Origin of the sequence: Butyricimonas sp. Marseille-P2440, from assembly GCF_900091675.1 — a bacterium.
Lineage (GTDB): Bacteria > Bacteroidota > Bacteroidia > Bacteroidales > Marinifilaceae > Butyricimonas > Butyricimonas synergistica.
In genome coordinates, this window is sequence record NZ_LT594610.1 from 519,043 (window position 1) to 576,713 (window position 57,671).

The window sequence follows — 57,671 nt, forward strand, 5'->3', positions numbered from 1 at the left end:
TGATTTTGTTGTTGCGGGAATCGACATGTTAAATTTTTTCTTGTTGCGTAGATAGAGGCTGATGTGTGAAACATGGGCGTGGTCTTTGCTGTAAACAATGATTCAGGAATGATTCCAAGAGTTATTAACAAACAAATAATCAGTTATGAGAAGAAAATTTTTGTTTTTATGCACATTCGTGAGTGTACTGGGTTTTATAATGTCATGTAGTGATGATAAAAAGACTCCGGATACTCCGCCAGTCCTTGAGGATGTTATCGGAGAATATGCATCGGATAAGTTGAGCGTGAAGGTGGACGGGAAAGATGCGGATGCAAATGCAAAAATCCATGTTCTAAAGGAAGCGGATAACACGGTTTCTTTGAAGTTGACGAATATTGTGCCCGGTGTCGAAGAGTTTATTATCCCCAATGCCCAATTTAGCACGGCTAGCCGTAGTTCGTATGTCGCTACCGTGAGCGGTACGCGTGTCGATAACGTGAGTGGTTACGAGGTTTCCGTGCAAGGAACCGTGGATAACGAGATTTTGACGGCGACCGTGTCGATTAAGGAGATCGTGGGAGAGTCCGCAGACCCGGAGCAATTTATCGGTGCCAGGTATAAAGGTGAAATGAAGATTACTGCCGGGAATTTACCGGAACCCGTGACGGTGCAACAGCAAGTGTATATCACGAAGACAGAGACGGAAGACCCGAATAATTTCTGCTTGAATATTGATAATTTCGGGCTTGGGGAGGATCTTCAATTGGGAAATATTAAGTTGGACGGAGTGGCTCTCGTGAAACGTGGTGACGTGTACGGGTTCAGCGCGGAAGGATGCAAGATTGAATTGGATATTGTAGGAGAAGTGACTTTGGATGTGAAGGGTGCTATCAATGGTTCCATGTTGACGATGAATCTGGATATTGATGCCTTGGGAATGAAGGTAACAGTCGCTTTCACTGGAGAGTATTATTTCGGTTTTGATATGACGCAATGGGTGGACGTGACTTCGGGTAAATATACTTTTCAGGAACCGTTATTTATGGCAACATCCAATCAAGCTGGCGTGTTTCTTATGAGTATGATCGATTCTTTCTTCGTGACATATGATGAAGATGAAGGTGCGGCCAAGATCGACACGAAAGATACGAAGGGTACGAATATGATTATTGCCGTGGTTCCGAAAGCTACGGCGGGGACGATGTTTACCGGTTCGTTTGTTTTGGACGCAACGAATACATTGAAGAGTACGCATTTCGGTATTCCTTACCGGATGAAGCCGACAACTCTAAACGTGACATATAAATACGAGGCAGGACCGAAATTTTATGAAACACTTATTTCAGGAAGTGGTTTTGGCGCGAAAGTTACTGTTAATGAATTACCGGATGTAGTGGATAACTGTTCGATAGCAGCTTATTTGTTCGAGGTGGATTCGTATGATGATTATTTAGACGGTCACACGATTAAAGACCCGGAAAGTAAGATTATCATGGTGGCTTCCTTGACTAGCGCGGGAGAGGCGAATTTTACCAGTAAGGAACTGAAATTTGAAGAAACGGGTAAGGGAACGTATGACCCTAGCAAGAAATATAAATTAGCCATTGTTTGTACTTCAAGTAGCGAGGGTGACGTTTATCGCGGAGCCCCGGGAAGTACTTTGTGGGTGAAGAATTTGGAAGTTATTGGAGGAGAATAATTTGATTTAATTTTAGTATTTGTTTTGAAGCGCCCCCGAATGTTTATTTGACGTTCGGGGGTGCTTTATTGTAGGGATGTTAAAACAAACATTTTCACGACTGAAAAGAATTAGTTTGTAATTTTTGGCTTAATTTTTGTTGTGTAGTGGAAATCTATTATATGAAAAGAAGGTTATAAACAATCGGTAATTTAAGTTATGATGAAGAACAAATTTTTATTTTTAGCGATGTTTTTTGGGGGAATATTATTTTCTGCTTGTAATGATGATGATAATAGCCCAAAAGATTTTAATGGAATTTATTCCAGCGTGGGAGATAATGTGTTGAATTTAAGATACAGTGGAGCAGATTTTGTGGGGAAAAGCGTGGAATTTGATTCTGTCGACGGGGCGAAAGCTTCTTTGAAGTTATTGGGAGTTGTTCCAGGAGAGAAGGAAACTGTTGTTTCTGATATGGAGTTGGTAAAAGGCGAGGGTGAGGTTTATTCTTTTACGGTTGAAGATAAAAATGAAGTTCGTACGGTAAATTTGAAAGGTTCGGTGGAGAAAGGGAAGTTGATTTTGGATGTGAATGTTAAGTTTGCACAGAATGAGTTGTTGGGAAAATGGAATGTCCCTGTGACTGGGGGGGTACATTTGGTATGGGAACCTAGTGGTTTGAAACTGCCAGTAGAATTGGCTAATGGGAAAACATATGATCTTCCTATTTCTTTGGTAACTTCTTTTGGGAAAAATATTTTATCTGCAAAATTGAGGGAGTATTTGCAAAATGTAACTTTTAAGGAGGATGGTAATATTATTGCCACATATAATGCGGCAGTAGCAACGGAAGAAGCTCCTAAACCAGAAGCTGATTGGAAAGAGTCTGCATTGAATCTTGCACATTATAAAATGCAAGAAGATGTGTGTTATGTTTTTCCTAATGTAGAGATGATTATGCGTCAAGTACAAATGGACGGGGCTGGACGAGCCAATAATAGTAGTGATCCTACATTAGGAGTTCTTCAACAACTTTTGTCTGCTGGAATTCCCGTTCATAAAGGAGAAACAGAGGAAGGAAAGTTGAATCTTTATATTGATAAGGAATTAGTAGATAAATTGGTCCCACTTCTTCCTTTAGTGAGCGGATTGATTCCTGATGATGCTGTAATATCCATTAGTTTTTTATCTGTTAAGGTAAAATCTTTAGTAGAGAGTTTGCCGGAAGTATTGGAGCAAACAACCCGATTGGAAATTGGTTTAAACTTAGTGGCGGCGGAGTAAAGCTGTGTATTTGAAATTTTTTATGTTGTAATAGAGATAAAGAAGGTATAAATGAGTTCGCTTGATTCAAGCGAACTCATTTTATTTTTGTGATTCATGGTAGCTTTTTAGATTGTTTGAATGAAGGAGGCTTTAAATTGTTGAAGATGTGTGATTTTAATTAATAATGGATATGGCTGTCGGATGGAAATGAAATCTGATAGCCATTTTTGAAAAATATATTTTAATGAAATGTTTTGTGTCTTGATTATTTTGGCTTAATTTTTGTTGTATAATTAAAATCTATACATGAAAAGAAGGTTATAAACAATCGGTAATTTAAGTTATGATGAAAAACAAATTATTATTTTTAGTGATGTTTTTGGGAGTTGCATTGTTCTCGGGGTGTAGTGATGATGATGATCCTATGATTCCGCCAACGGATTTGAACACAACTTTCGGTGAAGGAGAAACAATGTTGAATATGACTTATGGTGGTACTGCTTTAGTCGGGAAACAGGTTAAGTTTAACACGACAGATAGCAAAACTGCTACATTAACTTTGCTGGATGTTGTTCCCGGACAAGCGGAAACTATAATTGATGGAATTCAACTTGTCGAGGATAACGATATGTATAAATTTGAAGGTTCGACTTCTTTTAGCCGTGCTGAAGCAACTCAAGGTAGTATCGCTTATAGTGGTTCTGTGAAAAAGGGCGAATTAACTTTGAATTTGACAATTAACATGCCTGATGATCAAGGATGGGCTAAGACTTACGGGTTAAGCGAGTATACTTGTGGTCCGGCGGAATATTTAGGGGCACCGTTAGCTAATTGGGCGTATAGTGGTGCTTTGTATTGTGATTGGAAAGGAGAAGAAGAAGGTCATTATGGTTTTATGCTTGCAGGAATATTGAGAGTCGCAGGAGCAGCTCTTTTGCCTCAAGTTATAGAAATGATAAATTTGGAAACTGATGGGAATATTACTGCTAATTATATTGAAGACCCCAATATTCAATTTGACCAATCTATGATAATGGGGATATTCCTTGGTAGTGGAGCTCCTACTGTTGAGCAAATTCAAAGTTTGATTCCTATAGATGGCTGGGAAAAATCTTCTAAGAATCTTGCGTTTTGGTTTGAGAAGGGTGATAAGATGTATATTAAATTGAATATACCTGCCATTATTGCTAAATCAATGACTGATGATGGTACAAATAATGCTATGATAAATACGATTGTTTCTGGTGTTTTGAATGGGGATGCCTCAACAATTAAGCAATTAGCTCAAGGTTTTAAGATCGATTTGAGTAAAGTTACTGATAAGAGTATTAATATATTGCTAGATTGGGTAAAAAATGGAATACCTATGAATGTTAAAAATGAAGATGGGCACACTTATATTTATTTGGATAAAGATTCTCTAGAATCCTTTGTGGCAGGACGAGATTCCGGTGAAGTGGATGAGGTTTGGGGGGATCCAATTATGACTTCCGATTTATTGGAAGTTTGGAATGCGTTAGTGGCGGCTAACATGATTCCAGAAGAAATGGAAGCGGCAGGAGCTTTATTGACAATGATATCTGGAACATGGGTAGGGACAACAGAATTTGGCTTAGGGTTTGATTTAGTTGCTCAATAATTTGAGATTTGTTATTCGAATATTTTATTGAATTTTTATTCATGAAATTTGCAAAATAATTTTTAGTTCTTATATTTGCAGCACGAAAAAGACAAAAATATGAATAGTACGTTACATCATATGCATCATCATTGCCATCACTGTATTCAGGTGAGATGATGCTGTTGTGCTGTAATTAGAGATAAAGAAAGTATAAACGAGCTCGCCTGGATCAGGCGGGCTCGTTTTGTTTTTTTCGATTCATGTAGCCTTTCCGGATTCAGAGCGACGATAAAATCGAGTAGAGATGATAAAATTGAAAGTCGCGATTCAGAAGTCAGGACGTTTGAACGAGGATTCCCTCGAGTTGTTGAAGGAGTGTGGTATTTCCATTAATAACGGGAAAGACCAGTTGATGGCACAAGCCTCTAATTTTCCTTTGGAGGTGCTTTATTTACGAAATTCGGATATTCCTCATTACGTGGAGGATGGGGTGGTAGATTTGGCGATTATCGGGGAGAACACGGTGATCGAGAAACGGGCGAATGTCTCGAAGTTGTTGGATTTGGGTTTCTCGGGGTGCCGGGTGTCGATAGCGATACCGAAGTCGGAGGAGTTCACGGGCTTGGAGTGGTTACGTGGAAAAAGGATAGCCACGTCGTACCCGAATACGTTGAATGATTTTTTGCAGCAGAATAATATACAAGCGGAAGCGCACGTGATCACGGGATCGGTTGAGATTGCCCCGGGGATCGGGTTGGCGGATGCGATCTGTGACATCGTGAGTTCGGGGAGTACGCTGTTCAAGAATGGGTTGACGGAGGTGTACACGCTGTTTAAGTCGACGGCGGTGTTGGTGGCTAATCCTGATTTGGACGAGGAGAAACGGGCGTTGTTGGAACAGTTGATCTTCCGGATTAAGGCGGTGTTGGCGGCAAAGTGTAACAAGTATATTTTGTTGAATGCACCGGAGGAGAAGCTGGAAGAGATTTGCCGAGTGCTGCCGGGAGTGAAGAGCCCGACCGTGATGCCGTTGCGGATGAAGGGATGGTACTCGCTCCATTCGGTGGTGAACGAGAATCGTTTTTGGGAGTCGATCGGGGCTTTGCGAGCCGCGGGGGCGGAAGGGATTCTGGTGGTGCCGATAGAGAAGATGATCGAGTAATTCTGTGATTTAGAGATTGATGATGAAGTGATTAAAAAAATGTAAGATGATGAATAAGATATTGTATCCGAGGAAAGAAGATTGGGCGAAAGTGTTGGAACGTCCGGTAAATAAGGGAGAAGATTTGGAAAAGGTATGTCGGGCGGTGTTCGACGAGGTGGCACGTGACGGGGATGAGGCTTTGAGGAAATACACGTGGTATTTTGACCGGGTGAAATTGGAGGGGTTCGAGGTGACGGAGGAGGAATTCGAACAGGCGGAACGGGAAGTGCAGACGGATTTGAAGGAAGCTATCCGTTTGGCAAAAGAGAATATAGAGCGGTTTCACGAGGCGCAAGTGCCGGGAGTGAGTGAATACGTGAACGAGAATGGTTTTCGCTGCTGGCAGGAGGCAAGGGCTATCGACCGGGTGGGGTTGTACGTGCCGGGCGGGAGTGCCCCGTTGTTTTCGACCGTGTTGATGTTAGCGGTGCCCGCCCGTATCGCGGGATGTAGGGAAGTGGTGGTTTGTACGCCTCCGGGACGGGATGGACGGGTGAATCCGGTTATCTTGTGGACGGCTCGGTTTTGTGGAGTGAAGCGGGTGTATAAGGTTGGTGGGATACAAGCGATCGCGGCGTTGACGCTGGGGACGGGGACGATCGCCCGGGTGGATAAGATTTTCGGACCGGGCAATCGGTTCGTGACCGCGGCAAAGCAAATGGCGGGACGCTATGGAGTGGCGATTGATATGCCGGCAGGTCCTTCCGAATTGATGATCGTGGCGGACGGGACGGCTTGTGCCCGTTTCGTGGCGGCGGATTTATTGTCACAGGCGGAGCACGGACCGGATAGCCAGGTGGTGCTGGTGACTTGCGTGGAGGGATTGGTTGAAGAAGTTGAAAAGGAATTGCAAAAACAATTGGAGGTATTGCCCCGGAAGGCGATCGCGGAGGCGGCATTGAAGTGCTCGAAATACGTGGTGTTGGGCGATCGGGAGGAATGCGTGGAGATGGCAAATCTTTACGCGCCGGAGCACTTGATGTTGTGTGTGGAGGATTATATGGCATGGGTGCCGAAAATCCGGAACGCGGGGTCTGTCTTTTTAGGAAATTATTCGACGGAGAGCGCGGGGGACTATGCTTCGGGTACGAATCACACGTTGCCCACGAACGGGTATGCCCGGGCGTATAGCGGGGTGGGGATCGATTCGTTTATGAAGAAGGTCAGTTTTCAAGAGATTCGCCCCGAAGGATTGGCTTATTTGGGAAAGACGATAGAGATCATGGCGGATAACGAGAACTTGACGGCGCACGGGAATGCTGTACGAATTAGGGTTGAAACTTTATAAACAGGCATGAAGATGGAGTTTGAGAATTTAGTAAGGGATAATATACGGGAATTGCAAGCGTATTCTTGTGCACGGGAGGAGTTCGAGGGGATGGATGCCGTGTTGTTGGACGCGAACGAGAATCCCTATGCGACAGAATATAATCGCTACCCGGATCCGTACCAGCGGGAGTTGAAACAACGGGTCGCCGAATTGAAGGGAATAGACGTGTCCCGTTTGGTGTTGGGTAACGGGAGCGACGAGTTGATTGATATGTTGATACGGACGGTTTGCGTGCCGGGGCGGGATAACGTGGTGGTGTTTTCTCCGGGGTACTCGATGTACGAGGTGAGTGCCCGGGTGAATGACACGGAAGTGCGGGACTTGGCGTTGGATGATGATTTTATGCCGGAATGGGAAGGTTTGTGGGGACGGGTGGACGAGCGGACGAAGATTATCTTTTTTTGTACCCCGAACAATCCGGTAGGGAACGTGTTGCCGTTGGAGAAGATTCGGGAGGTGGCTTTGCGGTTTGACGGGGTGGTCGTGGTCGATGAGGCGTATATAGATTTCGCGGAAGGTCCCTCGGCAACAAGTTTGTGGGGTGAATGTCCGAACGTGGTGGTGTTGCAGACACTATCGAAAGCGTGGGGACTTGCCGGGTTACGAGTGGGGATATGTATGGCGGACCCGGGGCTAGTGAAGTATTTGAACAAGGTGAAGCCGCCTTATAATATCGGTTCGGTGACACAGCGTAAAGCGTTGGAGGTTTTGCGGGAGGAAGAAGCGTTTCGGGCGAAGGTACAGGAAATTAAACGGGAGAGAGAACGTGTCGTGGTTGCGTTGCGAGGAATGCCTTGCTTTGAGCGTGTGTATGATTCGGAGGCGAACTTTCTTTTGGCGTGTACTCCCCGTTACCGGGAGTTGTACGAGTATTTGTTGGCGGGAGGCGTTGTTGTCCGGGTACGTCATATTCCCCCTCGCTTGATAGGTGGGTTGCGAATCACGATAGGGACGAGAGCGGAAAATGATTTGCTGATTCGGAGATTAAAGGATTTTAGATGACATGATTTATGAAGAAGATATTATTTATAGACAGGGACGGGACAATAATAGAAGAACCGCCCGGTGATTTTCAAGTGGATAGTATGTCTAAACTGGCATTCGTGCCGGGAGTGATCGGGGCATTGCGGGAGTTGGCGAGGGATACGGATTATCGGTTGGTGATGGTGAGCAATCAGGATGGCTTGGGAACAGAGCGTTTTCCCGTGGAATCGTTTTTGCAGCCTCACGAGTTTATGTTACGGACGCTGGCGGGGGAAGGAGTGGTTTTTGACGAGGTGTTGATTGACGAGAGTATGCCGGAGGATGAATCTCCGCGGAGGAAGCCGGAGACGGGTATGGTTGAGAAGTATCTCGGTAAGGATTTGGACAGGGAACATTCTTACGTGATCGGTGATCGGTGGACGGATATGCAGTTGGCTGAAAATATGGGAATACGGGGAATTTATTTCGGCGAAAAGGCTCCCGAGGGGAAAACCGTGGCGTTTTCTTCCGTGTCATGGGGAAAGATAGCCCGTTATTTGAAAAAAGGATGCCGGCAGTCCGCGATGGAGAGAAAGACTGCGGAAACGGAGGTGAAGATTGCGCTTGATCTGAATGGTTCCGGGCAGGGGGATGTACGGACGGGCTTGGCTTTTTTCGATCATATGTTGGAACAGGTCGTGAGGCACGGGGGAATAGATATGGTTGTTGCCGTGAAGGGGGATTTGCAGGTTGACGAGCATCACACGATAGAGGATACTGCCATCGTGCTGGGGAATTGTTTTGCCGAGGCACTGGGGAGTAAGAAAGGTATCGGGCGATATGGTTTTGCTTTGCCTATGGACGAGGCGAAAGCCGAGGTGCTGCTTGATTTCGGGGGACGGTGTTGGTTGGAGTGGAACGCGGAGTTTGCCCGGGAGTATGTGGGTGATTTTCCGACGGAGATGACAAAGCATTTTTTTGCATCCTTCTGTCAAGGGGCAAAATGCAATCTTCACGTGACGGCGAAGGGCGAGAACACGCATCACACGATAGAGGCAATCTTCAAGGCATTCGGGCGCTGCTTGCGGATTGCCGTAGAGCAAGGAGAAGGAGGCGAGTTGCCGTCAACGAAAAACGTAATTGATTAGGTGATTTAGTGATTTACGATTAGGTTTGAAATGAAAAAGGTTGTTATAATAGAGTACGGGGCGGGGAATTTGTTTTCGGTGAAGACTGCCTTACGGAGATTGGGGTATGAGGCGGTGTGCAGTGCCGAGGCGGATGTCATACGGGGGGCGGATCGGGTGATTTTTCCGGGAGTGGGGCAAGCGGCGGCTGCCATGCGGCAGTTGAGAGCGGTGGGATTGGATACGGTGATTCCGTCTTTGCAGGTCCCGGTGTTGGGGATATGTTTGGGTATGCAGATGATGTGCGAGTCCTCGGAAGAAGGGGACACGGAAGGGCTGGGCATCTTTCCGTTGCGGGTGCGGGAATTCGGACGGGAGAGTAAGGTGCCACACATGGGATGGAATGAGATACACGGGTTGAAGGATTCGTTGTTCGCGGGCGTGGAGGGAGGAGAACGGGTTTATTTCGTTCACTCTTTTTATGTTCCGGTGTGCGAGGGCACGATAGCCACGTGTGATTATCAACGGGAGTTTAGTGCTGCCATTCGGAAAGATAATTTCTGGGGATGTCAGTTTCACCCGGAAAAGTCTGCCGGGGTTGGAATGCAAATACTTGAAAACTTTTTAAAATGGTGAATGATATGGAAAAGAAAATAACGGTTATCCCGGCAATAGATGTTATCGAGGGGAAGTGTGTGCGGTTGATGCAGGGGGATTACGAGAGCCGCAAGGTATATTATGACGACCCGTTGGAGGCGGCATTGCGTTTCGAGGCGGCGGGTATGGAGAGATTGCATCTCGTGGATTTGGACGGGGCGGCGGCTTCCCGGGTGATGAATGCCGGGGTGTTGGAAAGGATATGTAAACATACCCGGTTGCGAGTGGATTTTAGTGGCGGGATAAAGAGTGATGATGATATTTGCCGGGTATTCAATGCGGGAGCTTCATTCGTCTGTCTTGGGAGTATGGCACAGCAGGATCGGTGGAAAACGATGGAATGGTTGGAACGTTATGGGCGTGAACGAGTGATTGTCGGGGCGGATATCCGGAATAATAAGGTGTATATCAACGGGTGGAAACGGGAAACGGAAACGACGGTATTCGAGTTGGTCGAGTGGTATAGACCGATGTTAAAATACTTGATGTGTACGGATATCGAGCGGGATGGGATGTTGGCAGGAGTCGCATTGCCGTTGTACCGGGAGTTATTGGCTCGTTTCCCGGAATTGACATTGATCGCTTCCGGTGGTGTGAGTTCAAAGGAGGACGTGGAGGCTTTGGCTGAAATCGGGGTTGCAGAGGTGATCGTGGGAAAGGCTTTGTATGAATTTAAAATCTAAAATGTAATGGTGTTGGCAAAGAGAATAATACCTTGTCTGGATGTGAAGGACGGGAGAACGGTAAAAGGGGTGAATTTCGAGAATTTGCGGGATGCGGGGAATATCGTGGAGCTTGCCGGGCGCTATTCGGCAGAGGGGGCGGATGAATTGGTATTTTTGGATATAACGGCGAGTAGCGATAGGAGGCGAACGATGTTGGAGTGGGTGGAGGAGGTGGCACGGGAAGTGAATATCCCGTTTACCGTGGGAGGGGGAATAGCGTCGGAGAGGGATGTCGAGGCGTTGTTGCGGAGGGGAGCGGATAAGGTGTCCGTGAATTCGAGCGTGTTGGCGGAGCCGGGGTTGATTGATCGGTTGGCGGCGGCATTCGGACGGCAATGTGTGGTGGTGGCGATAGATGCCCGGCAAAGCGAGGGAGGCTGGCGGGTGTATAGCCATGGTGGTCGGGTAGAAACGGAACGGGAGCTTTTCTCGTGGGCTCGGGAGGTTGAAGATCGAGGTGCCGGGGAGATTCTGTTCACGTCGATGGATCACGACGGTACACACCGGGGATTTGCTTGTGATGCCGTAGCCCGGTTGGGGGAACTGGTGCGAGTGCCCGTGATTGCTTCCGGGGGGGCGGGGTGTATGGAAGATTTTTACGAGGCGTTTGTCCGGGGAAAGGCGGATGCCGTGCTGGCGGCGGGAGTATTCCATTTCGGGCAGATCGGGATACCGGAATTGAAATGTTATTTGAAAGAAAAAGGAATTGTAGTACGTTAAATATAAAAGAGATGATCGAGATAGAGAAATTGAAGTTTGATGCTGCCGGGTTGATCCCGGCGATCGTGCAGGACGCTAACACCCGGGTGGTGTTGATGCAGGGATACATGAATGCCGAGTCGGTTGCCGAAACGTTGCGATCGGGGAAGGTTTGCTTTTTCAGCCGTTCCCGCCAACGCTTGTGGACGAAAGGCGAGGAAAGCGGGAATTTTTTGTACGTGAAAGAGATACTTGCCGATTGTGATGCCGATTCGTTGCTGGTGAAAGTGGAACCTGCCGGACCCACTTGCCACACGGGAAGCGACACGTGCTGGGGGGAAGTGAACCGGGCGAGTGATTTCCTGCATTATTTGCAATGCTATTTGCAGAAGCGTAAAAATGATTCGCCGGAGGTGTCGTACACGGCACGATTGATAGGTCGAGGCATCAACAAAGTTGCGCAGAAGGTTGGTGAGGAAGCCGTTGAGTTGGTGATCGAGGCAAAAGATGATAATGAAGAATTGTTTTTGAACGAGGCGGCAGATTTGATGTATCACTATATTGTATTGCTTATCGCTAAAGGGTACACGTTGGAAGATGTGGAACGTGTTCTGGAAAAACGGCACAAGTAAGAGAGGGGCTAAATCTTGATTCTTATTTGGAAAGTAAGGTCGAATAGCTTGTTATCGTCCACTCGCGAGAGCGAGGAACTAATGAGCGTCTTGTCCGGGTAGTACGTGATGCCTGTTTTCAAGTAGAGCGTGATATTGCGATTTGGCTTCCAGTTGATATTCACGTAGGAACGGATTCCCCGGTCTTGATAGGCGGGGAAGGAATAGCCATAGAGGACGTTGTGTTCGTAGGCGTAGATGCGGGCATTATAACCGTCGGTGTCGAAATAGGCGAAACGGAATTGTGCTTTGAAGTTTTCTTTCAAGGACGTGTACGCGAAGTCTTGATAGACGAGGAATCCGGATTCTTTCTTTTCTTGTTTGGTGTAGCGGGCGTGAGTGGCTCTGCTTTGCAGTTTGAAATGACGGGGAAAGGTATAAATAAATTGAAGCCTGTATTCTTGTTTGACCCGTGTGACGGAAATGAGTTTTTCTGCCTTGTAGTCTTCGGGTTTGCCCTCGTGTTTGAAGCGAAAGTTACATTCCCAACGGGAATGGGAGTAAGTGAGTTCTCCGGCAAATTCATTTCCATTTCCGGGGAGGCTTGCTTGATAACGGGGAGCGAAGAAGCGGAAATAGTCGTAATAAGCATTTAATTTCAGATTCCGGAAAGGGGAGCTTTCAACACCCACGTACACGCCTTCCTCGTTTGAGGTATTGGAATATTCGGCAAACCCGCTGTTGTAGTGAGAGCGGAAACGCTTGTCGTAGCGGCGGTAAAGGATACATAGTGCTACCGGGAGGAACCCCGTGTAACGCAAGCCGTCGATCGTTGCCCACGAGCCATTGTCACTTCGTGCCGTTTCCCCGAACAGGAAGAAGTGGCGAACTCCCGTTTTATAGTCTATGCTGACGAGCGTGCGATGGCGTCCCGGGTCGTTGTATTGCTGGTAGGCGGCTTTCCCGATGGCGAGTGCCGGGGAAAAGTTGTAGTGTAGAACTTGTACTCCTGCCCGGAAATAACGATGATTGAAGCGGGTGGATAGTCCGGTAGTGAATTCTTTTAGCGTGTGTTTCTTCCCTAATTCCAGTGTGTTGCGGTGATAGCCGGTCTCGTAAAGCGTGGCTGTCTGTAAGGCTTCCGGGGTGAGGGTATCCGCATCGAGAAGGTTGCCGTCGGTCTTTTTGCAGGAAACAAAGATCTCTGTTATCATATCCTGCGAGGGGTGCAGGCTGATAGCACCTCCCCGGAGAAAACGGTTTTCGTCCGTGGAGAAGTAAGGCATGATGCCGTTGCCTGATTTTTCGTTGCTGAGCGAGGCTGACGATTTGCTGGAAGAGAATCCGCCCCAAGCGATTAGCCCTTGTCCCCATTGTATTTTATAGTCCCCGATACATATTCTTTGGATGATCTTGCCCGGCGTGAAACAGAGATGGGCGGAGAGAAAGTCGAATCCGGTTTTCTGTTTTTTCGTGAAATAATTCTCCCCGGCATCATTCTCCAGAGTAATGCCTCCTTGCCAACGGGTACCGGCATTCGTTTTGTATTTCAGTAGTGTACTCACGGGTGGTCCTTGAAAGCGATTACGCTTTTTCGTGAGGTAATCTTTTTCATAAAGGAAAGCATCCCGACTGTATCGCTTGTAGCCTGCCTGTTTGGGACGAGTTGTTTTGACACGGGCTAGTATTTCGTGGTGTAACCGTGGGAAACGGGTTGCTCCGGGAGTGTATGCCCCGATGCGGATAAAAGGTTTGATGTTCTCCAAATCCCTTGTACCGATGCCTGTAACTAATAGCACCTCGTTCGGGTGCATGAATGCACCATGCTTTTCCCTAAATTCCAGTAGGTTATCAATCTGAGCGTCTGATAGGAAAAAGAGCATTTTCAAGCTATCGAAAGGAGCCGAATTGATGTTTATAGGATGGGCAGCCAGATTCAGTAAAGTTGCCACGATGTCCTCGTAATAGCCTTCGGAAGCCTCCACGTCATTGTCTTGCAATAACTTCTCGATGTCCGTGATTTCCTGTGCGTGGAGGAAAAACGGGAATACAAGTAACACACCGAAAAGTAACGTTTTACACATCCTTTGAAATTTTCGTTATTAATGCACGACGGCAACTGTGTAGCTATGTTTTCAAAGATATATAATATTTGTAATATAAGTTGCCTTTTTATAAATTTTCTTTTATAAAATTAGTCCAGTATTTTTATAAGTCATAACTTATAAATGTGGGAAAAATGGATGTTTTATCAAGTATGACTTATATTTGAATATAAATGAAAGAAAGAAAAGGCTGCTCTCGCAGCCTTTTGAATCAATTCGTCTTGTAATCGTATTTTACTTTTGCCAATTCATTGTTGGCGTCAACGATTTTCTTTTTCAAGGATTCCTTGAAGTCAACGATTTTTGCTTTTAGCGAGTTGTCGCCCACGGCAAGGATTTGGGCTGCGAGGATTCCAGCGTTCATGGCTCCATTGATGGCTGTGGTGGCAACAGGGATGCCCGGAGGCATTTGTGCGATAGCCAGAAGTGCGTCCATGCCGTCGAGGGTGGCGTTGATAGGCACACCAATAACGGGAACGGGAGTCATGGCGGCGATTACACCTGGCAGGTGTGCAGCCATTCCGGCTCCGGCGATGATAACTTCAATGCCCCGGTTGCAGGCGCCTTTGGCGAACGTTTCCACTTCAGCCGGCGTGCGGTGAGCGGAGAGGGCGTTGATTTCAAAAGGTATGCAGAAGTCATTCAATACTTTTGCAGCTTTTTCCATAACGGGTAGATCAGAGGTGCTACCCATGATAATACTTACTTTTGGATCCATATTTTTACCGGATTTTAAATTCAAAGTTGTACTTTTGTGCAAAGTTAAATAAAAAAACGAATCCGGGGGACGAAAAGTCGTCAGTCGGGGGAAATATTTGTGATATGAAGAGAGTCAGGTTACGTGATCGGGAATTCCGTTTATTGATAGAGGCAGAGGTGATCGATCGGGAAATAGAGCGGGTCGCCAGACAGATGAACGAGGAGTTGGCGGGAGAATCACCTCTGTTTATAGGTGTCTTGAACGGGGCTTTTATGTTCGTGTCCGATCTGTTGAAACAGATCACCGTGGAAGGAACGGAAATCAGTTTCGTGAAGATCGCCTCGTATGATAAGCTCGTTTCCACGGGAAATGTGCAGAGTGTGATCGGGTTGAAAGAAGATATATCCGGGCGCACGGTGGTGATACTGGAAGATATGGTCGATACGGGAGAGTCGATGATATATTTGAAGCGAATGTTGGAGGAGAAACACCCGAAGCAGATAAAGATTGCTGCCATGTTCTACAAACCGGATGCGTTGCGGTATGATTTGACTCTTGATTATACGTGTATTGCCCTGGAGAAAGATTTCGTGATCGGGCGAGGCTTGGATTACGACGGTCTGGGACGTAATTTGCCGGACCTGTATACAATTGAAAATTGAAAATTGAAAATTGAAAATGACAGGGAAATGATGTCACTTTCAATTTGGAATCTAAAATTTAAAATCTAAAATTAATAAGATGGCATCAACGAACTTTGTCGATTACGTGAAAATTTTCTGTCGCAGTGGAGCCGGGGGACCGGGGTCAATGCATTTGCATCGGGATAAGCGTTCTGCTAAAGGAGGACCCGACGGGGGAAACGGTGGACGCGGAGGTCACGTGATTTTGCGGGGGAATCGTAATTACTGGACATTGATTCACCTGAAATTCCAACGCCACGTGTTTGCGGGGGATGGAGAGAGTGGAAGTGGAAATTTATGCACGGGAGCGGATGGCGAGGATATGATCGTGGATGTACCGCTCGGCACGGTGGCACGGGATGCCGACACGGGCGAAACGATCTGCGAGATCACGAGTGATGGAGAAATCGCGATTGCTGTGCAAGGGGGACGAGGTGGTCTTGGAAACTGGAATTTCCGTTCGGCAACTAATCAAACCCCTCGTTACGCGCAACCGGGAGAGCCTCGGGTGGAACGCTCGGTGATTCTGGAATTGAAAGTGCTTGCTGACGTGGGATTGGTGGGCTTCCCGAATGCAGGGAAATCTACTTTGTTGTCCGTGGTGTCTGCCGCGAAACCGGAAATTGCCAATTATCCGTTCACGACTTTGGTGCCGAACCTCGGAATCGTGAATTATCGGGACAACCGTTCTTTCGTGATGGCGGATATTCCCGGAATCATCGAGGGGGCACATCTCGGTAAAGGGTTGGGATTGCGTTTCCTGCGCCACATTGAGCGGAATTCGGTGTTGTTGTTTATGGTACCGTCGGATAGCAAGGATATTCACGAGGAATATCGTGTGTTACTGAACGAGTTGAAACAGTATAATCCCGAGTTATTAGATAAAAAGCGACTCTTGGCAATCACGAAATGTGATTATATCGACCGGGAATTGATGGCAGAAATGGAGCAAGACTTACCGGATATTCCTTATGTTTTCATTTCTTCCGTGACGGGAAGCGGGATCACGGAGTTGAAGGATATGCTGTGGAAGGTGCTGAATGAAGAAATTCGTGGCTAAGAGATTTTGTGATTGCCGATTCCATGATTTTGAGATATTTCAATCATCGAATCGGCAATCACCGGATCATTAGGTTTTTAAGACAGTCGCTGTCATCTTTTAATATCTTTTTGAAGGTTACGAGTAAACCGAATATGTAAAACGCCGTATATGCATAGGTATTAAAATGAATTACTTATGAATTACGGTATTAGTGTATTGTTTCGTTTAATTCCCTTGTTGATGGCATTGATTTGCTTCTTTTTCGGGGGGTATATTTTTGGCTATGGGAATGATGAAGCTCGTTGGGTGGCGGGACCGGTAGTATTTTCATTAGGAGTTCTTTGCTTGGCTCTATATGCCACAGCTGCCACGATTATTCGTCAATTGATCCACACGTACAATCCGGTGGTGAAGTATTTATTGCCCTGCATGGGGTATCTGTTCGCTTTAGGTACGATGATTTGGGGTATCACCCTGTTGAATATCGAGGAACCGCAGAATATGTTTGTACCGGGGCACGTGATATGCGGGGTGGCTTTGATTGCCGGTTGTATTTCGACGGCGGCAACTTCATCGACCAAGTTTACGTTGATTCCTGGAAATTCACATGGAACGAGTGATAAAATTAATCCGGCAGGTTTCTCTGCCACAACGGAATACACGCTGATTGGGATCACGGTTTTGTTTGCTCTCGTGGCGTGGGTATGGGCGATCGTGTTATTGTTCGGGGCGTCCGAGAGCGACCATCTGGTTGCGGGGAGCGTTATGGCTGGTTTGGCTTGTATCTGTACGAGTCTGATCGGTTTGGTTGCAAGTATCTCTCGTCAGATCAGGAATGATTACGGGGAAAAAGATAGAAGAAATTGGCCTAGATTGGTGTTTTTCATGGGAACTATCTGTATTGTAGGGGGGATTGTCGAGTTGTTGGCTACTGCGGCTCCCGTGAATACTACCGGTTTTATTTTGATTGGTCTTGGGCTGGTTTGTTTCAGTATTTCGAGTAAGATTCTTTTGTTGGCAAAGGTGTGGCGTCAGGAATGTAAGCTGGCGAACCGGATTCCATTGATTCCGGTGATGACAGCCTTGTTTGCCCTTTTCCTGGGAGCGTTCCTGTTCGAGGAGGCTTCGCTGGACAATGCTTTCTTTGTACCTTCCCGGGTACTGATAGGGTTGGGAGCGATCTGTTTCTCGCTGTTCTCTATTGTTAGTATTCTGGAAAGCGGTACTTCAAGCAAGTAACTATACTTTCGGAGGTTTTGATTTGAGTTTATATTTCGTATCGTGAGGACTCGCTGCAAAGAGTTCTCACGATTTTTTTGCGTGCGTGCAAAATGCGGTAAGCCGATATTTTTCAGGCGAATGTTTGAAAATTAGAATAAATTTAATATTTTTACGTCTGCTGCAAACTTAAATGAATGATTATGAAAAGGGAGATTCTAATTATTTTGTTTTTTCTTTTTGTATTCTCCGGGGTGGAGGCGGAGAAGATTAAATTTAAACCTATCACGAAAAAGGAATTGAATGTAGATAAATGTGATTTTTATCCGGAAGCGAAAGCCGTGATCCTGACGAAAGTGGGAGAGATTGATTTTCAGATGGATAAAAGCAGGCTGTTTTATCGTTATAGCGAAGGGGTGAGGATAAAAGTGTTGGATGACGACAAGAAAGATGTGGCTAACGTGAAGATCATGCTATATTCTCCCGAAAATAATCTGTCCGGACCACGGGAGAAAGTAAGTTATTTGAGCGGATTTACTTATAATCTGGAAAATGGTAATATAGTCAAGACGAAATTGGAGAAATCGAATATTTTTAGTAATCGTTTGAACGAGCATTGGGTGGAGATGAGTTTTGTATTGCCTAACGTGAAGAAAGGTTCCGTCGTTGAGTATAGTTTCATGAAAGAATCTTCTTATTTCACGAATTTGGAATCGTGGATATTCCAAGCGGATATTCCGACTTGTTACAATGAATTGACTTACACGATCCCGGAATATTTCTTCTTTCAGACCCGGATGCTGGGAAATATGCACGAGGTGGAACGCAAGGAAAGTTGGGTTTCCGATCTTATTGGGGACGAAACACTCCGGAGCCGCCGCACGAAGTTAATCGTGAAAGATCTTCCCCCGGTGGAGGACGAACCCTTCGTGAGTAACCCTTGTGATTTGCCTTTGCGGATGGAATTTCAATTGGTAAATATCGATATTCCGGGGCAGGTGATTCAGCAGATAGCCGGGTCATACGCGCAATTGAACAAGAAGTTACTGGAAAATGAATATTTCGGGAAAGCGGCAAACCGGGGTAATTTCCCGAAAGAGTTGTCGGAAAAAGTGGCGGGAATGGGTGATTTGGAAAAGGCGGATTATCTTTTTGAATGGATGAAGTCGACCGTTGCGTGGAACCGGAAATATGGTTTTATGCAATCGAAAACGTGGCGGGAATGCTTGCGGGATAAAGAAGGCGGGGTGGCAGATATTAATCTGGCGCTGACGTCATTGTTCCGTGCGCACGGGTTGGAGGCTGACCCGTTGATATTGAGCACCCGCGGGAACGGTACCGTGCACCCCACTTATCCGAGTTTTGAAGATTTTGATTATGTCGTTTCCGTGGTGAGAATTGGGGATGAATTATATTACGCGGATGCAACTGCCCGTGTTCCTTTCGGGTTGTTGCCACCGCGGTGTCTGAATGGGGATGGCTGGCTCGTTTCTGCCTCGGGAGGAAATATGATGCCCTTGAAAGGACACGGGGGGAATGTTTGCGCGGTGTATTCGACCTTTCAGGTGAAAGACGGAAAGATAGAAGTAGAGATACAGGCGCAAGACAAGGAGTACGCCGCGTTGGCGGTATCGGAAAGATATTTGAAGGAAGGGAAAGAAAAGTTTGAAGATAAATTGCGTGACCGGTACACGGAATGGAGTTTCTCGGATTTTAAATATGATGCAGACAGGGATCAAGTCAATCAACGATTTAAATTGGAAAGACCTTGCGGGGACGCAGATGTGTTGTATATACAACCTTTCTTGTATGGTTTGGCGTCGGAACCTCTTTTCAAACGGGATAATCGTTCCGCTATCGTGGATTTCCCGTTCCACAGCAGGGAAACGATTTCAGTGACGATACTTGTTCCCGAGGGATACGAACCCGAGCCGCTACCGGAAGGATTGGCTTTTTTATTGAGTAGCAAGGGGGCTTTATTTACTTTTCAGGCTTTGGAAGGTTCGGGACGTATCACCCTTACCGTGTCGTTCGTGATGAAAAAATTGATGTACACTCCCCGGGAATACCCGGAGTTAAAAACTTTCTTTGATGAATACGTTAAGTTAGCGAAAACTATGATTGTACTAAAAAAGAAACAGGGATGAGATTCGCGGTATCGGTTTTATGGCTTTTGTGTGTAAGCCTTTCTGCTATCGCGCAAAAGGAGTACGAGGGATTGAACGAGTACGTGATAAGCGACGTCATGCACTTCACGATATTGAATACGAAAGAATCCCGCCTGGAGCGTAAATACAAAGTTATGATATTGAATGATTTTGCGAAAGACTTGAATAAGATAACTTTGCATTACGATAAATTCACGAAGGTGGTGTCCTTGAAGGTGACGATAACGGGGCAGGACGGGAAAGTGATCCGGCGTTATAGTTTAAAGGATTGTCGTGATATGGTGGTTGATTACGCTTCCGTTTCTTCCGATTCGCGGGTAAAGTATCTGGACGTGGTGCACGGGCGTTATCCTTATATCTTGGATGTGGAGTACCGGATCGATGATAAAGGTTCTTTGTTTTATCCTGTCTGGAGCCCGATGGGCGACGAGAAGCAAGGGATAAAGAGTTCTACTTTCATCGTGTCCGACCCGCAGAACGTGGGATTCCGTTACCGGAACGGGAACGTGGAGGAACCCCGGAAAGAGGCGGAAGGGAATGGATTTCGTTATACATGGGACGTGCGGGATGTGAAATCTGTCACGATGGAACCTTTCAACGGGAACAAGGAGGACGTGTTGCCCGTGGTCTACCTGGCTCCCGTGAATTTCGAGATTGGCGGGTACAAGGGAAGCATGGAGAGTTGGGAGAAATACGGGATGTGGGCTTATATGCTTTGCACAGGAAAAGATGACCTGCGACCGGAGCAGGTGGCAGAAATTAAGAAGGAATGTGATGTCTTGCCCTCGGACAGGGATAAGGTGAGAGCCGTGTACCGCTATGTCCAGAAAAATACCCGTTACGTGAGTGTGCAGCTGGGTATCGGGGGATGGCAGCCGTTCGCCGCGTCACACGTGCATCAGAATAAGTTCGGGGATTGTAAAGCGTTATCCTTTTACACGTGTGCCTTGTTGAGGGCGGTGGGGATTCCGGCTTTTTACACGTTAATCCGTGCCGGTAGCGATATGGACGAGATACCGAAAGATTTTCCCACGTCACGTTTCAATCACGTGATCGTCACCGTGCCCCTTGAACGGGATACAATCTGGTTGGAATGTACCTCACAGTTTTCGCCCATGGGGTACATGGGCACGTTTACTTCCGACCGTTACGGTTTGTTGGTCGGGGAGGATGGCGGGCATCTGATACGTACCCGGAGGTACGGGGAAAATGATAACGTGCAGAAGACGAAGGTAGACGTGCGTCTGTTTGCTTCCGGGGATGCGGAGATGGATTTTTGTCGTGATTATTCGGGATTGGAGATCGAGAATGACGGTTTTGTACATTTATTAAATAAGTCGGAGGACGAAAAAAGGAAGTGGATACAGGATCACTCCGGTTTCGGGAATTTAGAGTTGAAGGATTACCGTTTTATGCCTCTGTCCGGGGATGAGGTGCCGCGGACGGGATACGAGATAAAGGGGCAACTTCGGGGATTTGCCACGATGTCGATGGGAAGATTGTTCCTGACTCCCTGCCGGTTCTCGAATATCGCGTATATCAAATTGACGGGGAAGGAACGTTTTTCCCCGATCATGGTGCGGTACCCTTATATTCAGGAGGATACCGTGCGGGTCACGATCCCCGAGGGGTATCGGGAGGAAGGGGGTATTGCCCCGCTATCTTTGGAAACCCCGTTTGGAGATTATCGGTTGGCGGTAAGGGTTCAAGGAGAGGAGATTTTCATCACGAGGCGGTTTTGTCTGAAAAAGGGTACTTACCCGAGAACGGACTACGATAAATTCAAGGATTTTATCACGAAGGTGCAATTGGCTGACCGCAGTCGGATGGTATTGGTTAAAAATGAATGAGTTTTTATGGGAAGGAGAATTTGAAAAACGGGATAAGTTTAATATATTTACTTCGTTATTGAGAGAATACGGCGGGGTGATATAAAGATCGGATCATTTTAAAAAAATCGGGATGAAAAGAATTGTTGTATGTGTTTTATTCCTCGCGTTGGGTGTCGGGATCAGTAAGGCTCAGCAAGCGGAAAACAAGGATTACGAGAAATTGAACCGGGAACTTCTGGAAACAGATCATTTCTGGAAGTTTATCAAACGGGGAAATTTTCCCACGGACATGACCTCTATCGTGATAGGACAGAACGTGTTGACACAGTTTATCACGATATTCCAGCATATTCAAGGAATATTGGTATGGGACGGTACTTACGGCATCCTGCCGACGAAGGATTTGCGGCAGACTTTGCAGGAAAAGGAGGGAAGTGTGGCGGATATTAATTTGATTCTATGCTCGTTGTTCCGGCAATGCGGGTTTGATGCTTTTCCTGTTATTCTGAACACGAGGGGAGAGGGGGAAATTCCCGCCCGGGAGCCGAAGTTCGGGGATTTCAATTATGTGGTGTGTATGGTAGAGGTGGAGGGATCGTTTCTCTTGTGCGATGCCACGGCAAGGACTCCTGTCGGGTTGCTGCCGGAGCGTTGCCTGAATCGGTTGGGCTGGCTCGTGAATGAAGAAGGGGGAAAGATGATTGACCTCACGAGTGTCGGGAAAGACCAAGTGCTTGTTTCGACGCTAATTAAAGTGAGCGGGAATAAAGTAAAACATAAAGTGGGAATCGTGGAGAAAGAGTATGCGGCGGTGCGGACTTTGGATAGGGTAGCCGAAATCGGTGAACTGGGACAGAAATCGGAAGTGAAATCACTTTTCCCGGGATGGAGTTTCACGAAATTCAAGTATGATGCAGCCTCCAATATTGTTTCTAAGGAATTTGCCCTGCAGAAGGAAACGGGCGATTCCCGGAAAGTGGAGGTACAACCTTTGTTGACGGAGGGAATATTGCATCCCGTGGCAGTGCCGGATTTCTCGGGGAAACGAGTGGTATTTCCGGTAAAGGTCGTCAGAAGCAGCCACGTGGAGATGGAAGTTCCCAAGGGATACGTTGCCGTGTTGCCGGAGGCAATAGAGATGCGAATCCATCAGAATGGTGCTTTGTTGCGTTTTCAAGCCATGGAAAACATGGGAAAGATTATTGTATCGTTCACGTTGACAATAGATAAGCAAGTGTATTTGCCGGAAGAGTACCGGGAGTTGAAGGCTTTCTTGCAAATGTTAGACAAGGTATATCGGGAGGTTATTGCATTCGAAGCTAAAAAATGATTATTTTCGCCTCGAAATAAATGTAGAGATCATGGCAAAGAAAGAAAAGGTACAGGAGATGTTCAACGGGATCGCTCCCAAGTATGATTTGTTGAATCACCTGTTATCTATGGGTATTGACAAACGTTGGCGAAAAAAGGCGATGAAAGTTGTCGGTGCCGGGCGTAAAGATCTCGTGCTGGATATTGCTTGCGGTACGGGTGATTTTTCAATCGAGGCGTTGAAGCATGGCGTGAAACGGGTTATCGGTGCGGATATTTCCGAGAATATGCTAGTAGTTGCCCGGGAAAAAGCAAAGAATAAAGGATTGGAAGACCGATTGGATTTCCAGTACGGGGACAGCGAGAACCTGACGTTCGGGAATGGTACGTTTGATGCCGTGACCGTCGCTTTCGGGGTTCGTAATTTCGAACATCTGGAACGGGGGCTGACGGAGATGTTCCGGGTGTTGCGGCCGGGTGGGAAGGTGGTTATCCTGGAATTTTCCACGCCGGAGCGTTTCCCGATGAAGCAGTTATACAATTTTTATTTCAAGCATATCCTACCCTTCGTGGGAGGAATCATTTCCGGCAACCGTAAGGCGTACGAGTATTTGCCTGCCTCGGTTTTTGCTTTTCCCCAAGGCGAGAGATTCTTGGAAATCATGCGTCGTGCCGGTTACGCGAAGGTTTCCCAGCAACGGCTGACGTTCGGGATTGCCAGTTTGTATACCGGGGAAAAATAAGAAAGCCTCCGGAACGGAGGCTTTCTTATTTTTTACCATTCGACTTCATCCCGGTTGATGGGCATGGTCATGCATCTGGCACCGCCACCTCCGCGGGGGAGTTCGGAACCTTCGATGGTGAGCATGTATTTATCGTAATTTTTCAAGTCTACTTTATTGCTGATGACGTCGCACGCGCGGATGATTTCAAATCCGGCGTTATTCATTGCTTCCACGGTATAGTTGTTGCGGGCGTACCCGATCACTTTACCCGGGGCAACGCAGAAGAAGTTTGCACCGCTGTGCCATTGTTCCCGTTCCATGTTCCATGTTTCGTCCTCGCCACCACAATACACGGGTTCCAAGTCCATGCCCAATTTCTTCAAGGCGTGCAACAACGTCTTTTCTCTGCGAATGCTGATGAGTTTTCCGTGTTGTATCTTGATATGCACGGTCTGGTAATTGCCCGGGCTCATGATTAAGGGCTCGTAGACCATACATTTGTCTTTATCTAGGAAGGTGAACACCATATCCAGGTGGATGAACGATTCCGGTGAATGAGGTAACTCCTGTACTAGGATATGTTGTACTTTATCCTCGTTCCGTTTGATGAAATTGTACATCAATGCGTCAATACCACGGGTAGAGGTACGAACCCCGTTCCCAATAACCAGAATATCGTCACGGGCGATCAATACGTCACCACCCTCGACGGTTAATTTGCGGGTGGGGTCGTTTGTCGTGTTTAAATTGAGAGTTTTGGTTTTGAACCCGGGGGTAAAGTCGAAGATAGACTGCATAATCACGGCTTCACGATCGCGTACGGCATTTGCCATGCGACCGATGAGTACCTCGTTGTACATACTCATGGAGGCGTCGCGGGTGAAGAAGAAATTGTGCAACGGGCGCAAGTCATACCAGTCTTTGTTCAAGAATTTGGTCAACGTGTCGCGTTTCATTTCTACCCCTTCAATTAGCAGACGAGCCAAATCTTCTGCATCTTCATCCAATAGTTGATCTTTGATTGATCCTTTGGGAGTTTGTTCCGCGATAAAAGGTTCTATTTTTTCGATGCGATTGAGCACTTCCAGCTTGGTCGCGTCGTTCTTTAAAATGTTCGTCAGGAGGTCTTTTACTTGGTAGGTATTCGTGATCTTACCCAGCACCTCACTGAGTTGCTTGTATTCTTTTCGTGCAATAGATAAATTTAAAATGTCGCTATAGAGTGCCCTCTCAGCGTTTTCGGGAGTCATGTTTTCTACCTCCTCGCCTGGTGTATGGAGAATAACTCCATTCAGTTTTCCGATTTCGGATTGAACATTTACCTCAATAATCTTAGACATAAATTGGTTTTTTTGATTACCCTGCAAAAATACGACATAAAGAATGATAAACCTTATAAATCACCACTATAATTATGCAAAAGCGGAAAATAATTATGCACGATTAGAATATTTAACCATACAAATCAAATGGAATATATAATCTTGTAAGTTGACACGTTCATATTACTTTCCTTGCAAACTCTTTTTAAAAACCTTCCCGAAGGTCTTTGAAAGGAGTTTGAAAGGAGTTTGTTCCCTATCTTCACCGTGTCTTTAGCGGAAATTCATGGGGAATCTTCCATCTGAAGACTAGCACAAACGTCTTAAAGTATAAAATGACCTTAAAAGGAGAAAGGAATACGCTTGGTATTCCTTTCAATATCTCGAAGAGTTGTCCGGCCTCTCCGAGCTGGTTGCTTCTTTCAATATCTTAAAATTATGAAGTTCTCTTCCTATATCACACTCTAGAAAGGGATCTATACATAATATGATTCATAGACTAGGCTAAACACTCGTACGGTGCAAAACTATGATATTTAATTTAGAAATACAAATAATAGACCGTTTTTTATAAATGGGAGATTTATTTTTGCTTAAGAGTTTCCTCGATTCGTGAAGTATAGTTTTTGTTACCGGTTTAGAGCCCGATTGTTGCTATTTTCCTAATGGCGTTTTTTTATGAAAAGAGAGAGGATGCCAAAGCATCCTCTACTTCTCCCGGGATAGAATCCCGTACGTTCTGGTTGCAAAATATGATTTATTAAAATTTAAATCCTATTTTCAGCATTGGGTTGGACAAAAAGTCGATCCCATGCCTGTCAGAAGACAGTAATTTCAGTCCGACTTGAGGGCGGATATTGTATACCGAGTAGTCGTAAGCCAGCGGGCGTATTTCGATTGAAATGAAAAATGCTTTTGAAACGAAATAATCGAAACCGGTCACTCCTGCCACCCGGTAACCGAACGCTTCCCCGATGGATTTGCCCAAGTAAGATTCGTCATCGGCTTTTGCCTCTTGTTTCCCGTAGGAGAATCCGAATTCTCCCCCGTAACGGAAAAATAACTTGTTGTATTTTGTTTTCACGTACCGTTCCGCTCCTAGAATCACGGAATACTTCATATTATCTTTCGAGGTGACGAATTTGTAATCTGGGATATCTCCTTCTTCAAATTTCCCCTCGGTACTGCTACCGGGAACTGCTTTGTACTCGGGATTGTGCTTGAACGAGAATCCTCCCATCGCTTTTAATGCCCATTTCTCCGCGAACATCCATTTGAACTCGAAGTTCAGGGATAATTGTTTGTCAAACCAACTGGTTTGAGGGGCGGAGATATTGTAGCTGCTTAAATCCGGTGCCGGGGCTTCCATGCCGACAAAAGAACCCACGCCCAAGTTCAAGGAAACCGCCTTGTCGCCTTTCTTCGGGGTGAAGTTCTCCTGCTTCTCTTGTGCGGTCGCCAGCAGTACCGAACCCGTCATGATAATAGCAAATGTCAATACTCTTTTAAACATATTAAAGTTGTGTTTGGTTTTCATCGGGCGTAAAGCGCCCGATGAAAAATGTTATAATTCACTTATTCAGTTGCTTGTTGAGCTTCGATAAGTTTTTGAATTTGTTCGATTTCAGCCTGTTTTCCTTCAATGGCTATTTTTAAATTTGCGATCTCTTTTTTAATTTCTTCTATGATTTCTAAGTAGTAAATATTTAATTCAATTTCTTGTTCTTCAGGAGTTAATTCGTTGAATGCAGCCAGTTTTTCGTTTGCTTCTTTAAGAGAAGCTTCATCATCTGCAATAGCTTCCTTTAGATTTTTAATTTCAGTATTTAGCTCTTCAAGTTCCCCATTTACACCGAATTCATACATCTGGATTTTTTTAGTGATTTCCTCATGCTTGCTTTCAGCTTCTTCTTTAGCTGTTTTGGCTATAGTGTAGTTGCATTCGGCAATAGCTTCTCGTGCGGCAATAACAGGTTCTTTAGCTTCCTCAACGGCAGCTATTTTTGCATCAACTTCTTTTTGAGCTGCAGCGACTAAGGCTTCGTGATCCGTTGTTGCTTCCGTGTATAACTCGTTAAGGTCGTTGTATTGCTCAATAGCTCTTTCATGTGCAACTTTTGCATCGTATTGAGCTATCCAATACTGACCCATTCCTTCTACAATACCGTTGGTCAAACGATCTAATCTATTTACTAAACCTTCTACTTTTGCACCATCACCATTGAGCGTAATATTTAGACCAATCAATTCTTTATCAATAGCGGTATTACGATCATTGAGTTTTTTGTTAGCTTCGTTCATTGCCTTGACGATTGATTTTTGTGCATCAAGTTTCTCTTTTGCAGTTTTGGTAGCTTCTGCTTTGGTTGTACACAATCCTTTTTGCACTTCAATTTCAAGTTCTTTATTTGCGTATGCCGGAGTGCCGCTTGTTAATCCTTTGAGTTCATCTTGGAGTTTTTTAAGTAGATTGTCTGCTTCTGTTTGTTCTGCCTCTGCTTTGTCAAAGATGCTTTGTAAGCCGTTATTATTTGTTCCGTCAATTAATCCTTGTGCTTTATCAAGTTTGATAGTGTTCTCTTGGATTGTTTTATTGTTTTTCTCTAATTCGTTGTTAAGCGGAGTGTATTTCTCTAAAGTTTTGAATTTGGCTTCTTCAACGCTGGCGATTATTTTGGTACTATCCTCCAGTGCTTTTGTCGCTTCGTTTAACGCTTCAAGTTTATTTTCAATCTCGGCTGCATGTTTTTCGATGTCTTTTTCTACAGCCAAGTAAGATTGTGGAACGGCACTATATCCTTTTGCTTTTAATGCTTTAATTGCGTCATCGGAGTTTGCATTTGTAGCTTCATCTAAAGCAGCTTTGGCATCTTTTAATTCTTTGTTTGCTTTACGAAGCGGTTTTTTCACTTCAGCCAAATTGTTTTTTAATTCCACATATTTGTCATAGTTTTCGATCATTTTAGCGTTTTCAGCATCGATCGTACTTATCAACTCGGGTAATTTGTCTTTAAGTTCTTTGATTTTAGCACTAGCAGCCTCGTAGCTTAAACCTCCAATTGCTTCAGCTTCTTTTAGCTCTTCTTTGCTCTTGGCTATTTTTTTCTCTAGCTCGTCAATATCAGCAATGAATTTATCATAAACCTTCTCATTAACTTCATTTTCCTTGTTCCAAATTTTTTCGTTTAGTTCTAGAACTTTACCATTTAAGCCAGCTAACTCATCAATGGCGGTAGCGTATTCTTTGTATAATTTTCTAAGAGCGGGATTCAAATCTAAGTCTGCTTGTAACTCAGCCAGTTTCTTTTGTAATTTGATTTTTTCAACGTCATTTTTTAATACAGCTAACTCGTATGCAAGTTGAGCCTGCCTCATTTCATCTTCAAACCGTTCGTTAGCCATTTCCATTTCCGCTTTTATTTTTTCTGCTTTTGCTTTTAATACAGCGGCTTCCCCTTCATCCTTTGCGGCTTGTGCTTCTGCCAATAAACGTTCGATTTCAATACGCGCAGCCTCGTTTTTGGCGTCGTTTTCCGCTTTTAGTTTCTCCGTTTCGGCTAAGATTTTTTGTGCTTCGCCTTGTGCTTTCATCATATCGGCTTGAGCTTGCAACCATGCAGTTTTTGCCGTACGAATTTGTTCTACTGCTGCAGATTCTTTGTTGTCCACGCAAGAGAACATAACCATAGTTATTAAAACAACTAGTAAACCAATTTTTCTCATAACACTTTTTTTATTAAACATTGAATAATTCTATAGTTCATTTACTACATTAACAAACGATGTGTTGTACTTTTGCCACAAAAGTATGGTATATAATTTACAATTACAAATTATATTCTACATTTTTGTTGGAGTATCTTGTGTTTTTTAAATTTTTTGTCAACAGAATTCTCGTAATTTTGTTTCCATGAAATTAGATATAGGAGAGATAATAAGGCAAGAATTCGAGAAAAGTGGTTTGAGTACCAGTCAGTTCGCTCGTATGATTAATAAAGAGAGGACGTTGGTGTATAATCTTTTTAAGCGTCAATATATTGATACAGATTTGTTGTTTCAGATTTGCATGGTGTTGAATGTCGATCTGTTTCGTTTGTTCTCGGAGAAGTTGAGGGAGGAGAATAAAGTTATCGGGGCATGTTACGCAGATGAAGTAAAAGGAGGAACGGTAAAACGGAAAATCATGTTGGAGATGGAAGTGGATGATGTGGAATATGACCGGCTCATACAGAAGATGTTTGAAAAGAAAAAAGGGGGCAATCACTGATTCGTTTGGTAAAAATTGTTTGTATTCCAGAGGTTATTGCGGATAAACAAGGGCGTTTTATGCGAATTCAGAATAAGAGACCGGATTAAAATGTATTGACTGCTCCGGGTATCGCCTTAAACCTTTGCTTCCCCCGTGAGCTACCGTTACTTTATGGCATGAACCATATATGCTCGAAGCACCAACGTAGCATGAACGTCAACCGTCGATTTTGCTACGTTCATGATTTGTTTATGATTCGTTCATGAGGTAAGGAAGCCATAGACCGAGGGTTGATCGGCAGAGGAGTTGCCCGAGAGAAATTACCAACTTTTATAGAACTTTTTCTTATCTCGAACTCGCATAATGTTTAGATGTCAAGTTTGACTACCGTGATTCCTGCCCCTCCCATCTGCACGTGTTCGTCGCCGCAATGACCGACCACGGGGTTCGCGTTCAAGTAATCCCGGATGATCTGGCGGAGGATTCCCGTGCCCGTGCCGTGGAGAATGCGTAGGTCTTTCATGTTAAGCATGACAGCCGTGTCAATGAATTCTGCCACTTTCATGAGAGCCTCGTCACCCCGCAGACCGCGGACATCGATTTCCGGCTTGAAGTTCATACGTTTTTGGCTGATATTTTCCAGGTAAGGCGAGGAACTTCGTTGCGGTTTGTTTTGCATGGCTTTTTTCGCCATGCTGCTGGAAACTTTCGTCAAGCGTTCGATCTTCACGTTTGTCATTAGCCCGCCCAAGGCGATTACGGCACTCTTCTCGTTGAGCTCGATGATTTCGCCGATGGCTTTATTGTCCAGTTGCACGAGATCTCCTTTGCTGAAGGTGGGAGTTTTCGGGGATTGCTGCTCTTGTTCCGAAAGTTCGGTACGCGTGCGTTGACCTCGTTCCTGCCGTTTCTTTTCCCGTTTTTTCAGTTTCTCTATTTTCTTTTGCAGGCGTTCTTCTTTGCCTTGCTCGTCTGCCAGCAGGCGTCGTTTGTCTTCTTCGAAAGCGGCTTTGGCAAGTTTTGTCTGTTCTTTTTCCGCTTGACTTTCTTTGATTTCCCGTATGGTTCTCTCGATCGAACTATTGGCGCCGGAGATGATCTCTTTTGCTTTTTCCTGTGCCTCTTTGATGATTTCTTTCCTTAACTTGGAGGCATCGTCCAGTTCTTTCTTGTAGCGTTCGAGTACTTCTTCAAGGCGTTTCTCGTTGTCGTGAATGCGTTTCCGCTTTTCTTCCCAGTAACGTTTGTCCCGGAGTATCTCTTTCAAATGTTTGTCGAAATTTACCCGGTCTTCCCCGATCTTGCTGGCGGCATCGTCCAGTATCTCTTTCGGAAGGCCGATTTTCTTGGCGATCTCGAAGGCGAAGGAGGAACCCGGTTTCCCGATTTCCAGCTGGAACAAGGGGAGCATCTGATGGGAATCGTACAGCATGGCGCCGTTCACTATGCCTGGCGCGGATGAAGCGAAATGTTTCAAGTTCGTGTAGTGGGTCGTGATGACTCCTTTCACGTTATTTTGGTTCAAGGCGTTCAAGATAGCTTCCGCTATGGCTCCTCCCAACATGGGTTCCGTTCCTGTGCCGAATTCGTCGATTAGGATTAAGGTATCGTCCGAGGCGTAACGCACGAAGTTTTTCATGTTGAGCAGGTGTGAACTGTAAGTACTCAAGTCGTTCTCGAGAGATTGTTCGTCACCCATGTCGATGAGTATCTTCCGGAAAATGCCGAATTTACTCGATTCCTCTACCGGCACGGGGATGCCGCACTGGAACATATATTGTAATAGTCCGGCGGTTTGCAGGCAAACGGATTTTCCCCCGGCGTTAGGTCCGGAGATCAGCACGATACGTTGATCCTCGTTGATTTCCATATCCAGAGGTATGACTTCTTTGCCGTTTGCCTTTAAACTAAGGTATAGAAGCGGGTGTTTTGCCTTGAACCATAGCATCTCGGGACGGTCTTCAAAAACGGGAACAATGGCATTCACCCGAAGCGCGAATAAGGCTTTGGAACGCACGAAGTCCACGAAAGCCATGAAGTCGTAAGCCGGGATCAAGTCGTCGATATAAGGGCGCAGGTCATCGGCAAACTGGCGGAGAATACGGGTGATTTCCCGCTTTTCTTCCAGTTGCAATTCCCGGATTTCATTGTTCGTTTCAATAATTTCCGCGGGTTCGATGAATGAGGTTTTCCCGGTCATCGATTCATCGTGCACGATACCGTTTATTTTCCGCTTGAAAGCCGAGGGGACGGGGATTACCATTCTGCCGTCGCGGATGGAGATGTTCGTGTCCTTGTCCGCCCAGCCTTCTTCCTGTGCCTTTTGCAGCAAGGATTGCATACGGCGGGATATGCCGGATTGTTTTTTCACGATGCTGTGCCGTATATTTCCCAGGGCGGGGGAGGCGGAGTCTTTTATCGTGCCGAACTTGGACACGATGGCATCCAGGCGTTGCAGGATGTAAGGAAATACCCGAATATCTCCGGTACGTGCTACCAGATGGGGGTATTGTTCCTGTTTGTTGTTGAAGAAACGGGTGATGGCGTTCAACGATTCCAGAGAGTTTTTCAGAATAACCAGTTCGTTCACTTCAAGGAATAATCCTTCCACTCTTATCCGTGCCAGAAAAGGGCGGGCGTCGTGGTAGTAAGATACCGGGAAGTCGTCTTCTTCCTGGCAGATGCGCATGAATTCAGCCGTTTCGGCTAACGCGGTGCGTATCCATTCCGCGTTGAATGAAAAAGCGATATCGTTTACCAGCTCGCGTCCCATGTCGCTTAGGCTGTTGCCACTGATAAGCTGTCTTATTTTATCGAATTTTATTTTTGTCTCAAAATTTTCGGGATAAATCATAATAATTGGAAATTGAAAATGATGAACTTAACGGGTAAGGGGAAAGGTGAAGCTTTCGCCTTGGTTGGTGCGGATTACAATGCGGTCGGCGGGGGAGAATGTCGTATTTCCGTTGCCGATGTAGCGGATGATGAGGTTGCCGATCATGCCTTTCTCTAAGGTGAAGGGGGTGTAGTCCGTTTCGATGTAATCGGGTTTGATGATCGATACGATGGATATGGCTTTTTTGCCGGTGTTGACCATGTTCACGATTTGTTGTTTTATTTTTAGTCGGCTTAAATAAATGGTGTCGGTGTTAAAACGGAGTTCTCCTGCCGGGAACGGGTATTCTTTTTCCACATTGACGGGTTTGCCCACGACCTTCCCGTTTAGTTTTAAAACGTGATTGGGCGGGGTGCCGTTGGTGTACACGACGATTTTCTTGGAGAACGTGCCGGGGCGGTCTTTCGGGTTAAAAACCACGGAAATTACCCCGCTGTCCCGGGGCATGATCGGGCGGCGGTTCCATTTCGGCACGGTGCATCCGCAGGTGGTTTCCACGTATTTTATCAATAATGGTGCTTTGCCTTTATTCACGAATTTGAAATGGTACGTGATTTTTCCCCCGGTTTCTTGCACTAAGCCCGCTTCGAGAACAGTTTTCTCGAAATCGATCTTGGCTTTTTGCCCGACCGCGAGCGCCGGAAGAAGGAAGAATATTGAGTACGCGAGTATTTTCCCTAGTCTAATCATGTCGTTGTAATTTTGCGTACAAAAATACAAAAAGGGATGGAAAAGATTGTTTCATGTCGGAATAAAGTATATCTTTGCGGCGTTAAAATAAATTTTAAAATTAAAGAACTGTACATCATGTATTTGACATCAGAAAAGAAAGAAGAACTTTTTTCACAGTACGGGAAGTCTAATAAAGATACCGGCTCTGTTGAGTCACAAGTAGCTTTATTTTCCTACCGTATCGCTCATTTGACTGAGCATTTGAAGAAAAACCACAAAGATTTCGCAACTCAAAGATCTTTGATTAAATTGGTTGGAAAACGTAGAGCGTTGCTTGATTACATGAAGAAGAGAGATATCGAGAGATATCGTGCTATCGTGAAAGCATTGAACTTACGTAAGTAATTTACATACTGGCGACCCGGTTGTCCGGGTCGTCTTGTTATTTGATCCTCCCCTCCTCCTCCTTTTATCTTAAAGAATTCCGTTAAAATGTTTTATATTTTAACAGTATTATTATTTCTATGAACATTATTGAAAAGAGCATTACCCTAAAAGATGGCAGGGTAATTACGCTAGAAACCGGAAAGCTCGCCAAGCAAGCCGATGGGGCTGTTATGCTGAAAATGGGCGATACGATGCTTCTGGCGACAGTTGTTTCGGCACAAGATGCCGGTCCGGACGTGGACTTTATGCCGTTGTCCGTGGATTACAAAGAAAAATTTGCTTCTTTGGGACGTTTCCCCGGGGGATTTACCCGCAGAGAAGGAAAAACTTCCGACTACGAGATTCTGGTATCCCGTTTGATCGACCGTGCCTTGCGCCCGTTGTTTCCGGATGATTATCATGCCGAAACTTTCGTGCAGGTAACGTTGTATTCCGGTGATGCGGAGACCATGCCGGATTGCTTGGCAGGGTTGGCAGCTTCGGCGGCTATTGCCGTGAGTGATATTCCGTTCCACGGACCTATATCGGAAGTGCGTGTAGCCCGTATCGAGGGCGAGTTGGTTATCAACCCGACCAGAAGCCAGTTGGCTGTTGCCGATCTGGATATCATGGTTGCCGCTACTTACGAGAACATTATGATGGTGGAGGGTGAGATGAACGAGGTGTCCGAGAAAGAGATGTTGGATGCTATCATTTTCGCTCACGAGGCTATCAAGGAACATTGCCTGGTACAAGAAGAATTGGCTAAGGCTGTGGGTAAGGAGAAACGGGTTTACTGTCATGAAGTGAATGACGAGGAACTTCGCAAAGATATTTGGGACAAGTGCTACGACAAGGCTTATGCCATGGCTCGTCAATGCAACGCGGACAAACACTTGCGCGAGAGGTTGTTTACTCAGGTAAAAGACGAGTATCTCGAATCATTGCCGGAAGAAGAAAGAGAAGCCAAGAAGACGCTTGTCGGTCGTTACTATCACGACGTGGAGAAAGAAGCTGTACGGAGAATGATTTTGGACGAAGGTTTGCGTCTGGATGGTCGTACTACCGAGCAAATTCGTCCGATCTGGTGTGAGGCTGGTCCTCTACCCGGACCTCACGGGTCATCTATCTTCACCCGCGGTGAAACACAGGCATTGGCAACCGTTACTTTAGGTACGAAACTTGACGAGAAGATTATCGACGAAGCCACGGAACAAGGAAAAGAGAAATTCTTGTTACACTATAATTTCCCGCCGTTCTCAACGGGTGAGGCAAAACCTACCCGAGGTGTCGGGCGTCGTGAAATAGGTCACGGAAACCTGGCTCACCGTGCGTTGAAACGGATGTTGCCGGATGCTTATCCTTACACGGTACGTATCGTTTCCGATATATTGGAATCTAACGGTTCTTCTTCCATGGCAACGGTATGTGCCGGAACTTTGGCGTTGATGGATGCCGGTATCCCGATAAAGAAACCGGTAACGGGTATCGCCATGGGATTGATTACCGATAATGAAAAATATGCCGTGTTGTCGGATATCTTGGGTGATGAAGACCACCTGGGAGATATGGACTTCAAGGTAACCGGAACCGTGGACGGAATCACCGCTACCCAAATGGATATTAAGGTAGACGGGCTTCCTTACGAGATTCTGGAAAAAGCTCTGGAGCAAGCTAAGCAAGGGCGTTTGCATATCATGAATATTATCAAGGAAACGTTGCCCGAGCCTCGTCCGGATCTGAAACCGCACGCACCTCGTATGGTGACCCTTACCGTGGACAAAGATCAGATCGGTGCTATCATTGGTCCCGGAGGAAAGATTATCCAGGATATTCAAGAGAAGTCCGGTACTGTTATCGTTATCGAAGAAGTGGGTAACCAGGGTATTGTGGATATTTCAGCAAGCAATGCAGATTCTATTGCAATCGCTGTTGCCCGTATCAAGGCTATCGCCAGCAAACCAGAAGTAGGAGAGATTTATGAAGGTGTCGTGAAGACGATTACCGCGTTCGGTGCTTTCGTTGAATTCCTGCCCGGTAAAGACGGATTGTTGCACGTTTCCGAAATCGACTACAAACGCGTTGAGAACGTGGAAGACGTGTTGAAAGAAGGCGATAAAGTTCGCGTGAAATTGATTGATATAGATCCGAAAACCGGTAAGTTTAAACTTTCCCGGAAAGTGTTGCTTCCGAAACCCGAAGGGATGGAACAGCAAAGCGATCGTCCCCGAGGCGACCGTCAGGATCGGGGTCCAAGACAAGACAGAGGTCCTCGTCGGGATAACAGAGGTCCAAGACCGGAAAGAAAAGAGTAGAAAAAAGGAGCTTTAAGCTCCTTTTTCTATTTACAAAATTCTCTGTTGCCAGAGGAAATCGTAAATCTAAAATCATAAATCTAAAATTTGAAATCTATTTTATTATCTTTGTGCGAAATGAAATATTTTGTAATATGGAAAATAGATTGAATGTAGGTATTACGCATGGGGATGTAAATGGTATATCTTATGAGTTGATCATAAAGCTGTTGGCAGAGAACCGGATTTGTGAGTTGTGCGTTCCTATTCTATACGGGTCGCCTAAAGTGGCTGCCTACTACCGGAAGGTATTAAACGTGGAGAATTTCAGCTTGAATACGATCAGAGAGCCGAGAGAGGCGAACAGCAAAAGATCTAACATTATCAATTGTGTGGATGACAACGTGAAAGTCGATCTGGGGAAGGAAACTCCCGATTCGGATCAAGCCGCGATGATCGCCTTGAAATATGCCTTAGACCAGTTGGATCGTAACGAGATTGATGTGTTGACTTTGGCTCCGCAAGGACCGGAAAGTTTCTTGAAGGATGAAGTAAACTCTTTGACTGAATATTTGGCAAAACGTTACAATACCCCCGAGGCGATGTCGCTTTTCGTGAGCGAGAAAATGAAGTTGGGATTCGTGACGGAGTATTCAAAATTGCGGGATGTACCCCACCAGATCACCCAAAAGAATATCATGAAGAAGTTGATGTTATTGGATGACACGTTGAGAATGGATTTCACCATATCAAAGCCTAAGATTGCCGTTTTGGGATTGAATCCACAGGTGAATTGCGGGCAGAACGGAGATGAGGAAGCAAATATTATAGTGCCTGCCATCGAGCGTGCCCGCCAAGAGGGGATCATGGCTATTGGACCTTTCCCTGCCGACCGTTTCTTCTCGGAAGCTATGTACGAGAAATTTGACGCGATACTTGCCATGTATTACGATCAGGGGATAGCGGCGTTTAAAGCTATCGACGAGGAGAGTGCGGCTTGTTATGTTGCGGGGCTTCCTGTGATATGTGCGACCTCTCTGACGGATGCTCGCTATGACATCGTGGGACAAGATCTCGGTGATGAACAAGGGTTGCGTAACGCTCTCTATCTGGCGATGGATGTGTTTGTGCATCGGGAGCAAAATATAGAACTGCAAAAGAACCCTCTTCCGCATTATGACATTGCTAGTAATAGCAACGAAAGCGATCTGAACGTGGAACAGATAGAAGGGGTAAGAGATATTGATGATTAAGAAATAAAAAAAGCCGCAATCGCGGCTTTTTTTATGCTTCAGCAACCAGCTCCGCTATATCCTTGACAGGAATCTCGGTGGATGTTTTGCTTAATGTTTTCTTGCATAACGGGCATGCCGTTACAATCACGTCCGGATGATAAGCGGTGTAAGCTTTTACCGTATCCCCGCTGATTTTTGTCTTTTGCCCGGAATCAATAGCCGTGTTAGCAAGACTGCCGCCACAGCAAAGTGATTTCTTGCCGTCGTACACGGTTGTTATTTTGTAACTGACTTGTTTCAACACGTTCTCCGGGGCATGTACGATCTGGCTGCCTCGTCCCAATTCGCAAGGATTATGGAACACGGTCTTTACGTCCATGTTGTTTACTTTCAATTGTCCTTCCCGGATCAGCATTTCGATATATTCCGTGTGATGCATTATTTTGGCTTTCAAGGTATAATCCTCTTTAAATGTCTTGTAACATATCGGGCAGGACGTCACGAGTATATCGGCATTCGACGCCTCGATCATTTCTTGATTTTTGTCCATGACGATTTGGGCGGCTTGCCAGTTCCCGGAAAGAGCTAACGGGCGACCGCAGCAAATCCCGGCTCTCTCGTCGATAAAGGAGTAATCAACTTTCGCTTTCTCGAATATCTGTTGCATGGATTTGATGATGCCGGGGGTAAGATGGCTCATGCATCCGGCAAAATAAGCCACTTTTGCTCGCTTTACTTCCGGTTCGGGAACGTAGGCATACGTGTCTTTTACCACCCGAATGGTGTCCGGGCGTTGGCTTTGCCGGATGGCGTTCAAGTTGATTCCCACGGGACAAGATGCCTCGCAGCGTCCGCACATTAGGCAATTTTCTGCCTGTTTACTTAACGGCTCGTGATTACGTATGCGGCGCAGGAAATAAACCGGTTGGATGTCATTGATGTCGCATGAACTGTTCAGTTGGCACGTGTTGATGCAAATACCGCACCGGGAGCAGGCATTCACCTGTATTTCGCTATACCCGTTATATTCTCTACCTTGTTTTACTCCCCAGTTTTTCAGGAAGATATATACCATTTCCGTCGGGATATGCATATAGCGGGAGAAGGGGAGAAGCAGAAAGAATAACCCGAGTAAAGAGGAATACACCCACCATGCCGGGTAGGAGAGATGCTCCAGAGGAAGGAAACTACCGAAGAAGTTTCCGGCATTGTATGTGAGGAAACTACCTCCCCCGTTCAGACCGCTCGTGAAACTTTCTGCCAGAAAACGTACCGGGAAAATCAGCCAAAGAACGGTTAATATCAACAAGTCGTACGCTCTCTGCTTGGTTGTTTTCTTCATGCCGAAAAGGCGGGAATAGAAACGTTTGGTGATGGCTAAAGTGATGCCGATCAACAAGAATAGAAGGATTAAATCCATCAGGAAGGCGAATGTTTCACTGTACGGGAAAGTTTCGTTTGCCGGATGAAAATACCGGAAAAAGATAGCGAAATAAGGAGGATTGAAAGCACTGGTATGGTATACCATGGATTCTATCTTCCCGACAACGATCAGCAGGAACCACCCGAACGCGAACGTCATGTGCATATACCCCAACATCGGGTTGGTCTTGAATATTTTATGATGTAGCAAGCTTTCCCTGAATATTTCCCACCCGGAACGAATCGTTTGCAAGGAGAATAACCCTTTGCGGATTTTCTTGCGTTCCTCCTGGGGGAAACTCTTGATCCACTTGTAGTATTTGAAACACAAGTATATCAGTAATGTTATAAGCCCGATCGTGAAAGGTAGGACGAAATGGTCGTAATACATAGCTTCAATCTTCTAGTTTTTGGTTGGTTTTTATGAAATTTAGCATTTCTAATATCATCTTTCGGGTTTCTACCCCTCTCGGACATACCAGCATGCACTTGCCGCATAACATACATTTCTGCAATTGTTCTTTGGCATCTTTCGTTTCGCCTCTCTTCATGAGCATCTGTACTTTGCGGATATTGAAGTCCGTGAGGTTTCCCGCGGTACATCCCGCGGTGCATCCCCCGCAACCGATGCAAAGTTTGCTGCTCGGAACGGTAGCGGCAATATACTCTGTCATTGCCTTGTCGTTCTTGTCGTAATTGATGCTTCTCGTTTCCGATATACTATATCCCCAGAAATTTATCATCTTCTAATTTTAGATTTTATGATTTTTGACGTAAGCCGTTATACAACTTGCGGCAGAACGGGCGTCAGCCAGCGTGTCGGTAAGATTCATCGGGGCACTGCCGCATCCTGCCACAAAGACTCCTTCCACGTTGGTGAAATTGTTCCGGTAGTGCGGGTCTTGTGGCTGGATGAATCCGTTGGGAGCCAGATTTAATCCCAGTTCTCCCGCGGTTTGGCGGGTCCCTTCCGAGGATTCCATCCCGACCAGTAAGATCATCATGTCCAGTGTCATACGCAGCGGTTTCCCAACTAGCGTATCTTCAACTTTGATCTGCAATTGTTTTTGCATATTTTCTGCCGCTTCGGACAATCGTCCGCGGATGAACTTGATGTTATATTTTTCTTGAGCCTCCCGGTACATTTCCTCGTATCCCGGTCCGAACATACGCATATCCATGTAGAAACAAAAAATTTCTGCCTCGGGTAATAGTTCTCGGATTTCGATAGCCTGTTTTACCCCGGTGATACAGCAGAGTTTGGAGCAATGGTAATTGCACACTTTTTCGTCACGAGAACCCACGCAATGGATGATGCCGACCCGTTTTGGGGTATTGCCCCCAGCCGTCGTGATGGCGTGATTGTAGAACATATTCTCGAGTTCCACGGAGGTAATCACGTTCTCGTATATCCCGTACCCGTACTCTTCTTTCCGGCGGGCATCGAATATCTTGAATCCGGTAGCGACTAAAAGTGAATCGCCTTCCAGCAAACTCCCGTCTGTTAACGGTACGTTGAATTTTCCGGTTTTGCTTTTCTCTATTTTTTTCGGTTCCATCCCGAGGTGTAACCGGATATTCGGGTGCACCAGATGTCCTTTTAATATAGCATTCAGATCCTTGGCGTACTTGCGATCGGGAAATAGTTGGTACCAGTTGTTCAAGTTACCTCCGGTTTCATTACTTTTTTCAACCAACTCTACTTCGATTCCTTGATTTGCCAATTGGTGTGCCGCCTCGCAGCCTGCCGGACCTCCGCCGATGATAATGACTTTTGCCATGTATTTAATTGAAAATTAATTTCGTGGTTTAACATTATAAGTTTGCAACTCTTAGGTACGTGGGGCACTTCGGGGCTCCGATATTTTCTCCTCGCACGTTTTTGTATTTCGCCTCCGGATCGTACGGGATGCCCATTTTATCCAGCAATGGCTCCACGGAAACCTGGTGCATTTGCAAGCCGATTTCCCACGGGTCGTATCCCAGTACTAATGCGGAAAGTTCTTCGTAGGTCAACACGGGAATTCCGTACCCGTCTTGCCCATAGGTTGTGCCTTCCATCTCACTGATGGTGTATTGCCATTTGTCCATGAACATGGCGCATCCCGGGCAATTAGCGACGATAAAATCGGGTTGGTACGGTTGCATGGATTCGAATTTCTTTTTGGAGTTTGCTACCGAGTATCCCCGGTTCGCCATCACAAGGTATTGGCGGAAACCGAACCCGCAACAATGCCTTCTTTCCGGGTAATCGATGACGTCACCTCCCCAGGCATAAATCAATCCCGATAATACGGCGGGAAATTCCGCCCCTCCGATGCCTTTTGTCGGGAACATCTTGGAATAGTGGCAGCCGATATGATCTACGCCTCTCAATGGTCTTCCCGTGTGGACGTCCACCAGTTTATATTTAGATTGAGTGGCAATCTCGTTTCTGAATTTATAGATGATATCCGACGTATGTGCTAGATTCTTCGGTTTGTTGAACTCCCGTTTCGTGGCTTTCCACAAGTATTCCCGTATTTTTTCCTCGATCTCCGGGTGGTGCTCCCAAGTTTCAAGAATTTCCGTATATATCCCGAAAGAGGTGATACACGAGGGGGTCATGTTCTCGTATCCGGCTTCAGTCATCAGCGCGAAATGGCGTGCCACGACGGTCATGATAGTTTCCGCCGGTACAATGTCCGAGTGATACCCGATCCCGGTGCAAGTCGTGTGCCTCGGGTCGTCCACGACATCCTTGCCCAACTTGTTTTTCATGATGTCCAAGTACGCCCATTCCGATCCCGGAAAGAAAGTCTGGCGAATGCAACTTCTCGCGTAAAAATAATGATCGTCCGCTATCTCTTTCTGGTAATCATTCCATATTTGTTGTTTGCCCTCTAGATTCATCTTCTGATTTTAGATTTTAAATTCATTTTCAATTTTCAATTGCATCATTGGTGTTCTCCCGTGTTCTCCATGTATGTTTTTAGGAAATAGGCTTCTTCCAAGTCTACCTTTTCATTGTCAGCCTCACGTTGAGAACATTGGTCAATGTTATTCAGGAATTCCGTGCCCCCGGTGACGTCAAAAATCTTCCGTAGTTCGTCCATGCTCTCGTTATCAACTTCCCGTAAAGCACCGGCTCCCGGCTTGCGATAATTCGAGTGCATCCGTTCGTACACGTCATCCAAGTGTTCGTATATCCACTCCCACACGGGACCTTGTTCCGGGTGCATTTCCGGTTTTACCAGATCGGGCGTGACACAATATCCCCGGTTCAGAATGGATTCCCCGATCACGTGTTTCAAGGCATATTGCTGGCGTCCTTTCTCCGAGTAGACGAAATACCCTAGTTCTTGTGATACCTTGCGCAAAGCCATGATAATCAGTCCCGGGGTATTACAACGCGGACAACGGGTCTTGCACGACATACATTCTCCACAGTACCAGATCGTGTTGCTTTTCAGCAATTCCTCGATCTCCTCCTCGTTTCCCCGTTGCACGGTTTCCACGATCACCCGGGGATCGTAATTGTAAAATTCGGCAGCCGGACAAATCGCGGTACATACCCCGCAATTCATGCAACTGTTCATTCCCTCGATGAAGTGAATATCTTCACGTAATTTATTTAAAATCTTAGACATATCTAATTGTTATATGAAAATTTATTCTCCATAAATTTCTATGCTTACAAAATTATATCTAAATACGTGACAACTAAAGGATGAAAATGCGTAAATGTGAATGGTATTTATACTACCAGCAGCTTATTTAGAAACAGACTATATTGGCATTTGTGACCTGTAAACTTGCAACTTGTAACTTTCCCTTTCCGTAAGAAAAAGGAAAAAGCTATGGTAAAGAATGTTAAAGGTTCCATGACGGAAGCCAATCTATTGAAATCGTTTGCCGGAGAGTCGCAAGCAAAAAATCGTTACACGTTTTTCTCTGAAGTAGCCAAAAAAGAAGGTTACGAACAAATAGCCGGAATCTTCTACGAAACGGCATTACAGGAAGAGATGCACGCTAAACGTTTCTTTAGTCGCCTGGAAGGCGGGATGTTGGAGATCACGGCTGCTTATCCCGCGGGTATCATCGCCGATACGGCTTCTAACTTGATTGAAGCAGCAGAAGGAGAATATGATGAATGGCATCACCTGTATCCGGAATTTGCTAAAGTAGCAGAGGAAGAGGGCTTCAAGGATATTGCCGTGATGTACCGAATGATTATCGAGGCGGAGAAAAATCACGAAACAAGGTATCGTAAATTATTATCCAATTTACAAGAAAATTTGGTATTTGAACGCCCGCAAACCGTGAGGTGGTATTGCCGTAAATGCGGTTATATCCACGAGGGACCTGCAGCCCCGAAAGTTTGTCCCGCTTGCCTGCATCCACAGGGATTCTTTGAATTATTCCAGGAGTTGTACTAAATTCTGGTATTCTTGTTATTCCTCACGAGAGAAAGGCGTTTATATCCCTCCCGTTACTAGGGTTATACTCTCTCCTCTTCGGAGCCTCTTCATTTCTCGGTTATAGCAACTATATCTCCGTATATTTATGCTATGCAGGAGCTTTGACGAGGCTGCGAAGGTGGGGGCGTATATAAATTTTCACACGAGGAATGAATAGCATAGAGTTGTGTGAATGGGGGAAAAATTCTATTTTTGTTTCTTTAAAAGTAGAATTTTATGCGTGAATATCAGGTAAGCGGATTTAAGATTTTAGAATACGAAGAGTTGGACTCGACGAATAATCAGGCGGAGAAGTTGGGGTGGGGTGTGTTGGAGGATAAAATGGTGGTGTTGACTCGTAAACAAACTCAAGGAAGAGGACAGATTGGGAATCGTTGGGAGAGTGAGCCGGGGAAAAATATTTCGATGACGGTGGTGTTTCGACCGAAGGCGTTGGCGGCGGGAGAACAGTTCGCGATCTCGATGGTGATTGCTCTGGGAACGTGTGATTTTATATCCCGTTATGCGGAGGAATGTTCGGTGAAGTGGCCGAATGATATTTACGTGGAAGACAAGAAAATTTCGGGGATATTGATTGAACATTCTATCATGGGAGCGTACGTGGGAGGCTCGTTGTGTGGAATCGGGGTGAATGTTAATCAAGAGTGTTTCGTGTCGGATGCCCCGAATCCGGTATCTTTATTTCAGCTTACCGGGGTAGAGTTGTCGTTGGAAAAGGCGTTGGAGGAGTTGTTGGAGTGTATCGGGAAACGATATGAACAAGTGTATAATTATGCGGCATTGGATCGGGATTTTCTGCAAGTGATGTATCGGCGTTCCGGGGAATTCGACTGGGAAGACGAGCACGGGAGTTTCCGGGCATCCATTGCGGGCGTGAATGAATACGGGCAGCTGATTTTGAAGGATAGCGAGGGGATGGAGCGGGTGTACGGGTTTAAGGAGGTGGCTTATAAATAATTTAGATTTACGATGGGATGATTCCGTGATGAGGTGATTCGTGATTGGAAAAATTTCACGAATAAATTTATTTCATTGATTTGTTTTGATTATTTTTGTGCAAAACATGGAGGACATATGGTAGAGAATTATTCGGAAGATTCTATTCGTACGCTGGACTGGCGGGAGCATATACGTTTGCGTCCCGGTATGTATATAGGGAAGTTGGGCGATGGTGCAGCGATGGATGATGGAATATACATATTGGTTAAAGAGGTGGTGGATAATAGTATCGATGAGTTTGCGATGGGAGCGGGGAGCGAGATTATTATCACGGTGGAGGAGCGTACTGTGTCGGTGCGGGACTTCGGGCGAGGCATACCCTTGGGTAAGCTGATCGATGTGTCTTCGAAGATGAACACGGGGGCGAAGTATGATTCCGAGGCTTTCAAGAAGTCCGTGGGGTTGAATGGCGTAGGTATCAAGGCGGTGAATGCGCTTTCCGAGAGTTTTACCATACAAGCTTTCCGTGACGGGGAAACAAAGCTGGTGCGTTATAGCAAAGCGTTGGTGGTGGAGGATCAGAAAATTGTGCCGACCAGCGAGCCGAACGGTACGTTGGTGACTTTCGTTGCCGACAAGGAGTTGTTCGGGAATTACCACTATATTTCGGATTACCTGGAGGCGATGTTCAAGAATTACGTGTTCTTGAATTCCGGGTTGACGATCGTTTTCAACGGTCAGAAGTTCCATTCGAAGCGAGGGTTGTACGATCTGTTGTCCGAGAATATGAGTGGCGAGGGAATTTATCCTATCATTCATTTGAGAGGGAATGATATCGAGATGGCGATGACGCACGGGCGGCAATACGGAGAGGAATATTATTCTTTCGTGAACGGGCAGCACACGACGCAGGGAGGTACGCATCTGGTGGCTTTCCGCGAGGCGGTGGTGAAGACCATTCGCGATTTTTACAAGAAAGATTTTGATTTGGCGGATATTCGTACGTCGATTATCGCGGCTATTAGTATAAAGGTGCAAGAGCCGATGTTCGAGTCCCAGACGAAGACCAAATTGGGGTCGAAGGATATCGCACCGGGAGGTCCTTCGGTGAGGAATTTTATTTTTGATTTTATCACGAAGGAATTGGATAATTACCTGCACCGGAACCCGGATACGGCAGAATTGTTGTTGCGCAAGATCGTGGAAACGGAGAAGGAGCGCAAGGCGATGTCTGGCATCCAGAAAATTGCCCGGGAGCGGGCGAAACAGGTCAGCTTGCATAACCGGAAATTGAGGGATTGCCGGGTGCATTTTAACTCGAATCACGAGCGGAAGACCGAATCGTCGATATTTATCACCGAGGGGGATTCGGCGAGCGGGTCGATCACGAAGTCGCGGGATGTGAACACGCAGGCGGTGTTCAGTTTGAGAGGTAAGCCGTTGAACTCTTTCGGTCTGACCAAGAAGATCGTGTACGAGAATGAAGAGTTTAATCTCTTGCAGGCGGCGTTGAATATCGAGAACGGGATAGAGGAATTAAGATATAATAATATCATCATCGCGACGGATGCCGATGTGGACGGTATGCATATCCGGTTGTTGTTGTTGACGTTCTTTTTGCAATTCTTTCCGGATGTGGTGCGTTCCGGACATCTTTACATTTTGCAAACCCCGCTTTTCCGGGTGCGCAACAAGAAAGAAACCCGTTACTGTTATTCGGATGCCGAACGGGAGAAAGCGATCAAGCAGTTGGGACCTAAGCCGGAGATTACGCGCTTTAAAGGTTTGGGAGAGATTTCGCCGGACGAGTTCGGCGGGTTTATCGGGAAAGATATTCGACTGGAACCGGTGCGCATGACGAAGCAGGATCCGATAGGGACGATTCTGGCTTATTACATGGGCAAGAACACGAACGAGCGACAAGATTTTATTATAGACAATCTGTACGTGGAGAAGGATGAAATCTAATAATTTTAGATTTTAAATTTTAGATTAAAAAATTGGGATGATGTGGTTCATTTTCAATTTTCAATTTTCAATTTTCAATTTATATGAGCGAGGAGATAAATAACGAGGAAGTAGAGGATGTGGTGCCTCAGGAGCCGGAACAAGAACATCACGAGGAGAACGGGCGGGTGCGGTCGATAAAGCATCTGTCGGGAATGTTCGAAAGGTGGTTTTTGGACTATGCTTCCTACGTGATTCTGGAACGTGCCGTGCCTTACGTGAATGACGGGTTGAAGCCCGTGCAGCGCCGTATATTACACGCCATGCGTGAGATGGACGACGGGCGGTACAATAAGGTGGCGAATATCGTCGGGAGTACCATGTCGTATCACCCGCACGGGGATGCCTCCATCAAGGATGCGCTGGTGCAGCTGGGACAGAAGAATCTGCTGGTGGATTGCCAGGGAAACTGGGGAAATATCCTTACGGGGGATGATGCTGCCGCGGGGCGGTATATCGAGGCTCGTTTGTCGAAGTTCGCTTTGGAGGTGGCTTTCAACCCGAAGACCACGAATTGGAAATTGTCGTACGATGGTCGTAAAAGAGAGCCGGTCACTTTGCCGATCAAGTTCCCGTTGCTGTTGGCACAGGGTGTGGAAGGTATTGCCGTGGGATTGGCTTCCAAGATATTGCCGCATAATTTCAACGAATTGTTGGATGCTTGTGTGGCTTATTTGCGGGGCGAGGAATTCGTGTTGTACCCGGACTTCCCAACGGGAGGTATGGTCGACGTATCGAAGTATAATGACGGAATCCGGGGGGGAGTCGTGAAGATTCGTGCCCGGATTGAAAAAGATGCGGGAAACAAGATATTGCGAATTACCGAGATCCCGTTTGGTCGGACGACTTCGGCATTGATCGATTCGATCTTGAAGGCGAACGAGAAGGGAAAGATCAAGATCAAGAAAATCGATGATAACACGGCGGCGAACGTGGAGATTTTGGTGCACTTGGCGGCGGGGGTTTCTTCGGATAAGACGATAGATGCCCTGTATGCCTGCACGGATTGTGAACTTTCCGTATCACCGAATTCTTGCGTGATCGAGAATGATAAGCCGGTCTTTATGCCGGTGTCCGATATTCTGCGGAAATCGGTGGATGACACGGTCGCTTTGTTGTTGCTGGAATTGAAGATCAAGCTGGGTGAGTTGGAAACCGACTGGCAATATTCTTCTCTGGAGAAAATTTTTATCGAGGAACGAATATACAAGGATAAGGAATTCGAGGAGAGCGGATCGGTAGAGGAGGTTGTGGTACACGTGCGCAAGCGTTTGGAACCATTTATTGCCCACTTGATTCGCCCCGTGACGGACGACGATATCAAGCAGTTGTTGGAAATCAAGATGAAGCGTATCTTGAAGTTTAATTCCGAGCAAGCGGAGAATTATATCAAGGGATTGGAAGAGGAGATTACCCGGGTGAAGTTTGATATAGAACATATTATTCCTTATTCCATCGAGTATTACAAGCGGATCAAATCGAAATACGGCAAGGGACGGGAACGGCTCACGGAGATTCGTAATTTCGAGAATATTGAGGCGACGAAAGTGGTGGTGGCGAACGAGAAGTTGTATATCAACCGGGAAGAAGGTTTTATCGGTACCGCTTTGAAAAAGGACGAGTTTATTTGCGAGTGTTCAGATATTGACGACGTGATTATTTTCCGTAAGGATGGTACTTATTACGTGACGAAAGTGGCGGATAAGTTGTTCGTGGGAAAAGACGTGTTGCACGTGAACGTGTTCAAGAAGAATGACAAGCGCACGATATATAACGTGGCTTACCGTGACGGGAAATACGGTCCGTCGTACGTGAAGCGTTTTTGTGTGACGGGTATTACCCGTGACAAGCAATACAATTTGACGAAGGGAACAGCTGGTTCCCGGGTATTGTATTTCAGTGCTAACCCGAACGGGGAGGCTGAGGTGATTAAAGTATGCCTGAAGCCTAAGCCGGGTATGAAGAAGTTGGTTTCCGAGTATGATTTCGCCACGTTGGCAATCAAGGGACGTGATTCTCAAGGAAATTTGCTGAGTAAGAATGATATACATAAGATATCGTTGGTGCAGAAAGGAGTTTCCACGTTGGGTGGGCGTAAGATATGGTTGGACGAGGACGTATTGCGTTTAAACACGGACAGTCGGGGACGTTATGTCGGGGAGTTCCAAGGGGAAGACCGGATTCTGGTGGCGAATAAGAACGGAATGTACAATACTTCCGACTATGATTTGAGTAACCATTACGAGGATGGGTATCTTGTTTTCGAGAAGTTCGATTCCGAGAAAGTATGGTCTGCCGTGTTCTTTGATGCGGAACAGCAATTCTATTACTTGAAGCGTTTCCGGTTCGAGGATATGGCGAGAGTTACTTCCTTTATCGGGGAGAGCGAGGGATCATATCTTGTTTGTTTGAGTGGGGAGAAACGCCCGCGGTTCGAGATCGTGTTTGGGGGACGTTACGAGAATCGTCCGGCAGAGGTGATTGTTGCTGACGAGTTTATCGCCGAGAAGTCCTACAAGGCGCGGGGTAAGCGTTTGACAACCTACGAGGTGAAGGAGATTCGGGAGATCGAACCGTTGGATTCCGGGGAAGAGGAACAGACGGAAGAGGGGGGAACGGATGTGGATTTCGAGATAACCAATCCCGATATGCTGAGTGACGAGTCGCAGATGAAGCTGGATTTCGAGTAACTGGTGGTATGAAATATTTTATTGTCGGGTATATGGCAAGTGGCAAGACCACTTTCGGAAGGGAATTAGCCCGGGAGAAGGGCATTCCTTTTTGGGATTTGGACGCCCTCGTGGAGGAGAGTGCCGGTTGTGGTATATCCGATATTTTTGCCCGGGAGGGAGAATCTTTTTTCCGGGAATTAGAGCGGGAAATATTGCACGAGTTCTGTGCCCGGAAAGACGATTTCGTGTTGGCGACGGGGGGAGGAACCCCTTGTTTTTTTGATAATATGGACTGCATGAACGCTGCGGGACATACTTTATTCTTGGATACTTCTTTTCCCGAGTTAATCGGGCGTTTACGGGAACAGCGGGGAATGCGCCCTTTGTTGGCGGGGCTTTCTGATGAAGAATTGGAGAATTTCGTGAGAAAGCATCTTGAATTCCGGCTTCCTTTTTATTTGATGGCAAAAGAGAGATTGTAAAAGTGCATGAAATGATTTATTTCCCCGCAAAAAGGCGAGTGAATATTTTGTTATGTCCCAAAAAAGTTTAATTTTTGTGGTAGTCTAAACCATGCAAATTTGTGAAAAGAATATTGTTTATCGGGTGCTTTTGTATTTTGTTGATGGGAGGATATGCCCAGACGAAGAAAGAGTTTAAGCAAGTGTGGAATAAAAGAATGTCACAAAATGATATACTGAATAATCCGGATGGATTTATAAAGGATTTGATGACATATTTTCTTTACAAACATGATAGTATTGATTTTCAGATATTCGTGGGACCTGAAATGCGGACTTTTTATTTGTATTTGTTGACCATGGAAGCACTTGAGAATAAAAGTGGTTTGGATGAAGAGGTATTTGTGTTTAGGTCGATAGATCGTATGTTTTCTGAAATGAAGAAAACCCCGGAATATCTTCAAGGTAGAAAAATGATTATTGCGATTGGGGTTTTGCAGGGTAGGAACGTTGATCTCGCTAACTGGGGAAACGATAAGAATTTATTCAAACCAATGAATATCAGTGATGATCAGTTGGAAGATATTCGGGTATTGGCGGAGCGACAATCGGGAAAACAGGCAACGTATTGGGATTTGTTGCAGGAGTATTACGCCAAGATGAAAGATAAAATTGATGCGGAAAAAGCAAGAAAGAAGGCTGAGGAAGATAGAAAAAGAATAGATTTCGATCGTTTTTGGGAGATGGCTCCGGGGTGTATTGCTTATGTTGATAATATGGATACCGTCGTTAATATGGCTCAAAAAGAGAAGAAGCCCATATTGATATTTTTTTCCGGTTATGGAAGTCTTGAAGCAAGAGAAATGGAGTATGCTTTCATTAAAAATCAAGTACTTGGGAAATATGTGGCTGAAAATTATATTCTTGCTTTATTATTTATGGATAGTAGAACAGAACTTCCTGAAAATGAAAAATATTTTTCAGATATTTTGGGTTTGGAGGTGAAGAATAGGGGAAATGTAAATATGGAATTCCAGAAGAAATATTTCCAGATTCAACAGTTCCCGTTGGTGATGCTTGTAACTCCGGAATTGAAAGAGATCCGAAGAATGGAGATGACAAAGGATATGAAGAAGTTCGAGAAGTTTTTAAAGAAATGAAATGGATGTAATGGTGTTTGATAATGATAATTAAAATTTTGGCTTATGGAACGAGAAGAACGATTGTTTTTTTGTCGGAAATGTAAGAATCGGCAGTTTGACCCGAATCAGGGAATTGTTTGTAATTTGACACATAAACGAGCGGATTTTGAGAAAGAGTGCGGACATTATATTTTGGATGAAGCAGTGGTTGCCATGGAAGAAAAAGCTGTGGAAGAGGGGAGAATGGTTCGAGAAATTTCTGTTTCGGAAGAAGTTTTAGAACGGTTAAGATTACACCAAAGTGTGGGATATGCTTTACTGGGTGGTTGTGTTGCTATGTTGGTGAGTGCGGCATTGTGGGCGATTATATCCGTGGCATTAAATTTTCAAATCGGATACATGGCAATAGGTGTCGGTTTGCTTGTCGGCTTCACGGTTCGTTATTTTGGAATAGGTTTGGAACTTAAATTTGGTATTATAGGAGGAGTGTTTGCTTTTCTGGGGTGTTTGTTGGGTAACTTTTTCAGTTACGTGGGAATTAGTGCGGGACAATTGCAACAAAGTTTTTTTAGTGTCCTGCAATTGGTTGATTGGGAGGTTGCGAAAAGTATGATGATAGAAACATTTTCAGTGATAGATGTTTTGTTTTACGGGATAGCAATATACGAGGGATTTCGTTTTAGTTTCGTTCCGGTTACCCAAGAATTGGTTGGTGAGTTGGGTAGTGGGGAAAATAGTGAATTACCTCTTCGTTATAAATTACGATTACCTTTAGCTATGGCGAGTTTGGTACTAGTGGTTTTGTTGGGGGTATTTTTTTAGTTTATCGAAGGTTATTCCCGTTTGCATATCTCGTTGTACGAGCAATGGCGGCATTTCTCCGGGAGTTCCGTTTGCGTGAACGGGACGGTGGGGGAGAATAGTTTTTCGAGTAGGTCAGTGAGTAATGCTTGAAATTCCGGTTCATAGGGTTTGAAGCGGTGGATGGGTTCTTTGTTGCATTTCAATGAATAGGTGTAATTGGGGGTAAACAGTAGTTTGGTACTGTATATGCCCGGTAAGATGGGATCTGTGCCGGGGTTCTCGTGTTCGTACATCATGCAGTATAGCAGGGTTTGGAAAGCAGCTTTGTTTCGTTGCTTGTTATTGGAGTCGAAGATAGACGGGAGGTCTTTGAAGTCAGTTTTGTCGGCTCCCGTTTTATAATCGATCACGCGGGTGCCCCGTTCGATTTGGTCTACCCGGTCAATATCTCCTTCCACGTGAATCACGAGCGGGTGGTCGAGCGTGTTGATGGCAAGTGACATCCGGTATGTTTGTTCCATGGAGATCACGCGGAACGGGCACAAGGTTTTGTCGTATTCGAGCACTTTCTTCACGTATTTTTTGACGACGGAGAGGACAAGTTCGTTAGCCCCGCTTTCGAGCATACGCGACACGGTGGAGTCGTATAGTTTCAAGTAAGCCCGGCGGATATGTTCCTCGATCAGGGCGTCATCACGCATCAAGGCATCGAGTCCTTCTTCCGTGATTTTCCCGTCCGGGAAGGTTTGGTAGAGCGATTGGGTGCTTTGGTGAAATATTGTTCCCAGCAGGCGTTGATCGAGTTCTTCCGCTATTTCGTCCTTTTCTTTAATCCCGGCGATGTATTTGAAATAGAATTTCAAGTGGCACTCCATATAGGTGTTGAGTGCCGAGGGCGATATGCCTCGTTCTCCCGGGAGGGTGTAACGCGTTAGTTTTTCTTGAATCGCTTCATTTTTCGGGATGGAGATAGAGGGATTGTCCTGTACGGAAATATTGTTTTGGAAATGGGTTTCCCGGATGGGTAAGCCCGATTCGTATTTCATCTGGTAGAGGAAACGGCTCATCTCCCCGCTGGTCATTCCTTTGGTGACATCCGTGTAAAGGATTTTCACGTGTTCTGCCCGTTGCAGCAGGCGATAAAAGTAGTACGCGAACAAAGCATCCATGTGTTCCGGGGTGGGGAGCCCGAATCCTTTTCGTAGGTTATATGGGATAAAGGATGAGGCGTGTCCGCCTTTCGGGAGGATTCCTTCGTTGGCGGAGAGGATAACCAGATTCTTGAAATCCAGCATACGGGTTTCCATGAGCCCCATGATCTGCATCCCTTCCAGCGGTTCGCCGGAGAAGGGAATGGATATGCCTTGCAGTATTTTATTGATAATCTGTAAATAGAATTTATTCTCCGGGACGATATTTTCTTCCCGGAACGTGTTCTGGATTCCTTGTATCGAGGTGAATACCGTGAATAGAAATTCTTTTTCGATAGCTAGTCCCTCGTGTGCTTCCGGTTGGAGGGTGATGATTAGTTTTTTTAATATATTCAAGAGATACTCGGGAAGATTTTCTTCGGCAGATGAGAATATGGCTCGGGTAATATCGTTGAATTGCAGGCTTTTCTCTGCCACGTACACGATGTTGTTTACGTTGATGTAGTTCGTGATTTCCGGAATCTCGTTGGGGCAAGTACTCTTGATCAATTTGTGGTTGAGGAGGGCGATCACCGGCTTGTAGTAGTAGTGGGTGCTGCCGTCTACTTGCTTGGCATATCGTTTCAGATCCCCCAGCATGGAGATTAACGCGGCTGCCGACGTGTTTTGCGCCGGGTAACCCATGGTGATGTTAATCTTGTCTATCGAGGTCGGTATCGAATGGATGACCGGGGTAAGCAGGGTTTCGTCGCAAAGGACGATAGCCGTGTCCGTGTATGCCGCTTGTTGCCGGGGATGGAGTTGCCCGACCAGCGTGGGAATCAGTTTTGCCTGCCCGATGGTGGAGGGTACGGAAATGTATTCCACGTCCTTGTTGTTGTAACGGAGGTTGTTGAAATGTTCGAGTCCCAGGGCGTTGGGGAAAAGTTTCATGTTCTCCCGGATGTATAGCCCTGCCTCGTGATTCTCGTTTGCCGAGTAGTAGAGGTCATAATCCCAGTAGAAGGAGGCTTGCCCGTTGTCCCGGAAGTAGGTAAATATTTTTTTCTCGCATTGGTTCAAGGCGTTGAAACCGGCAAAAATGAGTTGTTTGTCCGTGTGATGATGGGAGAGGCGTTCGCAGAAGAGGCGTTGCCCCATACCCTCGTAACAGAGATTTTCTGCCATTAGTTTTGTCTTGAAATTTTTGTACGTGGGGTATAGTTTATCCCATACGTTGAGAAATTCTTGTTGTTCCCGGCTGTATTTCTCCGCGTTGAAACTGCGCCAGAAGCTTTGGATGAACTCGACTTGTTCGGGGGTGAGGTACGGGAAGGCGTTCTCGATTTCCCGCAAAGCTGTGATGTTGGAGAATAGGTCTTTGGCATCCACGAGATACTTGTCGATGTCATCGAAATCCCCTAATAGCATATTGCCCCAGAAGTAAAAGTCGTCAAATCGCTCCGTGGTTCCGGAATATTCCTGGTATGTTTTGTAAAGCTTGATGATGAGCGTTAGTTCTTCTGCCTTTTTTAGTCCGGTCTGTCGTTCGATAAATTCTCCAAGCGTGAGGATTTCGGGCATCCACACGGGTTTCGAGATTAAATGAGCCAATTCTTCGGCTAGAAACAGACCAGCCCGCTTGTTCGGGAACAGAATGGTCAGGTTATCAAATTTATTGCCGTGTTTTTGAATTAAATCTTTTGCCAGTAATTGGAGAAACGAATTCATATTTTATTATTATTTTTGTTTCGGAACAAATTTACAATTTATAAATCACAATCTGTTCGGATTTATGTTGAAAGAATTGTTATTGAAAAACAGGAGTTACCGTCGGTTTTACCAGGAAGTATGGATTTCTCGGGAAGAATTGCTTGATTTGGTGGAATTGACTCGTTATTGTGCTTCAGGAAGGAATGCACAAGCGTTGAAATACAAGCCGGTGTTTGATGCGGCAATGTGCGATAAAGTGTTTCATACTCTGGCTTGGGCGGGGTACCTGAAAGATTGGGACGGTCCCGAGGAAGGCGAGCGCCCCTCGGCTTATCTGGTTCAGTTGCTGGATACTTCTATCGTGGAAAATTGCTTGTGCGACGACGGGATTCAAGCTCAAACGATTTTGTTGGGTGCGGTGGAAGAAGGATATGGCGGGTGTATTATCAAAGCGTTCAAGAATGATGCGCTGCGTCAAATATTGCAGTTGCCCGAACACTTGAAGATCATGTATGTCATCGCTCTCGGAAAACCGAAGGAAACGGTGGTACTGGAATCCATGAAGGATGGGGATTTCAAGTATTGGCGTGATACGAATGGTACGCATCATGTACCGAAGAGGGGAATCGAAGATATTGTGATTTGATGATTTTTTTCCAATTATGAAATTGCTTGGCGTAGAATATAATGCCTCGGGAGAGGTCGCTTATGATGTTATCGGGGATAATGCCCTGTTAAGGAATAACGATGATTTCTATATTCCGGCTTTTGCCTCGGGGGTGAGTTGTGTTCCGCAGCTGGTGGTGAAGGTTGGGAGGATCGGAAAGTGTGTCGCGGAACGTTTTGCCGGACGGTATTACGAGGAAGTAGGGATCGGCATCCGTTTCTATGCCGATAATTTGGTCGAATCGTTGTCTACGAAAGGGCTGCCAACCACGATGGCTTATGCCTTTGACGGGGCGGCGGCTATATCCGAGCTAAAGAAATATGATTCGCCGGTTGCCGGCATTGAGTATTGGCTTCAATTGAACGGTCGGGAGGTGTTCCGGGGAAAAGTGAATGAACTTTCGTTAACTCCGGAAAAATTGATTGCCGGAATGTCAGAATATTATATGTTGAAAATCGGGGATTTAATTTATTGCGGGAATACTTTTCGACAACGGGGGCTAAAGATAGGCGATCATTTGCAGATGAGCCTTAATGGAAAATGTTTATTGGATTTCTATATAAAATAATAAAGTCGGTATTTACCGACTTTATTATTTTTATTTATTGTACAAGAATCGTTTGATCTTGTGTGTGGGTGTCTTCTCGAACGGTTCGTGTTGTACTAACACCAATTGTAGTTTTGAAAAGTTATTCACCCGGGCGTTCACGTAATCACGAAGTTCTTGTTTTTGCTCTTCGATATAATCGTTGATCTTTTCTTTGTAATCTCCTGCCTGGCTCTTCAATTTCTGGTATTGTTTTTCCAGTTCTTCCATGTTGAAATGAACCATCGCAACGAGCTTGCCGCTGTTTTCAACAACTAAGGACTCGTTCACGAAACGGAAATTATTGATGATTGATTCGATCTCTTCCGGGTAAACGTTTTCACCGGAAGCACCCAATATCATGGTTTTGATTCTTCCGCGGATGGAGAGGCGTCCTTTCTTGTCGAAAGAACCCAAATCGCCGGTCTTGAACCAACCGTCCTCGGTGAATACCTCGGCGTTGAGTTCCGGGCGTTTGTAGTATCCTTGCATCACGTTGGGACCTTTTATCCAGATTTCCCCTTGTCCGGTTTTGTCCGGTTCGTCGATACGGATTTGTACTCCTTCCATGATAGGTCCTACGCCTTGCAAGAATGTCTGGGAGGGATTCGATCCTGCCGCCATAGGTGCGGTTTCTGTCAAACCGTAGCCGATAGCGTAAGGGAATTTGGCTTCCCGTAAGAATTGTTCTACCGTTCCGTCCAGCTTGGATCCTCCGATACCGAAGAATACCAGTTCTCCCCCGAAGGTTTCCATGAGTTTTTTACCGGCCAACCGATTCAATAATTTACGAGTCGGGGCGAATTTGTAAATCATGCTCATGAATTTGGAACCCGTGAACTTGGGTAATATCTGTGTTTTGTATATCTTCTCGATAATCAACGGCACGGACAGGACAACGGTAGGACGTATTTTCTGCATCGCCGGAACCAACAGTTTTGGGGTCGGTACCCGGTCTAGATAATACACCTGTGCGCCGAACATCAAGGGTAACAATAACCCCAGCGTGTTCTCGTAGGTATGTGCCATCGGCAATATACTCAAGAATCGATCGGCTTCACTCACGTGTTGGATCGTACGGCATTGGCGTGCGTCCCACACGAGGTTTTTGTGCGTTAATACCACTCCTTTCGAGAATCCGGTTGTTCCTGACGTGTAGATGATCGATGCTACGTCTTCCTCCTCGATGGAAATTTCCGGAAGGGGAGTCGTGTTTTTCAGATTGATGTCTTGCACTAACTTGTCTAACTCTTCCGGTTGGTAACAACCTTCCGGAATTGTGGAGAAGTTATTGATCAGGATCTTATGTTCTAGGAAAGGTGTTTTTACATCTTCAAGACATTTTGCCAGTAAGCGGGAAACGAAGATTACCTTTACTTCGGCATGTTCCAGGATGTTTTGAAGTTCCGTGGAACAGAATCCCGGCAAGATAGGTACGGCAATAGCCCCGATATTCGCGATAGCAAATTGGGTGATTCCCCAGTTCGGCATATTCGCACTCAGGATAGCTACTTTGTCCCCTTTCTTTACGCCTAAATGAAGTAAATGATTGGCAATGGATACGACTTCGTTATATAAATCTTGGTAAGTTTTTTTTCCGCCTGCAACAAAATTTAAAGATAAATTTTTAGAAAACTTGGTACAACTGGTTTTCAGTAGTTCCGGTAACGTCAATTTCTTTAAAGTCATGTTTTAATAATATGAATTTTCCCTACAAAGATAATAAAGAAAATGATACGTTCTGGTTAAAATATTGCAAAATAGAGTAAATGACTTGAAGATGAGGCTAAAGTCGTAACGAAAGACCGGTTATTCCGTAAAGTTAAAGTTGGGGATATATATTCCGGAGAGCCTGTAAAATATATACGTGTAGGAGTATGTAATTTTCATAATTGAGATAGAACTTTACAACATTGTCGAACTGTTTAAATTTTGAAGGTCACGAGATTTCCTTGATAAAAAGTGAGTCAAAAGTGTAAAATACTCTTGACTCACTCGTGTTTTTTTTACTTTTTCGGTTTATTTTGTCGGGATCGCTGCAAGCGTAGCTTTCAGGAATTCCCAGAATTTGCCGACAGATTCGATGTTTACTTTCTCGTCCGGGGAGTGCGGGGAACTGATGGTCGGTCCGAAAGAAACCATGTCCCATTTCGGGTAAGTCGAACCGAGGATACCGCATTCCAGTCCGGCGTGGATAGCCATGATAGCGGGCTTTTTACCGTAGAGTTTCTGGTAAACTTCTTCCATCTCTTTGCGGATAGCCGAATCCGGATTGGGTTTCCAGCCCGGGTATTCGCCCACGAAGTTAATCTTGGAAGCACCTGCCAATTCAAATACGGCATCAACCACTTGTGCAAGGGCTGTTTTGGCTGTTTCAACAGACGAACGCATAAGCATATATATTTCAATCTTACCGTCACCGCCTTTTACGATAGCGAGATTGTTGGAAGTTTCTACCGTGTCCGGCATAGAGTCGATCATACGCATAGCACCGTTGGGGCAAGCTTTGATGGCGTTAATCACGTTGTGTTGCACGTTCTCCGGCATCACGTTTTTCGGCATAGCAGTTTCTTCCGCGAAAAGGGTGAGGTTCGGTTCTTTAGCACTCAATTCGGCTTTGAAGATTCCCTCGTATTCTTTTACTTTAGCCAAGAACTTGTCCACGTTAGCAGCCGGAACGGTAACGATACCGAAAGCCTCACGCGGGATAGCGTTTCTCATGTTTCCTCCTGACACGGATGCAAGGCGAAGTCCTAATTCTTTGCTAACAGCTTTCAAGAAGCGGAAGAATAATTTGTTGGCATTTCCTCTGCCCAAGTTGATGTCCATCCCGGAGTGTCCGCCTTTCAATCCTTTCAAGTTGATTTGGTATGCTTTGCTTCCGGCTGGCACGGCTTCCGGCGTGTACGTGAATTCAATTTCTCCGT

General features: G+C 45.6%; 46 protein-coding genes (1 of these 46 running past the window's edge). 31 read left to right on the forward strand and 15 right to left on the reverse strand.

The genetic code is table 11. From position 1 onward, the window contains the following. Positions 1 to 145: 145 nt before the first annotated feature. The 11 genes from BN8899_RS13215 (at position 146) to hisIE (ending at position 11,884) form a co-directional block, all read left to right on the forward strand. Positions 146 to 1,681 (forward strand): PCMD domain-containing protein, encoded by a 1,536-nt coding sequence (locus BN8899_RS13215; protein ID WP_065219783.1) that lies wholly within the window; start codon positions 146 to 148, stop codon positions 1,679 to 1,681. 198 nt (positions 1,682 to 1,879) lie between these two features. Beyond that, positions 1,880 to 2,944 (forward strand): DUF4925 domain-containing protein, encoded by a 1,065-nt coding sequence (locus BN8899_RS13220; protein WP_065219784.1) that lies wholly within the window; start codon positions 1,880 to 1,882, stop codon positions 2,942 to 2,944. Between the two features lie 325 nt (positions 2,945 to 3,269). Further along, on the forward strand, positions 3,270 to 4,565 hold the full coding sequence (locus BN8899_RS13225; RefSeq protein ID WP_065219785.1) for a DUF4925 domain-containing protein: 1,296 nt from the start codon (positions 3,270 to 3,272) through the stop codon (positions 4,563 to 4,565). Positions 4,566 to 4,851: 286 nt separating this feature from the next. Beyond that, positions 4,852 to 5,709 carry an ATP phosphoribosyltransferase gene (gene hisG, locus BN8899_RS13230; RefSeq protein ID WP_065219786.1) on the forward strand — a complete coding sequence of 286 codons (858 nt, stop codon included), beginning with the start codon at positions 4,852 to 4,854 and terminating at the stop codon, positions 5,707 to 5,709. Between the two features lie 49 nt (positions 5,710 to 5,758). Beyond that, a complete protein-coding gene (hisD, locus tag BN8899_RS13235; RefSeq protein ID WP_065220723.1) occupies positions 5,759 to 7,039 on the forward strand; it encodes a histidinol dehydrogenase in 1,281 nt (426 codons plus the stop codon). A gap of 12 nt (positions 7,040 to 7,051) precedes the next feature. Continuing rightward, positions 7,052 to 8,083, forward strand: coding sequence for a histidinol-phosphate transaminase (gene hisC / locus BN8899_RS13240; protein WP_231932349.1), 1,032 nt, complete (start codon positions 7,052 to 7,054; stop codon positions 8,081 to 8,083). Positions 8,084 to 8,091: 8 nt separating this feature from the next. Then, positions 8,092 to 9,192: a bifunctional histidinol-phosphatase/imidazoleglycerol-phosphate dehydratase HisB gene (gene hisB, locus BN8899_RS13245; RefSeq protein WP_065219788.1), complete on the forward strand. Its 1,101-nt coding sequence runs from the start codon at positions 8,092 to 8,094 to the stop codon at positions 9,190 to 9,192. 30 nt (positions 9,193 to 9,222) lie between these two features. Beyond that, entirely contained in the window at positions 9,223 to 9,807 is a 585-nt protein-coding gene (gene hisH, locus BN8899_RS13250; RefSeq protein WP_065219789.1) for an imidazole glycerol phosphate synthase subunit HisH, read from the forward strand. A gap of 5 nt (positions 9,808 to 9,812) precedes the next feature. Further along, on the forward strand, positions 9,813 to 10,511 hold the full coding sequence (gene hisA / locus BN8899_RS13255; RefSeq protein WP_065220724.1) for a 1-(5-phosphoribosyl)-5-[(5-phosphoribosylamino)methylideneamino]imidazole-4-carboxamide isomerase: 699 nt from the start codon (positions 9,813 to 9,815) through the stop codon (positions 10,509 to 10,511). A gap of 9 nt (positions 10,512 to 10,520) precedes the next feature. Continuing rightward, positions 10,521 to 11,273, forward strand: coding sequence for an imidazole glycerol phosphate synthase subunit HisF (hisF, locus tag BN8899_RS13260; protein ID WP_026207380.1), 753 nt, complete (start codon positions 10,521 to 10,523; stop codon positions 11,271 to 11,273). A gap of 11 nt (positions 11,274 to 11,284) precedes the next feature. Then, a complete protein-coding gene (hisIE, locus tag BN8899_RS13265) occupies positions 11,285 to 11,884 on the forward strand; it encodes a bifunctional phosphoribosyl-AMP cyclohydrolase/phosphoribosyl-ATP diphosphatase HisIE (RefSeq protein ID WP_065219790.1) in 600 nt (199 codons plus the stop codon). Positions 11,885 to 11,892: 8 nt separating this feature from the next. On the opposite strand, the gene BN8899_RS13270 is transcribed toward hisIE, so the two are convergent. Then, positions 11,893 to 13,947, reverse strand: a complete 2,055-nt coding sequence (locus BN8899_RS13270) for a helix-hairpin-helix domain-containing protein (protein WP_065219791.1) — start codon at positions 13,945 to 13,947, stop codon at positions 11,893 to 11,895. Positions 13,948 to 14,179: 232 nt separating this feature from the next. Then, a complete protein-coding gene (gene purE, locus BN8899_RS13275) occupies positions 14,180 to 14,686 on the reverse strand; it encodes a 5-(carboxyamino)imidazole ribonucleotide mutase (RefSeq protein ID WP_065219792.1) in 507 nt (168 codons plus the stop codon). Between the two features lie 104 nt (positions 14,687 to 14,790). On the opposite strand from purE, the gene BN8899_RS13280 reads away from it, so the two are divergent. From BN8899_RS13280 to ubiE, 7 genes are all read left to right on the forward strand, one after another. Further along, on the forward strand, positions 14,791 to 15,330 hold the full coding sequence (locus tag BN8899_RS13280; RefSeq protein ID WP_065220725.1) for a phosphoribosyltransferase: 540 nt from the start codon (positions 14,791 to 14,793) through the stop codon (positions 15,328 to 15,330). A gap of 79 nt (positions 15,331 to 15,409) precedes the next feature. Next, positions 15,410 to 16,411: a GTPase ObgE gene (gene obgE / locus BN8899_RS13285; RefSeq protein WP_065219793.1), complete on the forward strand. Its 1,002-nt coding sequence runs from the start codon at positions 15,410 to 15,412 to the stop codon at positions 16,409 to 16,411. Positions 16,412 to 16,588: 177 nt separating this feature from the next. Next, positions 16,589 to 17,632 (forward strand): DUF2776 family protein, encoded by a 1,044-nt coding sequence (locus BN8899_RS13290; RefSeq protein WP_065219794.1) that lies wholly within the window; start codon positions 16,589 to 16,591, stop codon positions 17,630 to 17,632. A gap of 182 nt (positions 17,633 to 17,814) precedes the next feature. After that, positions 17,815 to 19,758, forward strand: a complete 1,944-nt coding sequence (locus BN8899_RS13295; protein ID WP_187376905.1) for a DUF3857 domain-containing protein — start codon at positions 17,815 to 17,817, stop codon at positions 19,756 to 19,758. After that, on the forward strand, positions 19,755 to 21,629 hold the full coding sequence (locus BN8899_RS13300) for a DUF3857 domain-containing protein (RefSeq protein WP_065219796.1): 1,875 nt from the start codon (positions 19,755 to 19,757) through the stop codon (positions 21,627 to 21,629). Before BN8899_RS13295 ends, BN8899_RS13300 begins: the two co-directional genes overlap by 4 nt. A 112-nt stretch (positions 21,630 to 21,741) precedes the next feature. Then, positions 21,742 to 22,941 carry a hypothetical protein gene (locus BN8899_RS13305; protein ID WP_065219797.1) on the forward strand — a complete coding sequence of 400 codons (1,200 nt, stop codon included), beginning with the start codon at positions 21,742 to 21,744 and terminating at the stop codon, positions 22,939 to 22,941. 31 nt (positions 22,942 to 22,972) lie between these two features. After that, the gene (ubiE, locus tag BN8899_RS13310; protein WP_065220726.1) at positions 22,973 to 23,665 is read left to right on the forward strand and encodes a bifunctional demethylmenaquinone methyltransferase/2-methoxy-6-polyprenyl-1,4-benzoquinol methylase UbiE; all 693 of its coding nucleotides are present in this window, start codon (positions 22,973 to 22,975) and stop codon (positions 23,663 to 23,665) included. Between the two features lie 32 nt (positions 23,666 to 23,697). Here ubiE and BN8899_RS13315 read toward each other — a convergent pair whose 3' ends face one another. The 3 genes from BN8899_RS13315 to BN8899_RS13325 form a co-directional block, all read right to left on the reverse strand. Next, positions 23,698 to 24,987, reverse strand: coding sequence for an arginine deiminase (locus BN8899_RS13315; RefSeq protein ID WP_065219798.1), 1,290 nt, complete (start codon positions 24,985 to 24,987; stop codon positions 23,698 to 23,700). 742 nt (positions 24,988 to 25,729) lie between these two features. Further along, the gene (locus BN8899_RS13320; RefSeq protein WP_231932350.1) at positions 25,730 to 26,482 is read right to left on the reverse strand and encodes a BT1926 family outer membrane beta-barrel protein; all 753 of its coding nucleotides are present in this window, start codon (positions 26,480 to 26,482) and stop codon (positions 25,730 to 25,732) included. Between the two features lie 62 nt (positions 26,483 to 26,544). Continuing rightward, entirely contained in the window at positions 26,545 to 28,692 is a 2,148-nt protein-coding gene (locus BN8899_RS13325) for a hypothetical protein (protein WP_065219800.1), read from the reverse strand. A gap of 187 nt (positions 28,693 to 28,879) precedes the next feature. On the opposite strand from BN8899_RS13325, the gene BN8899_RS13330 reads away from it, so the two are divergent. After that, complete coding sequence (locus tag BN8899_RS13330; protein ID WP_065219801.1) at positions 28,880 to 29,236, forward strand: helix-turn-helix domain-containing protein; 357 nt, start codon at positions 28,880 to 28,882, stop codon at positions 29,234 to 29,236. Positions 29,237 to 29,585: 349 nt separating this feature from the next. On the opposite strand, the gene BN8899_RS13335 is transcribed toward BN8899_RS13330, so the two are convergent. Then, positions 29,586 to 32,072: an endonuclease MutS2 gene (locus BN8899_RS13335; RefSeq protein ID WP_018337051.1), complete on the reverse strand. Its 2,487-nt coding sequence runs from the start codon at positions 32,070 to 32,072 to the stop codon at positions 29,586 to 29,588. Positions 32,073 to 32,099: 27 nt separating this feature from the next. Beyond that, positions 32,100 to 32,804, reverse strand: coding sequence for a DUF1573 domain-containing protein (locus tag BN8899_RS13340; protein WP_065219802.1), 705 nt, complete (start codon positions 32,802 to 32,804; stop codon positions 32,100 to 32,102). A 117-nt stretch (positions 32,805 to 32,921) separates the two neighbouring features. Here BN8899_RS13340 and rpsO point away from each other — a divergent pair, with 117 nt between their 5' ends. The 3 genes from rpsO (at position 32,922) to BN8899_RS13355 (ending at position 36,759) form a co-directional block, all read left to right on the forward strand. Further along, positions 32,922 to 33,191 (forward strand): 30S ribosomal protein S15, encoded by a 270-nt coding sequence (gene rpsO / locus BN8899_RS13345; RefSeq protein WP_027200975.1) that lies wholly within the window; start codon positions 32,922 to 32,924, stop codon positions 33,189 to 33,191. Between the two features lie 119 nt (positions 33,192 to 33,310). Continuing rightward, complete coding sequence (pnp, locus tag BN8899_RS13350) at positions 33,311 to 35,527, forward strand: polyribonucleotide nucleotidyltransferase (RefSeq protein ID WP_018337048.1); 2,217 nt, start codon at positions 33,311 to 33,313, stop codon at positions 35,525 to 35,527. A 134-nt stretch (positions 35,528 to 35,661) separates the two neighbouring features. Next, entirely contained in the window at positions 35,662 to 36,759 is a 1,098-nt protein-coding gene (locus tag BN8899_RS13355) for a PdxA family dehydrogenase (RefSeq protein WP_018337047.1), read from the forward strand. A 31-nt stretch (positions 36,760 to 36,790) separates the two neighbouring features. Here the strand turns inward: BN8899_RS13355 and BN8899_RS13360 are convergent, their stop codons facing one another. From BN8899_RS13360 to BN8899_RS13380, 5 genes are read right to left on the reverse strand one after another with little or no spacing between them, the layout of a single operon-like run. Further along, the gene (locus BN8899_RS13360) at positions 36,791 to 38,554 is read right to left on the reverse strand and encodes a (Fe-S)-binding protein (protein ID WP_065219803.1); all 1,764 of its coding nucleotides are present in this window, start codon (positions 38,552 to 38,554) and stop codon (positions 36,791 to 36,793) included. Positions 38,555 to 38,558: 4 nt separating this feature from the next. Continuing rightward, complete coding sequence (locus BN8899_RS13365; protein WP_018337045.1) at positions 38,559 to 38,906, reverse strand: 4Fe-4S dicluster domain-containing protein; 348 nt, start codon at positions 38,904 to 38,906, stop codon at positions 38,559 to 38,561. A gap of 9 nt (positions 38,907 to 38,915) precedes the next feature. Beyond that, entirely contained in the window at positions 38,916 to 39,944 is a 1,029-nt protein-coding gene (locus BN8899_RS13370) for an FAD-dependent oxidoreductase (protein WP_065219804.1), read from the reverse strand. 34 nt (positions 39,945 to 39,978) lie between these two features. Then, the gene (locus BN8899_RS13375; protein ID WP_065219805.1) at positions 39,979 to 41,055 is read right to left on the reverse strand and encodes a CoB--CoM heterodisulfide reductase iron-sulfur subunit B family protein; all 1,077 of its coding nucleotides are present in this window, start codon (positions 41,053 to 41,055) and stop codon (positions 39,979 to 39,981) included. Between the two features lie 44 nt (positions 41,056 to 41,099). Continuing rightward, entirely contained in the window at positions 41,100 to 41,792 is a 693-nt protein-coding gene (locus tag BN8899_RS13380) for a 4Fe-4S dicluster domain-containing protein (protein WP_065219806.1), read from the reverse strand. A 210-nt stretch (positions 41,793 to 42,002) separates the two neighbouring features. Between BN8899_RS13380 and rbr the strand changes: the two genes are divergently transcribed. From rbr to BN8899_RS20790, 7 genes are all read left to right on the forward strand, one after another. Next, positions 42,003 to 42,581, forward strand: coding sequence for a rubrerythrin (rbr, locus tag BN8899_RS13385; RefSeq protein WP_026207370.1), 579 nt, complete (start codon positions 42,003 to 42,005; stop codon positions 42,579 to 42,581). 258 nt (positions 42,582 to 42,839) lie between these two features. Further along, on the forward strand, positions 42,840 to 43,580 hold the full coding sequence (locus BN8899_RS13390; protein WP_065219807.1) for a biotin--[acetyl-CoA-carboxylase] ligase: 741 nt from the start codon (positions 42,840 to 42,842) through the stop codon (positions 43,578 to 43,580). 117 nt (positions 43,581 to 43,697) lie between these two features. Beyond that, positions 43,698 to 45,530 carry a DNA topoisomerase IV subunit B gene (locus BN8899_RS13395; protein ID WP_018337039.1) on the forward strand — a complete coding sequence of 611 codons (1,833 nt, stop codon included), beginning with the start codon at positions 43,698 to 43,700 and terminating at the stop codon, positions 45,528 to 45,530. An 83-nt stretch (positions 45,531 to 45,613) separates the two neighbouring features. Continuing rightward, positions 45,614 to 48,259 (forward strand): DNA gyrase/topoisomerase IV subunit A, encoded by a 2,646-nt coding sequence (locus tag BN8899_RS13400; protein ID WP_018337038.1) that lies wholly within the window; start codon positions 45,614 to 45,616, stop codon positions 48,257 to 48,259. A gap of 8 nt (positions 48,260 to 48,267) precedes the next feature. Next, positions 48,268 to 48,723: a shikimate kinase gene (locus tag BN8899_RS13405; RefSeq protein WP_231932351.1), complete on the forward strand. Its 456-nt coding sequence runs from the start codon at positions 48,268 to 48,270 to the stop codon at positions 48,721 to 48,723. A gap of 101 nt (positions 48,724 to 48,824) precedes the next feature. After that, complete coding sequence (locus BN8899_RS13410; protein ID WP_148375431.1) at positions 48,825 to 49,862, forward strand: thioredoxin domain-containing protein; 1,038 nt, start codon at positions 48,825 to 48,827, stop codon at positions 49,860 to 49,862. A 45-nt stretch (positions 49,863 to 49,907) separates the two neighbouring features. Further along, positions 49,908 to 50,666: a hypothetical protein gene (locus tag BN8899_RS20790; RefSeq protein ID WP_065219810.1), complete on the forward strand. Its 759-nt coding sequence runs from the start codon at positions 49,908 to 49,910 to the stop codon at positions 50,664 to 50,666. Positions 50,667 to 50,677: 11 nt separating this feature from the next. On the opposite strand, the gene BN8899_RS13420 is transcribed toward BN8899_RS20790, so the two are convergent. Beyond that, on the reverse strand, positions 50,678 to 53,509 hold the full coding sequence (locus tag BN8899_RS13420; protein WP_065219811.1) for a PD-(D/E)XK nuclease family protein: 2,832 nt from the start codon (positions 53,507 to 53,509) through the stop codon (positions 50,678 to 50,680). Positions 53,510 to 53,573: 64 nt separating this feature from the next. Between BN8899_RS13420 and BN8899_RS13425 the strand changes: the two genes are divergently transcribed. Together BN8899_RS13425 and BN8899_RS13430 are read left to right on the forward strand one after the other, a co-directional pair. Next, positions 53,574 to 54,137: a nitroreductase family protein gene (locus BN8899_RS13425; protein WP_065219812.1), complete on the forward strand. Its 564-nt coding sequence runs from the start codon at positions 53,574 to 53,576 to the stop codon at positions 54,135 to 54,137. Positions 54,138 to 54,153: 16 nt separating this feature from the next. Further along, entirely contained in the window at positions 54,154 to 54,726 is a 573-nt protein-coding gene (locus BN8899_RS13430; protein ID WP_065219813.1) for a fumarylacetoacetate hydrolase family protein, read from the forward strand. Between the two features lie 30 nt (positions 54,727 to 54,756). Here the strand turns inward: BN8899_RS13430 and BN8899_RS13435 are convergent, their stop codons facing one another. Further along, on the reverse strand, positions 54,757 to 56,433 hold the full coding sequence (locus tag BN8899_RS13435; RefSeq protein WP_065219814.1) for an AMP-binding protein: 1,677 nt from the start codon (positions 56,431 to 56,433) through the stop codon (positions 54,757 to 54,759). Between the two features lie 330 nt (positions 56,434 to 56,763). Next, on the reverse strand, positions 56,764 to 57,671 hold the 3' portion of the coding sequence (locus BN8899_RS13440; protein WP_065219815.1) for an aminoacyl-histidine dipeptidase. Its footprint extends 556 nt past the window's final position; 908 of the gene's 1,464 nt are visible here — the last part of the coding sequence; its start codon lies off the right edge, out of view; the stop codon is at positions 56,764 to 56,766.

Excerpts from the sequence above, each read along its gene's own strand:
- BN8899_RS13215 (WP_065219783.1), top strand. The coding sequence starts at position 146 with ATGAGAAGAAAATTTTTGTTTTTATGCACATTCGTGAGTGTACTGGGT.
- BN8899_RS13220 (WP_065219784.1), top strand. The coding sequence starts at position 1,880 with ATGATGAAGAACAAATTTTTATTTTTAGCGATGTTTTTTGGGGGAATA.
- BN8899_RS13225 (WP_065219785.1), top strand. The coding sequence starts at position 3,270 with ATGATGAAAAACAAATTATTATTTTTAGTGATGTTTTTGGGAGTTGCA.
- hisG (WP_065219786.1), top strand. The coding sequence starts at position 4,852 with ATGATAAAATTGAAAGTCGCGATTCAGAAGTCAGGACGTTTGAACGAG.
- hisD (WP_065220723.1), top strand. The coding sequence starts at position 5,759 with ATGAATAAGATATTGTATCCGAGGAAAGAAGATTGGGCGAAAGTGTTG.
- hisC (WP_231932349.1), top strand. The coding sequence starts at position 7,052 with ATGGAGTTTGAGAATTTAGTAAGGGATAATATACGGGAATTGCAAGCG.
- hisB (WP_065219788.1), top strand. The coding sequence starts at position 8,092 with ATGAAGAAGATATTATTTATAGACAGGGACGGGACAATAATAGAAGAA.
- hisH (WP_065219789.1), top strand. The coding sequence starts at position 9,223 with ATGAAAAAGGTTGTTATAATAGAGTACGGGGCGGGGAATTTGTTTTCG.
- hisA (WP_065220724.1), top strand. The coding sequence starts at position 9,813 with ATGGAAAAGAAAATAACGGTTATCCCGGCAATAGATGTTATCGAGGGG.
- hisIE (WP_065219790.1), top strand. The coding sequence starts at position 11,285 with ATGATCGAGATAGAGAAATTGAAGTTTGATGCTGCCGGGTTGATCCCG.
- BN8899_RS13270 (WP_065219791.1), bottom strand. The coding sequence starts at position 13,947 with ATGTGTAAAACGTTACTTTTCGGTGTGTTACTTGTATTCCCGTTTTTC.
- purE (WP_065219792.1), bottom strand. The coding sequence starts at position 14,686 with ATGGATCCAAAAGTAAGTATTATCATGGGTAGCACCTCTGATCTACCC.
- BN8899_RS13280 (WP_065220725.1), top strand. The coding sequence starts at position 14,791 with ATGAAGAGAGTCAGGTTACGTGATCGGGAATTCCGTTTATTGATAGAG.
- obgE (WP_065219793.1), top strand. The coding sequence starts at position 15,410 with ATGGCATCAACGAACTTTGTCGATTACGTGAAAATTTTCTGTCGCAGT.
- BN8899_RS13290 (WP_065219794.1), top strand. The coding sequence starts at position 16,589 with ATGAATTACGGTATTAGTGTATTGTTTCGTTTAATTCCCTTGTTGATG.
- BN8899_RS13295 (WP_187376905.1), top strand. The coding sequence starts at position 17,815 with ATGAAAAGGGAGATTCTAATTATTTTGTTTTTTCTTTTTGTATTCTCC.
- BN8899_RS13300 (WP_065219796.1), top strand. The coding sequence starts at position 19,755 with ATGAGATTCGCGGTATCGGTTTTATGGCTTTTGTGTGTAAGCCTTTCT.
- BN8899_RS13305 (WP_065219797.1), top strand. The coding sequence starts at position 21,742 with ATGAAAAGAATTGTTGTATGTGTTTTATTCCTCGCGTTGGGTGTCGGG.
- ubiE (WP_065220726.1), top strand. The coding sequence starts at position 22,973 with ATGGCAAAGAAAGAAAAGGTACAGGAGATGTTCAACGGGATCGCTCCC.
- BN8899_RS13315 (WP_065219798.1), bottom strand. The coding sequence starts at position 24,987 with ATGTCTAAGATTATTGAGGTAAATGTTCAATCCGAAATCGGAAAACTG.
- BN8899_RS13320 (WP_231932350.1), bottom strand. The coding sequence starts at position 26,482 with ATGTTTAAAAGAGTATTGACATTTGCTATTATCATGACGGGTTCGGTA.
- BN8899_RS13325 (WP_065219800.1), bottom strand. The coding sequence starts at position 28,692 with ATGAGAAAAATTGGTTTACTAGTTGTTTTAATAACTATGGTTATGTTC.
- BN8899_RS13330 (WP_065219801.1), top strand. The coding sequence starts at position 28,880 with ATGAAATTAGATATAGGAGAGATAATAAGGCAAGAATTCGAGAAAAGT.
- BN8899_RS13335 (WP_018337051.1), bottom strand. The coding sequence starts at position 32,072 with ATGATTTATCCCGAAAATTTTGAGACAAAAATAAAATTCGATAAAATA.
- BN8899_RS13340 (WP_065219802.1), bottom strand. The coding sequence starts at position 32,804 with ATGATTAGACTAGGGAAAATACTCGCGTACTCAATATTCTTCCTTCTT.
- rpsO (WP_027200975.1), top strand. The coding sequence starts at position 32,922 with ATGTATTTGACATCAGAAAAGAAAGAAGAACTTTTTTCACAGTACGGG.
- pnp (WP_018337048.1), top strand. The coding sequence starts at position 33,311 with ATGAACATTATTGAAAAGAGCATTACCCTAAAAGATGGCAGGGTAATT.
- BN8899_RS13355 (WP_018337047.1), top strand. The coding sequence starts at position 35,662 with ATGGAAAATAGATTGAATGTAGGTATTACGCATGGGGATGTAAATGGT.
- BN8899_RS13360 (WP_065219803.1), bottom strand. The coding sequence starts at position 38,554 with ATGTATTACGACCATTTCGTCCTACCTTTCACGATCGGGCTTATAACA.
- BN8899_RS13365 (WP_018337045.1), bottom strand. The coding sequence starts at position 38,906 with ATGATAAATTTCTGGGGATATAGTATATCGGAAACGAGAAGCATCAAT.
- BN8899_RS13370 (WP_065219804.1), bottom strand. The coding sequence starts at position 39,944 with ATGGCAAAAGTCATTATCATCGGCGGAGGTCCGGCAGGCTGCGAGGCG.
- BN8899_RS13375 (WP_065219805.1), bottom strand. The coding sequence starts at position 41,055 with ATGAATCTAGAGGGCAAACAACAAATATGGAATGATTACCAGAAAGAG.
- BN8899_RS13380 (WP_065219806.1), bottom strand. The coding sequence starts at position 41,792 with ATGTCTAAGATTTTAAATAAATTACGTGAAGATATTCACTTCATCGAG.
- rbr (WP_026207370.1), top strand. The coding sequence starts at position 42,003 with ATGGTAAAGAATGTTAAAGGTTCCATGACGGAAGCCAATCTATTGAAA.
- BN8899_RS13390 (WP_065219807.1), top strand. The coding sequence starts at position 42,840 with ATGCGTGAATATCAGGTAAGCGGATTTAAGATTTTAGAATACGAAGAG.
- BN8899_RS13395 (WP_018337039.1), top strand. The coding sequence starts at position 43,698 with ATGGTAGAGAATTATTCGGAAGATTCTATTCGTACGCTGGACTGGCGG.
- BN8899_RS13400 (WP_018337038.1), top strand. The coding sequence starts at position 45,614 with ATGAGCGAGGAGATAAATAACGAGGAAGTAGAGGATGTGGTGCCTCAG.
- BN8899_RS13405 (WP_231932351.1), top strand. The coding sequence starts at position 48,268 with ATGAAATATTTTATTGTCGGGTATATGGCAAGTGGCAAGACCACTTTC.
- BN8899_RS20790 (WP_065219810.1), top strand. The coding sequence starts at position 49,908 with ATGGAACGAGAAGAACGATTGTTTTTTTGTCGGAAATGTAAGAATCGG.
- BN8899_RS13420 (WP_065219811.1), bottom strand. The coding sequence starts at position 53,509 with ATGAATTCGTTTCTCCAATTACTGGCAAAAGATTTAATTCAAAAACAC.
- BN8899_RS13425 (WP_065219812.1), top strand. The coding sequence starts at position 53,574 with ATGTTGAAAGAATTGTTATTGAAAAACAGGAGTTACCGTCGGTTTTAC.
- BN8899_RS13430 (WP_065219813.1), top strand. The coding sequence starts at position 54,154 with ATGAAATTGCTTGGCGTAGAATATAATGCCTCGGGAGAGGTCGCTTAT.
- BN8899_RS13435 (WP_065219814.1), bottom strand. The coding sequence starts at position 56,433 with ATGACTTTAAAGAAATTGACGTTACCGGAACTACTGAAAACCAGTTGT.